Source organism: Actinoplanes sp. NPDC051537 (genome assembly GCF_055586105.1).
Genome location: NZ_JBVJIU010000017.1, coordinates 114,623 through 169,634, shown reverse-complemented (window position 1 = coordinate 169,634; position 55,012 = coordinate 114,623). Strand labels below are relative to the sequence as shown.

Sequence of the window (55,012 nt, the reverse complement as noted above, 5' to 3'; positions counted from 1 at the left end):
CATGCTCATCGCGGTGGCGGTGCCGGCCGAGGCGATCGAGACGAGAAGGGCATCCAGCACGTACGCGATGGTGCGGCTGACCGCGCCGGCGAAGGCGGCCGGCGCCTCGCGCAGGGTCGCCGGCCGGTCGGCCGCGGTGGCGCTCATGCGACCACGGCGACGGGCACCGGGGCCTCGGCCACCGGCAGCGTGGGGAACGTGGTCGTCACGGTCGCCTCCTTGCGGCGGGGAAGGGGCACGGCCCGGGTGGACGACCCCGGCCGTGCCCCCGTGGCGCCGGCTCTAACGGCGACGCCGGTCGACCCGGCGTGCCGTGCGGCGGGCGGTGCGCCGGGCCACTCTGCGAGATCCGAACATGGCCACACCTCCTTATCGGTCGAGGGTCCGCCGGGGACGGCCGCACCCGCCTCATCCCGCGAGAATGACAGCGAGAACGACCGCCAGAACGACACTCAGTGCAGCAAGATCTTCAGGACGATCATCACGACCCCGAACATGGCGGCGACCACGGTGGAGACGACCCGCTCGTGCGGATGCAGGCGGGCGCCCATCCGCCAGCCGGCCAGGCCGAGCAGCACCGTGCTGGTGATCAGCGCGGCCAGGATCGCGGTGCTCAGCTTGGCGCCGAGGCCGCGCGTGAGCAGCAGCACGACCAGCGGCAGCAGCGAGGCGCTCATGATCTCCCAGCCGCTGGTGAGCTGCCGGCGGACGGTGCGCCAGGCCGGCCGGTGCCCCTCGTGGATCCGCTCGGCCACGATCCGGGCGTAGCGCTCGGCCGCCCAGTAGATGATCAGCGTGACGATCACGATGATGTCGAGCTTGTACGCGGCGTCGGCGTGCGCGGTCACCAGCACCGCCGAGCCGACGATGACGCCGTAGATGCCGGCCGCGGTGCCCTCGGCGGTGTCGTGCGTCAGGCGGATCCGCAGCCGGTCGGTGAACGACATGTCAGGGCTTCTCCGTGCGCCGCAGCTGCTTGCCCTCGGCGCCGTGGACGGCCAGCGCGTACAGGGCGATGAGATCGAGGGCGATCGAGAGGATCGACCAGATCGGGTACGCCGCCAGGAACGTCAGGTTGATCATCGCGTGCAGGAAGACGATGACCATCGACACGAACCGGGCCCAGAGGTAGCCGAACATCACGGCGTAGCCGGCGCCGATGAGCAGCGCGCCGAAGGCGATGAGGGTCCAGCCCCAGACCGAGTAGTTGACGTCGATCGCCAGCTTCTCCGCCGCTACCAGGTAGAAGTCGTCGTCGACGAGCGCCACGAGCCCCTGGATGAGGCTGATCAGCCCGCTGATCATCATGACGATGCCGAGGAACAGGATCCACCCGATCCACTTGGTGAGGCCGCGACCGGCCGCATGCTGTGCCATGACTCTCCTAGTGGTACTGCGGCCTAGTGGTACTGCGGGTTCGGCCGGATGACGGGGGGACGCAGCGCGCTCTTGGCGACGCCCGCCACGAGGGTGCCGATGGCCAGGCCGAGCACCAGGTTCAGCCCGGCCGTGTAGAACCGCGAGCCGCGGCTCTCGTCGGTCACGAACGGCATCAGCATGGCCGCCACCGTGGCCAGGCCGACGACCCAGCCGAAGAAGCGCATCGGCTTGGGGGTGGTGAGGATGAGGACCTGGACCAGGCCGGTCGCGACCAGGGCCGCGAGCGCGGCGCCGAACGCGTACCAGACCGTGCTGGCGTCGCCCCAGACGCCGTTGCCCTTGGGCGCCAGGACCTCGACGTCGAAGATGCCGCGGCCGATCAGGATGCCGACCACGGCGATCAGGGCGGCGACCACGGCCGTGGCGGCGCCACCGGCCCAGAGACGGCCGGCGTTGAGCACGGGTTGTGGTGGTGTCGGCGGTCGATAGACGTTGGACATGCTCCCGAGCATCGGCGGGGGGCCACGCCGGGCGCCTCATCCCGGGCAGATGACGCGTCCGCACGCTCCCGCGGGCGAGGCTGGAGCCACATCTGATGGGGGAGGAACGGTGTCGACACATCGCAGTGACGAGGCCACCGGCTGGGTCGCGTGGATCCTGTTCGGCGGTCTAATGCTGGTGCTCCTGGGTGGGGCGCACCTGACGATCGGGTCGCTCGCGCTCATCCGGCCCGAGGCCCTCGAGGGCAGCCGGTCCGACCTGCTGCTCGGCGTCAGCCTGACCGCCCTGGGCTGGATCCACCTCGTGCTCGGGATCGTGCTCATGGTGGTCGGCGGCGGGCTGATGCTCGGCCAGGTCTGGGCCCGGCTGCTCGCGGTCGTCCTCGGCTGCGTCGCCCTGGTGATCAATTTCGCGTACGTCGCGGTTTATCCGATCTGGTCGGTCGTCGCGATCGCGCTCAGCGCCATCGTGCTCTACGCGACGGTGGCGCACGGCGGCGAGCTGACGCGGGCTTACCAGCACTGACAGCGACTTCAGGCCGGCCTCGCCGCGGATCACCTTGCCGATCAGGCTGAGATCCTCGGCGAGGACGTGGCCGATCACGGCGCTCGCCAGCAGGCAGAACGAGATGACATAGAGCCATCCGATGTACGTGAACGCCAGCCCGATCGTGCCGTAGTGCGCGTTGCTGCTGCTCAGGGCCCGGGGCAGATAGAGCTCGCCGGCCGGCCGGACGGCCATCATGACCAGCGCGTACACGAGGCCGCCGGGCACCAGCTTGCGGGCCGGCACCGCGCCGCCCAGCAGCAGCACGGGCAGCAGAATGGTCAGCGCCGCGTCGGCCACGAACAGGGTCGGCGGTCCGGCGACTCCCAGGGGCAGCCGGCTGGCCACCACGAACACGGCGAGCATCACGACGACCAGCACCCAGCGGGCGGCCGCCGCGGCGCTCGAGCGCACCTTGCCGATGCCCCAGACGGCCGTGTACGAGCGCACCAGCGCCCGCGCCAGCCCGGTCGCCGAGAGGATCACGATCAAGGCGCTCAACAGCCCGAACGAGCTGAAGCCCTGCTCGTCGAAGGCCTGGCTGAGCAGCCGGCGGGACGACTCGGGCATGTCCAGCGCGTCGGCCAGCTCGGTGGTGTACTTCGCGCCGAGCAGTGCCCCGAACATGATCAGCAGGGGGAAGATCGAGGTGAACGCCTGCGCGGCCAGGGTCATCGCCCGGTCGAAGATCTGCACCTCGAGCAGCCCGCTGACGCAGCGCAGCAGGAGTTTGCCGAACCAGGACGCCAGCACCAGCGCGGCGCGCGGGCGTAGCCACCCGGGTAGGTTGGCCAGCCCGCGCTCCGCGTCCATCTCGGACCCCGGACCCTCGTCAGATGAGGCCGAGCGAACGAGCCCGCCGGACGGCCTCGTTGCGCCGGGACGCCGACAGCTTGCGCAGAATGCTGCGGACGTGCGTCTTGACGGTGTTGACCGAGACGTAGAGGGAAGCGGCGATCTCCTCGGTCGGCAGCATCGCGGCCATGCCCTCCAGCACCTCCATCTCCCTCTTGCTGAGCGGCTCGACGACCACGACGGCTTCCGGCCGCAAGGCCGCCGGCCGGTCGGCGTGCGGGGCGCCCTGGAGCTGCCGGTACTGCGCGGCCAGCTCGTCGTCGTCGCGCAGCACCCGGCGCAGATCGGCCCAGACCTGCTGGACCGCCCGGCGCTGGGACTCGGGCAGGGCCGCGCGCAGCGCCTGGCGCAGCGCGCCACGCGCCTCGTCGACCTCGCCGCGGCGGGCCGCGACCGTGGCCAGCACGAGCCACGCCTCGAGGCTCACCGGGACGGCCACCCCTGCCGTCCCGGCCACCGGCTCGACCAGCTCCTTCGCCCGGCGGGCGTCGCCGGCGGCGGCCAGCGCCGCCGCCCGCACCACGGTCGCGTCGTCGGCCTCGGGGTCGCCGAGCCGGTCGACCGTCTCGATCGCCTCGTCCGAGCGGCCCATGGTGATCTGCAGCCGGGCCCGGGCGAGCGCGACCTGGCGGGCGAGCCAGGACGGCGCGGCCAGGCCGCCCGGTACGTGCCCGGCGTCGTTGAGCGCGGTCAGCGCGCTGCGCAGCTCGCCGCGCGCCTGGAGGCGGCGGGAACGGATCAGCGCGAACGCCGCGTGGATCATGCCGTCGGCCGGGCGGATCCGGCGCGGGTCGGCCGCCCGCAGATGCCGGCCCGCGGTGTCGATGTCGTAGCGCTCCATCGCCACCCAGGCCAGCGCCAGCTCGGCGGCCAGCGGCCGGCTCGCCGTGCCCAGGCCCATCCGGTCGGCCAGCTCGGTCGCCTGGTCGGCCAGCTTCTCGGCGTGTCGCAGCCGGCCGCGGTGCGACTCGATGAGCGCCAGGTGGGCCAGCGCGTCGATCCGGACGTTCTCGCAGGACCCGATGGCCGCGTTGGCGACCTCGGTGAGCGTCACGGAGGCCGCGTCGACCGCGCCCGTACGGCTCTGCGCGTCGCCCTTGGCCCCGAGCACCAGCACGCGCAGCTCGCCGTGGCGGTCCAGCCGCCCGGCGGGCACCTGCGCGAGCAGCTCCTCGGCCGCCGCCGCGGTGTGCAGCACGGTCTCGACGTCGTCGCGCTGGCGGGCCAGCACGACGTCGGTGATCAGATGGGTCAGCGCCAGCGCCGGGGTGTACCCGGCCTGGTGACTGATCATGAGTTCCTCGGCCCGCTCGAGCTGGGCCGCGCAGGTGTCGACGTCCCGGATGGCCAGGGCCAGCGCGGCCGCGACCACCGCTCCGTCGGCACAGTCCAGATCGGCGGGGATCGCCGCGAGCTGCTCGCCGAGCCGCCCGGTGCGACCGTCGAGCAGCAGCCGCCCGACCGCGTAGTCTTCGACCACGACCGACGCGGCCAGCGGCCAGTCGGACGCGGCGACGGCGTGCCCGACCGCCTCGTTGATCTGGCCGTTCCCGGCGAACCAGGTGGCCGCCCGGCGGTGCAGCTCGGCGATGCGCTCGGGCGCGGTCCGGCTGAGCTGGGCCTGCAGGAGCTCGGCGAAGAGGCGGTGGCAGCGGTACGCGGTGAGCCCGTCCCCGGCCGGTTGCACGAACGCGTTCTGCCGGCAGAGGGCGGTGAGCATCCAGCGGGCGTCGGCGCGCCCGGTGACGGCCTCGGCCAGCTCCGGGGTGAAGACGTCGAGGATGCTCGTCTCCAGCAGGAACGTGCGCACGTGGGATGGCTGGATGCGCAGCACCTCGTCGACGAAGTACTCGGCGATGGTGGCCTCGTTGCCGGTGATGGTGGCGACCAGCGACTCGGCGTCGCCACTGTCCTCGAGGGCCATCGCGAACAGCCGCAGGCCGGCGGCCCAGCCCTCGGTGTGCTGGAGCAGCTGTTCCATCGCGTCGTGGCTGAGCGGGACCCGGTGCAGGCTGAGCAGCTCCGAGGCCTCGGCGGCGGTGAACGCCAGGTCCTCGCTGCGGATCTCCTCGAGCCGGCCGGCGAGCCGGTAGCGGTGCAGCGGCAGCGGCGGGTCCCAGCGGCCGACCAGCACCAGGCGCAGCATCCGGCCGGCGTGGCGCAGGACGAACTCGAGGTCGGTGGCCCACTGCTGGCCGGTCAGGTTGGAGACGCCGTCGAGCACGAGCACGGTGGGGGTGGCCTGCTCGGCCAGCGCGGCGGCCAGGCGGACGAGGAAGGACCGGTCGGCCGCGGCCGTGCTGTGCGGGGCCGTGAGGCCGGCCGCGACCGGCACGCCGGCCCGGCGCAGCGCCTCGAGGATGTAGGCCCAGAAGGCGTCGGACTGCCCGTCCTCCTCCTCGATGGTGATCCAGCCGATCGGGTAGCCGGGCGTTCCCTCGTCGGCCCAGGCCGCGACCAGCTGGGTCTTTCCGGCGCCGGCCGGCCCGACGACCAGGGTGACCGGCTCGCGGACCCCGCGGGCCAGACGTTCGGTGAGCCGGGGCCGGGCGACCAGGAAGCTGGGCGGCTCGGGCACGGCGAACTTCGATTGCAGCAACGGATCGCCGCCGGTGGCCGGGGCCGCCTCCGGTGTAGAGTTCTGTGCCGGCACGACGAGTTCAGCTGTCACTACTGCTCCCTCCGCAGGCACGGATGTCGAACGACTGGATCATCCTTGAACGGGGGAGAGGTCCCCCGCATCGTCCGAATCGGATTAAGCGCTGAGTAACCCTCTCACTACGCGAAGGCGACCATCGGCGTTTGAGTTGACAAGTTTCTATTTGTGTGCGTTCGCGACGGCGACTGTCGCGTTCGCGAGAAAATCGACGAAACCCTCTGGCGTTCCGGTCTTCGCCCAGGCCCGCCGCTGACGGTCGGCGCCGGTGCCCTCCTGCCGCATCCGGTCGAGGTGATCGAAGACCTCCTCGGCCTCGCCCCACGCCGCCAGCGCCGGGCTGACCTTGGCCATCAGCCGCGCCACCGCGCCCTCGGCGGCCGGCGACGAGCCGTCGGGCCGGCGCCCGCGCCGGATCCGGACCTGGCCGTGCGCGGCCGTCATCAGGTGCGCGTCGACGATGCCGGTCGGCATCGGCAGCGTGGTGAGGTTGCGCCGCGAGTCCTCGATCAGCGTGGCGACCAGGGCGCGTACCACCGCCGCGAAGAACACCGTGTCGTCGGCGCTGAGGCACGCGTCGGCCACCCGCACCTCGACGGTCGGGTAGCGCGCGGACAGCCGGGCCAGGAAGAAGATGGCGCCGTCGTCGAGCGCGGCGCCCGTCCCGATCAGCTGGCGCACCACCCGGTCGTACCGCGCGGCGCCCGCCCACGCGCCCGGCGGCCGGAACGTCGGCCAGCGTTGCTGCAGGTGGAACCGGTAGCTGGCCCAGCCGGTGTCCCGATCGCCGGCGAACGGCGAGTTGACCGTGAGCGCCAGCAGCGCCGGCAGCCACGGCCGGATCCGGGCGAGCACCTCGACCGCGAGGTCGCGGTCGGGCACCCCGACGTGCACGTGGCAGGCGCAGGAGCTGCCGGCCACGACCGCACCGGGGAAGCGCCCGGCCAGGTCGCGGTAGCGCGTCTCGTCGGTGACCGCACCCAGCGGGCCGGCCGCGAACGGCGGCGCACCCACCGACACCAGGTTGACGCCGGCCCGCCGGGCGGCGTCCCCGGCTCGCCGCCGCAGCCCGGTCAGCTCCCGCCGGAGCTGGTCGAGCCCGGTGCACACCGCGGTCGTGGTCTCCAGTTGATAGGCGAGAAATTCCGGCTTGACCTGGTCGCCGGCCCGGGCGAGCCGGGCGACGTACGGTGCCGAGGGCACCACGGCGCCGTCCCGTCCCAGAAGCAGAAACTCCTCCTCGACCCCCATCGTGAGCATCGCGTCCCCCTCGCTCGCACGCTGCACGTCCGAGCAGCGTGCGACCGGTTCGGCGCGGACTGCCTCATCCGCCGGGGGTGATTCGATCTTTATCTGCGCAGGACCTTGTCGGTGACGCGGTCGACCGCGACGTCGCCGGCGGCGGCGCCGCTGCGGATCCGGCCGACCAGCTCGTCGACCATGGTGTCCCGCTGGCCGCGCACGAGCGACTGGATCCGGTCCGGCTCCTTCTCCAGCAGCGTCAGCACGTCGTCGAGGATCCCGCTCACCAGCGGCCGCAGCACCCGGTCGAGCTGGGCGTCGACGACCTTGTCCACGATCGCCGAGGTGGCGACCGTGACCAGCGCCGCGTCGAGGGCCGCGGCCGCCCGCTTCTGGGCCTTCTCCCGCTCGATCGCGCCGCGCTCGGCCATCTCGGTCATGCGCCGCTGCAGGGTCGTCGTGGCGCCGGTGAACGGCCGGGTCGCCGAGAACCGCACGCCGGATACCAGCAGCTCGGCGGCGTCCTCGGCGGTGTAGACCGCCCCGACCACCACGTCGCGCATGCGGGCGGCCTGCACGATCAGGAACGTCGTCATGACGCGCGCTCGAGCTCGTCGAGCCGGGCCGCCTCCTCGGCGGTCACCAGCCCGATGCCGACCAGGTCGAGCGGGCTGATGAAGTTGTCGGCGAGGCGGAACCCGCCGGCCCGGGCGATGGCGTCGCGCAGGGGCACCGCCCAGTGGTGCTCGATCAGCAGCAGCGCGGCGGCGCTGTCGTCGGGGATCTCGTCGAGGACGTCCCACGCGGTCTCGTCGTCGAACACCTCGATGCCGTCCGCGGCCGCGGCCGCGCCGAGTGCCGCGCCCGCCTCGAGGCCCTCCTCGCCCTCGATGCCGAGGCCGACCAGGGCGCCGACCTTGCTGCCGAGCTCGACGGCCTCGTCGGTGGTCAGGTTGCTGAGGTGCTCGACCTCGATCTCGCCCTTGGCGTCCTTGTAGACGGCGAGCGCGTCGATCACCCGGATCGCGTCGGTCTGCCGGAGCCGCTCGAGCTCGGCGATGACCTCACCGTGAAAGTTCGGGTGCGAAAAGCCCAGCACGATGAGCTGGACGGGTCCGATGGACATGGGTGCGCTCCCTTCAGCGGCGACAGGGAAAGCCTGTCGCCGTACGGCAAAAGAGCGCCTCATCCGGCCGGGGTGACGTCCGGACCGGCATCGCCGACGATCCTCCTTTCTTATGCGACGAATGGCAGCGATCATCACGGCGGGCGCCCTGGCCGCCCTGCCCCTGGCCGGGTGCGGTGACAGCGCGTCGCCCGCGCTGTGCGACAGCCTGGCGACCGTGCAGAACTCGGCACAGCACGTGCGCGACACCAATGTGGCCGAGAACGGCCTCGCCCAGTTGCGGACCAACCTCACCCAGCTCCGGACCGACGTGCAGCAGCTGGTCACCGACGCCCAGGGGCAATGGGCGAGCCAGGCCGGCCAGATCCGCCAGAACCTGGACCTGCTGCGGGCGAGCATCGTGGCCTGGCAGGCCACCCCCAGCGACACCAACAAGGGCGCCGTCCGCTCGGCGCTGAACGCCTTCGAGGCCAGCGTGCGCGACCTCGGCGACGCCCTGCAGAGCACCTGCTGAGCGGCGGCGATGCGCGGGCTGCTGCGGCGGCTGGGCTGGGACCGCAACCCGCTCCGCCGCCGGACGGATCGTCTGGAGGCATGGCTGAACGCCGTGCTGCTCATCGCGCTGCTGGTGGTCGGCGGCCTGCTGGCGCAGTACACCGGCCGTAACACCTACCGGGAGCAGGCACGGGTCGGCGCCTGGGAGCGGGAGCACCGCTTCCAGGTGTGGGCGACGCTGCTGGAGAAGCCGGCCGGCCGCTCGCCGGCCGCGCGGGCCCGCTGGAAGACGCCGGCGGGCGGCATGCGCACCGGCACGGTGGCCGCGCTCGAGACCGACCCGGCCGGCACGTGGGTGCCGATCTGGGTCGACGAGACCGGCGCCGTGGTCGCGGCCCCGCCGCGCCGGCGCCCGGCGACGCAGGCGGCCGAGGCCGGGGTGGCCACGGCCGGGGTGGTGGCGGCCGGGCTCGGCGCCGTGTGGCTGCTCGGCCGGCGGGCGCTGGATCGCCGCCGGATGCGGTCCTGGGGCGCCGAGTGGCTCGACGTCGGTCCCCGCTGGTCGAAGTACCGATGAAGGAGGCCGGCGTTGTGAAACGCCGGCCCTCCTCCCCATCGAACGTCAGGTGGCTACGTCGGCGGTCTTCAGGTCGTCGACCACCTGCTGGAAGTCCGCGGCCTGGTCCGGGCAGTACACCTTGATGATGAGGCCGATGCCCTGAACCATCTTGTTGTCCGCGATGATCGGCCGCTGTCCCGGCCCGGCCGCGCCGTTCGTCAGCTGGCCGTAGAGGATGCTCTTGACCAGCGCGTTGGCCGGCGCGTGGCAGACCGCGCCGCCGTCGTCGCCGAGCACGTTGTAGATCTGCTGGGCGGACGGCACCGGCAGACCCGCCGACGCCAGCTCGGCCGAGAGCTGGTTCGCCTTGTCGACCGCCGCGTCGTTCTTCTTGTTGGTGTCGTAGATCGACCCGAACACGATCATCGCGCCCACGAACATCACCCCGAGGACGATGTAGGTGACCCGCCGCTCCTGCCTGCGATCCATCATGACTGCGCCACCTCCGCCTCGTCCGCGCTCTCCGTCTTCCAGGACGGCTTGCGCGACCGGTAGAACAGGAACGGCACCAGCAGACCGAGGCCGAGCGCGCCGGCGGCCACGATCACGATGTAGACGGCCGGGCTGCCGCCGCCGAACTGCGAGGGCGGCACGAAGCCGATCAGCAGCGCCGCCAGCGAGGCCGCGAAGCCGACGCCGCACAGGCCGACCAGCATCGGCGCCTTGTAGCCGCGCGGGTGGTCGGGCTGGCTCCGGCGCAGCCGCACGGCGGCCACGAACATCAGCAGGTAGACGATGAGGTACACCTGCGTGGTGATCACCGAGAAGATCCAGTACACACTGGACACGTCCGGGATGAACGCGTAGCCGAGCGCGATCACGGTGGTGACCAGGCCCTGCGTGACCAGGATGTTCTGCTGCACGCCGTGCTTGTTGAGCTTCTGCAGGAACGGCGGCAGGTAGCCCTCCTGGCGCGAGATCAGCAGCAGGCCCTTGGACGGGCCGGCCAGCCAGGTGAGCATGCCGCCGAGCGAGGCCGCGACCAGCATGATGCCGACGATCGGGGTCAGCCACTGGGAGCCGAACTGGGCGAACATGGCGTCGAAGGCCTGCATCACGCCCGCGGTCAGCGACAGCTGGTCGGCCGGGACCACCCAGCTGATCGCCAGCGCCGGCAGGATGAAGATGAGCAGCACGAGGCCCATGGCCATGAACATCGACCTCGGGAACTCCTTGCCGGGGTTCCGCAGCGAGCCGACGTGCACGGCGTTCATCTCCATGCCGGAGTACGACAGGAAGTTGTTGACGATCAGCACCAGGCTCGACAGCCCGGCCCAGGCCGGCAGCAGGTGCGAGGCGGTCATCGGCGCCGCCGACTCGTTGCCCTGGCCGAGGAAGACCGTGCCGAGCACGACCAGCACGACGCCCGGGATCAGGGTTCCGATGATCAGGCCGCCGCTGGCGAGCCCGGCCACCGATCCCGTACCGCGGGACGACACCCACACGCCGGCCCAGTAGCAAACCATGATCACGATCGCGGTCCAGAGGCCGTTCGAGGCCAGTTCGGGGTTGATGACGTACGCGAGCGTGCTCGCCACGAAGCCGAGCAGGCTCGGGTAGTAGAAGATCGTCATCGCGAACTGGCACCAGACCGCGAGGAAGCCCATCGGCTTCGACAGTCCCTGGCTCACCCAGTTGTAGACGCCGCCGCTCCAGCCCGAGGCGAGCTCCGCCGAGACCAGCGAGGTCGGCAGCAGGAACACGATGGCCGGCACGATGTACAGGAAGATGCAGGCCAGGCCGTACACGGCCATGGTCGGCGCGGCGCGGAGGCTCGCCACCGAACTGGTGGTCATCAGAGCCAGCGCGATCCAGGAGATGTAGTGGATTGCTTTGGGTTTAGCGGCGGCGGGTGCTGCCGACGCCGCGGCTGGGGCCCGCCGTGCGGGCACGTCCATGGCGCTCACGCTGGATCCTTTCGAATAAGGACTCCCCGAGATTCGAATCATCAGCGTCGGTCGGACCGATCGACCTCATCCCTGGCGGGCTAAAGCACTCTGTTTCGAGTGTGTTAACACGGAGAGTGAGCGTCGATCGACGGTCGTCGACTGGATACGATCGTCCCGCCGCGCCAGCGCCGTCCGGCATCCATAGGTTTTCGAACACCGGAGTGACGCATGCCGTTCAAGGCCGAATACATCTGGGTGGACGGCACCCAGCCCACCGCCAAGCTGCGCTCGAAGACGAAGGTCGTCGACGACGGCGCCGAGCTGCCGATCTGGGGCTTCGACGGCTCCAGCACCAACCAGGCGCCCGGCGACAAGTCCGACTGCGTGCTCAAGCCGGTCTTCAGCTGTCCCGACCCGATTCGCGGCGGCAAGAACGTCCTGGTCATGTGCGAGGTGCTGCTGATCGACGGCACGCCGCACCCGACCAACACGCGGGCCGCCTGCGTCGAGACGGCCGACAAGTTCGCCGACCAGGAGCCGATCTTCGGCATCGAGCAGGAGTACACGTTCTTCAAGGACGGCCGCCCGCTCGGCTTCCCGGTCGGCGGCGGCTACCCGGCCGCGCAGGGCGGCTACTACTGCGGCGTCGGCTCGGACGAGGTCTTCGGCCGGGCGATCGTCGAGGCGCACATGGACCTGTGCCTCGAGGCCGGCCTGCACCTCTCGGGCATCAACGCCGAGGTCATGCCCGGCCAGTGGGAGTTCCAGATCGGCCCGGTCGCCGCGCCGCAGGTCGCCGACGAGCTGTGGGTGGCCCGCTGGCTGCTCTACCGCATCGCCGAGGACTACAACGTCTCGGCCACCCTCGACCCCAAGCCGGTCAAGGGGGACTGGAACGGCGCCGGCGCGCACACCAACTTCTCCACCAATGCGATGCGCGAGAACTACAAGGCGATCATCACGGCCTGTGAGGCGCTCGGCGGCGAGGGCAAGGTCGCGGAGCACATCGCGGGCTACGGCGCGGGCATCGAGCACCGCCTCACCGGCATGCACGAGACGGCGCCGTGGAGCGAGTACAGCTACGGCGTCTCCGACCGCGGCGCGTCGGTGCGCATCCCGTGGCAGGTGGAGCGGGACGGCAAGGGTTACATCGAGGACCGTCGCCCGAACGCGAACTGCGACCCGTACGTCACCACCCGCCTGATCATCAACACCTGCTGCTCGGCGCTGGTCTGATCCCCGCTTGACGTAGGCTGCCGGGCGATGATCTTCGAAGTCTCGCCCGGCGCCCCGTCGTCGCCCGTGATCCTGCACGTCCCGCACGGCTCCCGGGACATTTCGGACTCGGCTCGCCAGGGGCTGCTGATCGACGACGCGGCGCTGGCCGAGGAGCTCGATCACCTCACCGACGCGCACACGGCGTCGATCGCGTCGGAGGCGGCTTCCCGGGCGGCGACCCGGCCCTGGATCTTCGCCAACCGGTGGTCACGCCTGGTCGTCGACCCCGAGCGCTTTCCCGACGAGCGGGAAGAGATGCGGGCGGTGGGCATGGGCGCCGTCTACACCCACGGCTTCGCGGGGCGCCGGCTTCGAGAAGATGATCCCGTACGGGATTCTGAGCTGCTCCGTGCGCACCAGGTGCCCTACGCGGCGGCCCTTGCCGAGCTGGTCGCCGACCGGCTCGCGACGACCGGGCGGGCGATCATCGTGGATGTTCACTCCTACGCGACGGCTGCCCTCCCGTACGAGCTGCATGGGAACGACCCCCGCCCGCCCGTGTGCCTCGGCACCGACAGTTACCACACGCCCGGCTCGTTGATCTCCGCCGCCGAGGCGGCGTTCCCTTCCTCGGGCCGGGACACGCCGTTCTCCGGCTGTTACGTGCCGCTGGACTTCTACGAGCGGGATGCGCGCGTGGAGTCGCTGATGATCGAGATTCGCCGGGACCAGTACATGACCGAGCCCGGCGGCCCTCCCGGCGCCGGCCTGCCGCACGTGGCGGCCGCGTTGTCCCGGCTGATCAACTCGATTTCCTGATCAATTCGACTTCCCTGATCAACTCGCTTTCCGGATCAGGGGCAGCAGGATCTCGTCGACGATCTCGCGGATCGACTCCTCGGAGGCCGGCCGCATGGTCATCAGCAGGTCGTGCCGCAGCAGGTCGCCGGGGAGCGCCCGGATGCGCGGGGTGAGCCGGTCCGGGTCGATCTCGCCGCGCTCGATGCCCCGCGCGATCACGACCTCGAAGCCGAACGGTTGCGCCCGGGCCGCCAGGAACTCCTCGCGCAGCTCGGCCGGGGTCGTGCCGGTCTCGGCGAAGTACTCGCCCATCTGCACGCTGAACAGCGCCACCAGCTCGGTCCGCCGCTTCGCGACGTCGTGCAGCAGGGTGATCAGGTCGTCCCGGAAGGTTCCGGTGTCCGGCACCCCGACGATCTCGTTGCGGCTGAAGTGCCGGATCGCGGCGATCGCCAGGTCGGAGCGCTGCGGCCAGCGGCGGTAGATGACCGGGCGGCTCGTGCCCGCCCGCGCCGCCACGCCCTCGACGGTGAAGCGCGCGTACCCGACCTCGGTGAGCTCGCGCCACGCCGCCTCGAGCAACGCCGCCTCGAGCTCGGCCCCGCGCCGCCGCGTCTCGCCCGCCATTAGATGCACCACCGTATCTTATTGACGTTTCGTCCTCGTCAGGGTAGTCCTAGATACAGACCTGTATCTTAACCTCGGGGGTAGGTCATGACCACGACCACTGCTCGTCAGCGCCTCGACCCGGCGCTCGTACGCCTCGCCCTGGTGATGCTCGTCGGCGTTCTCGCCGTCGTCTTCGACACCACGATCGTCAACGTCGCCCTGGACACGCTCGGCCGCTCGCTCGGGGTCGGCGTCGAGACCGTCCAGTGGGTGACGACCGGCTATCTGCTCGCGCTGGGCGTCTCCGTGCCGGTGACCGGCTGGCTGATGGACCGCTGGGGCGGCAAGCGCGTCTGGATGGTCGCGCTGGCCATCTTCCTGGCCGGCTCGATCGGCGCGTCGCTGGCCGCCGGCGCGCCCACGCTGATCGCGTGCCGGATCGTGCAGGGCGTCGGCGGCGGCCTGATGCTGCCGGTGATGACGACCCTGCTGGTGCAGGCGGCCGGCGGCCAGATGCTGGGCCGCGCGGTGGCCCTGATCTCGATGCCGATCGTGGTCGGCCCGGTGCTCGGCCCGTTCATCGGCGGCCTGATCGTCTCCCACCTGTCGTGGCGCTGGATCTTCTGGGTCAACGTCCCGTTCTGTGTCGCCGGCCTGCTGCTCGCCTGGCGTTTCATGCCCGCACTCCCCGGCACCCGCCGCGGCCGCCTCGACGTGGCCGGCCTCGCCCTGATCACGCCCGGCATCGCGGCCGTGGTCTACGCCTTGTCCCGCGCCGCGGACGGCTTCGGCCGCCCCGCCGTGCTCGTCCCGCTCGTCGCGGGCGTGGCTTTCCTGGCGGCGTTCACCGCCCGAGCCTGGCGGCAGGGCGGGACGGCCCTGGTCGACGTACGCCTGTTCCGCATCGGTTCGTTCTCGGCCGCGAGCGCGTTGCTGTTCCTCAGCGGTTTCGCCCTCTACGGCGGCATGCTGCTGGTGCCGCTCTACTTCCAGCAGGTGCGCGGCGCGTCCGCCTTCGCCGCCGGCCTGCTGATCGCCGCCCAGGGCGTAGGCGTCCTGGCGAGCCGCAGCCTGGCCGGTTCCCTGACCGACCGCATCGGCGCCCGCTGGGTGACCTTCGTCGGCCTGGTGGTCGTGGCCGTGGCGACGGTCCCGTTCGCCCTGGCCGACGCCCACACGAGCCGCTGGTGGCTGGTCGCATCCTTGACCGTCCGCGGCGTCGGCCTGGGCGCCGTGACCGTGCCCGTGATGACCTCGGCGTACGTGGGCCTGGACAAGCCGTCGGTGCCGCACGCCAGCATCATCACCCGCGTGGCCCAGCAGATAGGCGGCTCCTTCGGCACCGCTGTGCTTGCCGTGATCCTCTCCCGTTCGGTTGCCTCGCACCCGGTCGGGTCTGCCTTCGAGGTCAGTTTTTGGTGGTCGATCGGCTTCACGGTCGCGGCGTTGTTCCTGGCGTTCCGGTTGCCGTCGGCCGCTCCGCGGTGACCGCTCGGCGGTGAGGTCTGCATTCACGGCGACAGAACGGGATGGGCCTTTTCCGCCACCGGCGCCCAGCTCCCGGACCTCGAAGGAACAATCGACTGGTCGAGGGGCAGCTACGGCCAGACGGCCGGATTCGGTTTCCAAGTTGAAGCCTCGGATGCCGAATCTGTGAAAGACCTCAAGGGACCCTTCAACTACCACGAAGGCTCCCTTCGGTCCGGTCCAGGCCGGCTACGCCTGGAGGGCGGGCTCACACGGCCAGCCTGTCAACCCGGACTCGGGTGGTTGGCCCTGGTGAGTCGCGCACGAGCGTGAACCGGGTCGGCACAGCTATAGTGGGCGAAGGATATTCGGTGAGAAAGGGCAGCATTCCTCGAAAGGCCGTGCCGGCCCGGACACGCCCGCACTTTCCGAGAGGGGCCTGCGGGAGTAGAAGATGAAGAAGAACGCCTGCTCCGCCGACAAGCCTCGCTGACATGCCCCACCGCCTGACGGTCATAGCAGTCGGATGGGTCATCATCGGTGGCATCATGATGTGCGGTTCGGGATTCGAGCTGATAACGGCCTGGAAGGCCACACACGGCCGCGGCGTCACCGGCACGTTCACCCTGACCCAACTGGACGGGTGCGATCGTTACCAGCCGCCGCGGCAACGGTGCGCATGGCAGGGGTACTTCCGCAGCGATGACGGCAGAACCATCGCCCGGCATACGACTTTGGACGGATTACAGCCGGGTGCCCAGGTCGGCGACACCGTTCGCGCCCGCGACGTCGCCCGTCAGATCTTCCGCATCGACGACACGCAGAGCTGGCGGCAGCCGGCCGCATTCCTGGCCGTGTCCTCCGCCGCATTCCTGGTCGGAGTCATCGTTCTGAAACCCTGGACGTGGCGCAGCCGACTCCGACGTCGGCGTTCGCGCTAACCGGCACTCAGGCCGAAAGTCAAGCCAGGCATACCTTGCAGGTCCCGTCCTCCTTTGCCATAAAAGCTCTTAACACGCTCTCTGGTCGGTTCAGTTGATCAACCTGCGCCGGCAAATCAAGACGCAGGCGAGGCTGACCACGCTGTCGTGGATGTCGAGTCTGCGTTCCCAGCACACGGCGAGCCGGCGGAACTGATGCAGCAGGGCGAAGGTCTGCTCCACGACGTAGCGCAGCTTGCCCAGGCCCTTGATCCCGGTGGTTTTCGGCTTGGGAATGATCGGTGCCGCACTGCTGTAGGCCGTGTCGGCCAACAGGGTGGCGAAGCGGCGCCGGGGTCGTCCCGGCCGGTAGCAGTCGAGCAAATCAACAGCGCGTTTGATGTCGGGTACGTTCGCGCCGCTGGTCGGCACGTAGATCGGGGTGCCGTCGCCGTCGCAGATCAGATGATGCTTCGAGCCGGGTTTCCCGCGGTTGACCGGCGACGGGCCTGTTCCGACACCCCCCTTTACGCGTCGATGTGACTGCCGTCCATCGCCGCTCTCGACCAATCGATCCGGAAGCGAAGCCGAGTTCCTGCGGCAGATCTTCCCAGCCGATCCCGGTATGCAACACGAACAAGATGCCCTGCAGGCACAGCCTGTCCGGGACCGGCCGCGGCCCCGGAGCCTTGTCCGGCCACGGCGTCAGCGCCGGCTCGATCAGCTTCCACAACTCGTCATCGACGACCCATGCCTTGCTCACGACAACCGAACGAGACTGGTCTTCACCTCGCAGCGCTGGTCAACATCGATTCAGCAGATCGTGTTAGGACCTTTTAAGTCCCGCCGTTCGCGTGCCCGTTGTCCGCAAGTTCCCGTGGTCACGGGCCTGAACTCCGCAAGTCGCGCGCTGTTCGCAAGTCGCGCTGTTCACAAGTCCCGCCGTCCGCAGGCCCGCCCTCCACTGGGGGAGGCCCCCGCTGGCCATTGTGGCGGATAAGCTGGGACTTCGCGCGAACCGGCGGCTCAGCTTGTGGACAACTCGCCGATGTGGAAAACGCGCAATGATCGGCGGAACGTGCTTCAGCCCGGCCCGAGCAGCTCACCTCGGTAAGCGATGAAGAATTCGTGCGCCGAGCGAGCACGAATTCTTCATCGCTTACCGCGAGAGCGGGAACGGGAACGGGAGCGAGAAGGGAGCAGGAACGGGAACGGGAACGGGAACGGGAGCGGGAACGGGAGCGAGACCGAAAGGGAAGCCAGCCCAGCCACCCCGGCGCCCCCCCATCCGCGGCTATGGCTGCCCGCCGCCGTCGCCCTGTTCGTCGGCACGGATGCGGGCGTGCAAATGCATGTCGTGGCGCCCGTCAGCGTGCACCGCCTCGCTGCGTTTCGTTCCCTCCAGGCGGAACCCGGCCTTCGAGGCGACGCGGCACGAAGCACCATTGCGGGTCGAATGGCTCAAATGCAACCGGTGGAAACCGGCCTCCCCGAGAGCCCACGTGGCGATCGCACCCAGCGCTCGCGGCGCCACGCCGTGGCCGCGGGCGGTGGGCAGCGTCCAATAGCCGCAACCGGCCAGGCCGTCGTCGAGGTTGAGGCTTCCGATGGCCATCCGCCCGAGCACCGTACGGCCGGCATGGGTCACCGCCCAGCTGGCTCCCTTCTCGGTCGCCCAGTTCTCGCGGTAATTCGCGAACCACTCCCGCACCTCGTCCTCGGACACCGGCTGCCGCGGGTGCCAGTGGCGGATCACCGGGTCCTGGTACGCCGCGAGGAAGGCCGGCGCGTCGGACGGCTCCCACGGGCGCAGGACGAGGCCCCCGGCCGCGGCCAGTACCGGCTGCGGGTGGGCGGCGAGGGCGCCGGCGGGGACGGCGGGCGGCGTGGCGAGAGGACAGATGGTCAGGCCGAGTCTCGAGCGGCCGCGGCCCGCAGGGTGGCGGCGGTGTTCTCGGTCAGCGGGTCGCCGTGGCCGAAGCACGCGATGCGCGGGGACAGGGCGGCCTGGCGGCGGAACGAGGCGAGCGCGGCGGGCGGATCCGCGTTGAACACGCCCAGCATCGTCTCGCCGGCGAAACCCCGGGCGATGCTGTCGCCGGCGAAGAGGACTCCCGGCTCGGGCAGGTGGAAGGCGACGCTGCCGGGTGTGTGGCCGGGCACGGCGACGCAGACGGCCCGGACGCCGCCGCCCAGGTCGATCTCGTCGCCGTCGTCGACCTCGTGATCGACGTCGACGGGGGCGACCGGCGCCGCACCGGCATTGCCGGCGGCGATCTGGGCGTGCAGCTCCCGTTCCCAGTCCGAGGTGAGGATGGGGGGCGGGCCGGCCTCCAGGCCCCTGATCATGGGGGCGTCGTGGCGGTGGGCGTACACCTCGATGTCGCCCCAGGTTTTGATCTCCGCGGCCGAGCCGGTGTGGTCGCCGTGGAAGTGGGTCAGCAGGATGCGGCGCAGCGAAGCGGGGCGATGGCCCAGCGCGGCCAGTGCGGCCGCGATGGCCGGCGCCGAACCGGGCACGCCGGTGTCGATCAGCGTCAGGCCGGACGGGGAGTGCCAGAGATAGGCGTGGCCGACCGGGAAGGGCAGCATGATCAGCGAGGGCGAGAGCGGGCGCGCGTTCATGTGATCACGACCTTTACCGGGCCCAGTCGCAGGGTGCCGTCGTCGAGGGGCGTGCAGCGGACGCCGCCCTTGCCTCGCAAAGCCTTCCATGCTCCGGGTCCGACCGTCACGTCCATCCAGGCGCACGGGTGAGCCTTGCGGTTCACCTGCAGGCGGACCGGGCCGTCGCCCGAGTCGAGGGACAGGATCCGGCCGACCAGGTCGTCGACGGGGATGCCGGTGACCAGGATGTTGCGGCGGACCGCCGCCAAGCCTGTGCCGAACGGCAGGGACTCCTGGGCGATCACCGTCACGCTCGCGTCGTGGTGGGCCGGCTTGCCGAAATAGCGGTCGCCGACGATGCCAAGGCCGGCCCTGATGCGTACGGCCGAGACCAGCTCACCCGGAGGAGCAGGCGCGGGACCGTCACCGGGCCGTCCCTCGAACCGATGAACACCGGAGGCGAGCAACTCGACGATCGACGGCACGCCGGAAGTCTAATTCCCGACACCCAACGGCTCGACCAGGCCGAACGCTTGGTCACAGGTTAACGACATGACTCTCTCAGGTGAAGGACGTCATACCGCACCGTTGCGGGCATCTGCGAAGATCGCAGGCCGGTCACCGAAACGGATCTTCAAAACCGACAAATAGTTCCGCTCGGATCGCACAGCCGGGGCCGGGGGGAGGGGCGCGCGATGAGTCTGCTGACGGAGGAGACCACCGGCGAATCGGTCGCAGGCGTTCGGCGGAGGTCCGCCGTCCGGCGCGCGCTCTACGAGATCCTGCTCGTCGCGGTGCTGTTCATGGCGTACAAGGTCGGCCGGGTTGCCGCCGACGGGCATGTCGGCGAGGCCCTCGAGAACGCGCAGAACGTGTGGCGGCTCGAACGGCTGCTGCACCTGCCGAGCGAGTACGGCCTGCAGCAGGCGGTTATCGGCCAGGAGTGGCTGATCAAGATCGCCAACTGCTATTACGCGTACGTCCACTTCCCGGCGACCGCCGCCGCTCTGATCTGGCTCTACGTCCGGCGTCCGGAGCGTTACGTGGCCACCCGCCGGCTGCTCGCCTGGCTCACCGCGTCCTCCCTGGTCGTGCATCTGCTGTTCCCGCTCGCGCCGCCGCGCATGCTCTCCGCCGTCGGCATGCTCGACACCGGCCGGCTGTTCGGCCCGGCGGTCTACGGCTCGCCGAGCAGCGACACGCTCACCAACCAGTACGCGGCGATGCCGTCCCTGCACGTCGGCTGGGCCCTCGCGGTGGCGATCGCGCTGATCGGCGCGACCAAGGGCCGGTGGCGCTGGCTGTGGCTGGCCCACCCGGTGATCACATTGCTGGTGGTCGTCGCCACCGGCAACCACTACTGGCTCGACGCCCTGGTGGCGACGGCGCTGCTCGGCCTGGTCGCCTGGGTTCTCTCCGGTCGCGCGGCGGCCACGTTGCGCGCGTCGCAGGCCGCCATTCCGAAACCCCGAGTAGGCGAGAGCTGATCAGAGGCAGACGCCGGTGCCTTCCAGGACGCCTTTCCGGTACGCGGTGATACGGTCGAACGCCGAGGGACCGGCCCCGTCGCCGGCGCGCCCGAAGGCGAGCAGCGCGGCCACCGCCTCGTCCAGGTCACCCGGCGAGAGCCGTACCCCCTTGTTGGTCTCCTCGTCCCGGGTGAGCAGGTCGTTGGTCCACGAGCCGGCCAGGCAGTCGACGGTGAGCTGACCGGCCTTGTCGCGGGTCGACTCGCCCCGCTGCACCTGGGCCGCCCGGGCGAACAGGTCGCCGAGCAGCATGCCGATCGCGAAGTCCCCGATCCGGTCGTAGAGGGTCGGCCCGAGGTCGGCGTTGTCGAAGGCCACGAACCCGCCGGCCGGGCAGTAGAACGCCGCGCCGTCGGCGGTCGCGTCCGGGTCGTCGCAGTCCGGCGGCGAGCCCGCCTCGAACGCCTCCACCTTCACCGGCCGCCACGGCTGGTCGTCGGCCAGCTCGGGGAACGTCCGCGTCCAGTAGTTCTCGGCGTCCTGGGCGAGCAGGTTGACCGCGTCGGTGTACGGCAGGTCGCCGCCCGACTCCGCCTCCTCCCGGGTGCTGAACGGCACCTCGGTGACCACCAGGTTGTCGGCGTCGTACCCGGCGCACGTCTTCGGGCCCTGCTGGATGCCCTCCTGGAACGCCCGGATCCGGTCGAACGCGTTGCCGTGCGCGCCCTCGGCGACGGCCGGCGTGCCCGGCTGGTCGCGCAGCATGAGCAGGCCGGCCACGGTGTCGTCGAGCTGGGCGGGCGTGACGTTCTTGAACGCGGCCGAGTGACCGGCCTGCACGTCGGCGAGCCACGCGCCGGCGAAGCAGTCGGCCTGCTGCTCGAGCACGACGGTGGGCTGGTCGGTGTCGCCCAGCCGGGCCTGGACCGCGTGCCCGTACTCGTGCGCCATCACGACCCCGACCAGCAGCGGTCCGAAGTCCTCCTGGAGCTGCGGGATCAGGACCTGCGCGTCCCACGCGATGTAGTCGCCGTCCGGGCAGTAGAACGCATTCGGCTGATAACCCGCGGACTGCCCACCGCAGTCGGGGGGCGGGGTCCTTTTCGTGTACGGGTGGAAGCCGCCCCGTACCGGCCGAAAGATCTTGCCCGCGGCCAGCTTGGGAACTCGCCCTTCCAGTAGCGCTCGACGTCGGTCAGCGACCGGGTGACCACGTCCGACGACGGTTTGGTCGCCTTGGTGGTCGGCGCCGCCTGCTGGTCGTCGGGCGTGGGCGCGAGCCCGCACGCGGCCGCGACCACCAGAGCCACCGCCACTGCCCCGATCCGCACCGCCCGCATCGAGTCTCCTCTCGCCCCTTGCGTTGTTCCCCACCTCACAGATAGCCAATCGTCGCAACCCCGCCGCGCTAGCGTTCCGCCATGCGGGTGAGTCTCCGGTCACGGCAGGGCGGGCGCCGGGTCGATCTCGCCCTCGGCCTGCTGCTCGCCGTGGGCGCGCTGAGCGGCGTCGCGGCCAACACGATCGGGGTGAACTGGCCGCTCGACCTGATCCAGCTGCATGCCGCCGCGGCGCTGGCGATCCTGCTGCTCGCGCCCTGGAAGTACGTCGTGATCCGGCGCGGCCTGGGCAAGAAGCGCCGCGGCCGGGGCGCCAAGGCGCTGTCGCTGGCGCTGCTGTTCTTCGTGCTGGTCACCGTCGGCAGCGGCCTGCTCCACTCGACCGGTCGGGTCGAGTTCGTCGGCCCGCTCACGCTCATGCAGATCCACGTGGGAGCGGCCGTCGGCGCGCTGCTCGCGCTGGCCGGCCACTTCCTCGGGCACGCCGTGCGCCCGCGCCGGGCCGACGCCGACCGCCGGGCGCTGCTGCGGCTGGCCGTGCTCGGGGCGGGCGCCGGCGTGGCCACCGCCGCCTGGGACACGGGCGCGGCGGCCGATCGGCGGTTCAGCGGTTCGGTCCCGAAAGAAGATCTCGAGGTCACGGCCTGGTTCGACGACGCGGTCCAGCGCCTCGACCCGGCGACGTGGACGGTCCGGGTGGGCGCGGCCACGCTCGACCTCGCCATGGTCAACGGCCTGCCGCACGAGCGCTTCGCCGCGGTGCTCGACTGCACCAGCGGCTGGTACAGCGAGCAGCACTGGGACGGGGTCCGGCTGAGCGCGGTGCTGGCCGCCGCCGGCACGCCGATGACCGGCAAGCGCAGCGTCGAGGTCCGCTCGGCCACCGGTTACGCCCGCTGGTTCGGCGCCGGCACCCTGGACGACGTGTGGCTGGTGACCGCCGTCGGCGGCGAGCCCCTGACCTACGGCCACGGCTTCCCGGCCCGCATCGTGGCCCCGGGCCGCCGCGGCTTCTGGTGGGTCAAGTGGGTGACGTCGATCCAGCCGTCGAGCCGCCCGCCCTGGGCTCAGTCGGTGTTCCCGCTGACCTGAGGGCGGCGCCATTGGAGCATGGCGGCGGTGGCGTCGTCGCGGAGCTCGCCCTCCTCGTACGAGATGATCGCCTGCACCAGACGCCGCATGGTCTCCGGCGCCGGGATGCCCTGGTTGAGGGCGTCCAGCAGGAAATCGCCGAGCTTCTCGACGCCGAAGAGCGTGCCCGACGCGTCGCGGGCCTCGGTGATGCCGTCGGTGTAGAGGACGAGCGTGTCGCCGGGCTCGAGCTGGGTCTCGATCACCCGCGGCGGCCGGCCGATCATGTGGCCGAGGCCGAGCGGCAGCGTGTTGGGCGCCGGCAGCTGCGGGAGGGCCCGGCCGGCGCGCAGGAACAGCTCGGCCGGGTGCCCGGCGCTGACCCGGCGGTAGACGCCGGTGGCGATGTCCAGCTCGGCCACCAGCGCGGTGACGAAGGCGCCGGGATATTGGGCGTGGATCCACTTGTCCAGCGACCGGCACGTGTCGGCCAGGGAGAGCCCGGACCGGCGGGCGTTGCGGTACGTGTTCAGCGTCAGCGTGGTCAGCGCGCTGGCGCTCATGCCGTGGCCGACCGTGTCGAACAGCGCCACGTGCAGGGCGTCGGCGTTGGCCGCGTAGTCGAACGCGTCGCCGCCCACCTCGTAGCAGGGCTCGAGCACGGCGGTGACGATCGTGCCGTCGACCGCGAAGGTGAGCGGCGGCAGCTGGTTCCAGATGATCTCCGCGGCCAGTTGCATGGGCAGTCGCCGGCGGGTGTGCTCGACCGCGTCGCCGTAGAAGCGGCGGCTCGCGATCAACTCGGCGACCAGCGCCGCGATGATCTCGAGGTCGTGCCGGTCCGACTCGGTCGGGCGGCCCTTGACCCGCAGCTCGAGGACGCCGAGCCGCTCGGCGCCGTGCAGCAGCGGAAGCCAGAGGAGCCCGTCGTCGTGCCACTGCTGCCGGGCACTGGTGAAGGCGCGGCCGGCGAGCGTCTCCTCGACCGACAGCGACTCGGCGTCGGGTGCGCTCCCGTGCAGCGGGTGCAGGGCGACCTGCCCGTAGTCGATCAGCAGCACGGTGGCCGCGTCGGCGTCCAGCAGCGGGGCCGCCGCCGTGAGCACCGCGGGCAGGTCCTCGGCCCGTCCGCGGTGCCGCAGATCCATGAGCCGGCGTACGGCCTCCATCGGCGCGAGCATCGAATCCCATCCTGCCCTGCGCGGCGCGGAAGGGCGAGTCAGCCCTTGATCGCCCCCGCCGTCATGCCGGCCACGATCTGCCGGTTGAAGAACAGATACATGATCAGCGGCGGGATCGTGATCAGCAGGATGTTCATGAACAGCAGGTTGTACTGGGTGTTGTACTGGCTCGCGAAGTTGTAGAGGGTGAGCTGCACGGTCGCGTTCTGGTCGCCGGGCAGGAAGTACAGCGGGTTGGTGAAGTCGTTGAAGACGAAGACCGACTGCACCACGATCGACGTCACGATCACCGGCCGGAGCAGCGGCAGGATCACCCGGAAGAACAGGCGCATCGGGCCGGCGCCGTCGATGATGGCGGCCTCGTCGAGCTCCTTCGGGATCGTGCCGATGAAGGCCCGGAACAGCAGGATCACGAAGGCCAGGCCGAAGGCGACCTCGACCAGGATGAGGCCCGGCATCGTGCGGAACAGCCCGAGCTTCTGCAGCACCCAGATCGTCGGCACGACCGCCGGCGGGATGATCAGCCCGGCCAGCACGAGGGCGTTGACCAGGACGTTCCACCGGCTGCGGCGCCGCTGGAGGACGAACGCGACCATCGCCCCGAAAACCACCATCAGGGTCACGCTGGCGACCGTGAGGATGGTGCTGTTGATGAACGCGATGATCAGCATGTAGTCACGGGCCTGAACCACGTCGATGAAGTTCTGCACCAGCAGGAACTGGTGCGGCCAGGAGAAGTCGAGCAGCGAGGCCTGCTGCCGGTCCTTGATCGCGGTCAGCAGGATGAACGCGAACGGCACCACGAACACGATGATCGACAGGACGATCGCCACGGCGCTGAGCAGGAAGTTCTTGCGGGGGCGGCGGGACATGATCGGCGGGGCGGTCACAGCTCCACCTCCTTGCGGTTGAGGAAGCGGGACAGCGGCAGCACGATCGCCGTCACCACGAGGAACAGCACCACGTTTCCGGCGGTGGACAGGCCGTAGAAGCCGGCCTGGTACTGCTTGTAGATCACCGACGCGATCACGTCGGAGGTGAAGCCCGGGCCGCCGCGGGTCATCGCCCAGATCAGGTCGAACGACCGCAGCCCGCCGATCAGCGACAGCGTGATCACGGTGACGGTCGCCGGCCGGGCCAGCGGCAGCACGATGTGCCGGAAGTTCTCCCAGGCCCCGGCGCCGTCGACGCGGGCGGCCTCGAAGTACTCCTGGGGGATCGAGACGATGCCGGCGATGTAGATCAGCGTCGCCAGGCCGACGCCCTTCCAGACGTCGACCAGGGCGACCGACAGCAGCGCGTACGACGGGTCGGTCAGCCAGCCCGGCCCCTGCACGCCGATCGCCGCCAGGGACTGGTTGATCAGGCCGCGCTCGGGGTTCATCAGGACCGTGAAGGTCAGGCCGACGCCGATCGTGGAGACCAGCACCGGGAAGAAGACCACCGAGCGCAGGTAGCCGCGGGCCATGATCTGCGAGGTGAGCAGGACCGCGAGCCCGAGGCCGAGCACGACCTTGAGGCTCGAGGTGACCACCGCGTAGATCAGCGTGTGCCAGAGGCTGCTGACCAGCGCCGGCTCCTGGAAGAACGTCACGTAGTTGTCGAACCCGATGAACTTCGAGTCGAAGATGCTCCACCGGGTGAGGCTGAAGTAGAAGGCGATCAGCGTCGGCACGATGAAGAGCACGCCGTAGATCACGGCGGCGGGGACATAGAACCAGTGGGGGTACGGGCTCTTGGCCCGCACCCGGCCCGCCACGGACGCGTCGCTGCGCGTCCGGGCGGACCGGGTCACGGTGGTGGTCACTCCGATTACCAGCCCGACAATCCGAGCTGCTGAGCCTGCTTCTTCACGTCCTCGTCATACAGCTTCGCGCCCGCGTCCGCCTTGCGGATGCCGGAGCCGACCTCGACACAGATCTGCTCGAGCGCCGGGCCCTTGACCGGGGAGAGGAACTCGAGGGCGAGGTTGGAGCTGCCGCTGTCGATGTACGTCTGCATGTCCTTGACCGCCTGCGGAACCGAGTCCGGCAGGGTGCAGCCCTTCACCGCGTACGGGCCGGTGGGCTGGGTGGCGGCGGTCTGCGAGGCGCAGCCGTCCGGGGTGGCGATGTACGCGACGAACTTCTTGGCCGCGTCGAGCTTGGCGCCGGTCGTGGTCTTCGGGATGTAGACGCCGCCCGGGGCCCAGACGGTCAGGTTGTTCTTCGCCGCGTCGGTGCCGGGGATCGCGAACAGGCCGATCTTGTTCTCGGTGCCCGGGTTGTCGGCGATCAGCTGGCTCAGCATGGCGGACAGGATCGGGTACTGCGCGCCCTTGCCCTGGGCGAGGTAGCGCAGGGCGTCCGGGAGCTTGGCCGAGGCGAAGTCCTTGTTCGCGTAACCGAGGTCGTGCACCTCCTGCAGGTGCTGGAAGCCGGCCAGGGCGGCCGGGGTGGTCGCGTACTTGGCCTGGTTCTTCGTGTACTTGTCGGCGAACTGCGGGTCGGCGGTGAGCACGTTGGCGAAGTCGCCGAGCACGAACAGCTGCGACGTCCAGGTCTCGCCGTACGACTGGATCACCGGGTCGACGCCGGAGTCCTTGATCTTCTTGCTGTTGGCGATGAAGTCGGTCCAGGTCTTCGGGGCCTGGAGGCCGAGCTTCGCGTACACGTCCTTGTTGTAGAGGATGGCGCCGGCCATGAAGCCGCCCATCGGCACGCCGTAGACCTTGCCGTTCGTGGTGACCGTGGTGGCGAAGTTCTTGTCGAGGTTGCCGATGTTCTGGGTGTCGTCGTACGGAACGAGGTTCTTCTCCGGCGCGAGCGCCTGGAAGAGCGAGCCCGAGTTGTACGCGAAGACGTCGCTCATGTCGCCGGTCGACAGCCGGGTCTTGACCAGGTTGTCGCCGTCGGTGCCCTGCGGCCGGCTCTCGACCTTGATCTCGATGTTCGGATTCTTCGCGGTGAAGTCCTTGACCAGCTGGTTGGCGACCTTGAGCGTCTCCTGCTGGTTGTCGACCAGGTACGAGATGCTGACCTTGCCGCCGCTCGAGTCGTCGCTGGAGCCGAGGCTGCCGGCCGAGCAGCCGGTCAGCGCCAGCGAGCCGGCGGCGAGCAGGGCGATCGCTATGTGGCGTTTTCTCATGTCAGTTACCTCCGGGGGAGTAGAGGGCGCGCATCCGGTCGGCGCCCGGGATGAAACCGTCCGCGGTGGCGGCGTCGACGACGGTGGTCGCCGGCGCGTCGAAGAAGGGCTTGAGGCGATCGGCGAGCGCGGCCTCGCCGGCCGCGACGCCCGATTCCACGGCGGCCGAGACCAGGCGATCCCAGCTGGGTTCGTGGTCCATCAACTGCCGGACGGTGCCCTCGGTGGTGGTGGGGCTTGCCTGGTGCCCGTACGGGTCGGCAGCTCGCCATTCGTGACGCCCGTGGCGTACGTGCCGCTCCTGGTCCTCCCCGGGGATCACCACCGTGGCCGTCGCACCCACCGGGACCACGACGGTGAGGTGCAGTTCGCCCCCCGAGCGTTCCCAGGCCACCGAGGCCTCGCCGTAGGGGGTCACGTGCCGGGCCGACGCGCTGGTCAGACGCGTGTCCGCCAGCGGCCGCACCTCGATCAGCTGGTAACCGGGGGCGCCCGGGGCCAGGCCCGCCACCCGCCGGTGCAGCCAGTCGGCGACCGCACCGAGCGCGTAGTGGTTGAACGAGGTCATCTCGCCGGGGTTGATCGAGCCGTCCGGGAGCATGCTGTCCCACCGCTCCCAGACCGTGGTGGCGCCCATGGTCACCGAGTAGAGCCAGGAGGGGCATCCGGTCTGGAGCAGCAGCCGGTACGCGAGATCGGGGTGCCCGGCGTCGGCCAGCGCGTCGGTCATCAGCGGGGTGCCGACGAACCCGGTGCTGATCCGGAACCCGGCCGCCCGCACCAGGTCGGCCAGTCGTTCGCCGGCGTTGCGGCGCTGCCCGGGGTCGGGAAGAAGGGCCCACTGCAGGGCGAGGGCGTACGTGGTGGCCGCGTCGCCGAGCACCCGGCCGCCCGGCGTCACGTACTCCCGGACGAACGCCTGCCGCACCTTGGCCGCCAGTTCGCCGTACTCGCGCGCGGTGTCGGCGTCCCCCGCCACCTCGGCCGCCAGCGAGACGATCTCGGCGCTCCGGGCCAGGTGCGCGGTGGCGATGACGTCGGGGTCGGCCTTGGCCCGGAACGGGTCCTCGGGCGGGGCGGTCGGGTCGAGCCAGTCGCCGAACTGGAAGCCGCCCGACCAGAGCAGGCTCGGCCCGGCCAGCGCGGCCATCCTGTCGACCCAGCCGCGCATGCTCGGCAGCTGCCGCTCGAGCAGGTCCCGGTCGCCGGTGCGCTGGTAGAGCACCCATGGCACGATGGTGGCGGCGTCACCCCAGGCGGCGGTGGCCGGCCCCGGGCGGCGGATCACATCGGGGATGACGTACGGGACGGAGCCGTCCTTCTGCTGCTCGGCGGCCAGGTCGGCGAGCCAGTTGCCGAGGAAGCCGGCGGTGTCGAACAGGAAGCTCGCGGTGGGGGAGAAGACCTGGATGTCCCCCGTCCAGCCGAGCCGCTCGTCGCGCTGGGGGCAGTCGGTGGGGACGTCGACGAAGTTGCCGCGCATGCCCCAGACGACGTTCTCGTGAAACTTGTCGAGCAGCTCGTGCGACGACGCGAACCACCCGGTCCGCCGGAGGTCCGTCCCGACGACGACGGCCTCGATGTCCTCTTTCCGGAACCCTGTTCCGCTTACCTCGGCGTACCGGAAGCCGTGGAAGGTCAGCTCCGGTTCGAGGGTCGTCTCTTCCGGCCCGGCGAGGACGAAGGTGTCGGTCGCCTTGGCCGTGCGCAGGGGGCGGACGCCGAGCTCGCCGTCCTCGAGCACCTCGGCGTGCCTCAGCGTGATCGTGTCGCCTTCGTTGCCGCCACGGATGGTGAGACGCACCCAGCCGACCAGATTCTGCCCGAAGTCGACGATCGTCTTGCCGCTGGGAGAGGTGATGATTTCCTGCGCGGGGAGAATCTCGGTGATCCGCACGGGCGGCCCATCGGGGGCGACCAGGACCGCGAGATCGGCATCGAGCACGTCGACCGCGCTGCCCGCGCCAGCGCTGCCCGCGCCCACGCTGCCGACCCCTCCCTTGCCCGAAATTTCGCGATAATCGGTGGTCTGGCCGTCATAGAGGTCGTCGGTGGTTATGTGGCTCGGGCGGGCGGTCCAGCTCCCGTCGGTGCTGAGCACGTGGACGCTGCCGTCCGCCGTCTCGACCTCCAGCTGGGCCAGAGCCGCCAAGCGGTCGCCGTAGACCGCGTGCCGGCCCTGGAAGCCGAGACGTCCCCGGAACCAGCCGTTGCCGAGCAGGATCTCCAGGCGGTTGGCGCCCGCCTTCACCAGCGACGTCACGTCGTGGGTCTGGTAGCGCAACCGGTGCTGGTAGGCGGTCCAACCCGGAGCCAGCTGCTCGTCGCCGACCCGGGCGCCGTTGATGCGGGCCACGTAGAGGCCGTGGGCGGTGGCGTAGAGGCGGGCCTTGACCACGTCGGCGGGCACGTCGATCTCGGCGGAGACGATGGGGGCCGGGTCGCCGATGCCGCCGATGTCGCGGGGGCTGACGAACCGGGCCGTCCAGTCGCTCGTGCCGAGCAGGCCGGCCTCGACGGTGGCGGGGGCCGACCAGTCGCTCCAGGTGGTGGCGTCGCCCACTCGTACGCGTACGGTCGCCTGCTCCTTGGAAGTCAAAGGAGTGCCCGGCCACGGCACCAGGATCTGCTCGCCCGACGCGAAGGAATGGGTCTCGGGCGCGCCGTCGCGGGTTGTCTCGATCTCGTAGCGGGCCTGCGCCCAGTCGTCCGGGGCCGCGGGGATCTGCCAGGACAGGCGCGGGGCCGCGATGCCGAGGCCCAGCACCGGACGGTCGGCCGGGTGGTGTTCGAAGCGGAGGTCGGTCGGTGCTGCTGAGGCGGGCATGGCGCTCCATTGCTGGCTTCAGATCGTGAAACGATTCAAGAACCGCTGTACAGAGATTGGTCACAATGTTTCGGGGGTATGGCGGGAAGGTTTCGCCTGCACCCGATCCTGCGGGGTGGCGCAGGTCACGACATAGCCCGAACTGAACCGGAGGTAGCACGAAATTCACCTCGGCGGTACGGTGCGGCATGGACGCCGACGTCTTCCCGGTGGAGCAGACCCGCACGTTGCTGCACTTCATCGACGGTTCGCTGGCGTTCGCGGGGCACTACCTGCACGAAGACGTCCACCCCATCCACACGCACAGCTTCGTCGAGATCGCCGTGGTGATGGGCGGCGAGGGCGCCCAGCGCAGCCTGGCCGGCCGGCAGCAGCTCGCGATCGGCGACGTGCTCGTGCTGCGGCCCGGCGTCTGGCACGGGTACGAGGACTGTGTCCATCTCGACCTCTACAACTGCTGCTTCTCGCCGGAGTTGCTGCGGCGTGAGCTGGCGTGGACGCGCGAGGATTCCCAGCTGGGACATTTGCTCTGGACCGGCCCGTACGCGGAACAGCGTCGCGGCATCCTGACCGCGCACCTGGCGGGGGACGCCTTCGCCGAGTGCGTCGAGCATCTGGAACGGCTGCACGACCTGCGCGGGGCGCCGTTGCCGTCGTATCGCGGCGATCTCATCGGGCGGCTGACGTTGTTCCTCAGCTGCCTGGCCCGGGCCATCGCGCCGGTGTCCGCGGAGGGGCCGAGCGAGACCCATCCGGCGGTGCTGGACGCGATGCGGCTGATGGAGGAGAAGCCGGCGTACCACTGGACGCTGACCGAGCTGGCCACCGCCCTGCACGTGGCGCCGGGCTATCTCGTGCGGCTGTTCAAGTCGGCCACCGGGCTGCCGCCGATGGCGTACCTGTCCCGCCAGCGGGTCGAGCTGGCGGCGGCCCAGTTGCTGCACACCGATCACCCGATCAACCGGATCGGCGAATCGGTCGGCTGGCCCGACCAGAACTACTTCGCCCGGCGGTTCAAGTCGCACTTCGGCCTGAGCGCGTCCACCTATCGGGCCCGCTTCACCAAGTCGCTGAAGCATGGTTTGAACGGGCATTGATCTGGGTAGATGGCCGCCAATCTGCTGGAGGCGACCATGGTCGATTCTTCCCTGGTTCAAAGGCGGCGCGCGGTCGTCGCCAGTACCGTCGGCACGACCATCGAGTGGTACGACTTCTTCCTGTACAACACGGCGGCGTCGCTGATCTTTCCGGCGCTGTTCTTCCCGAAACAGGCGGCCTTCACCGGCATCCTGCTGTCGTTCGGCACGCAGTTCGTCGGCTTCGCGGCCCGCCCGGTCGGCGCCGCGATCTTCGGCCATTACGGCGACCGGATCGGCCGGAAGGCGACGCTGATCGCGACCCTGCTGCTGATGGGCGTGGCGACGGCGCTGATCGGCGTGCTGCCGACCTATCACACGATCGGGTACGCCGCGCCGATCCTGCTCGTCCTGCTGCGCATCGGCCAGGGCATCGGCGTCGGCGGCGAGTGGGGCGGCTCGGTGCTGCTCTCGATGGAATGGGGTCCGCGGAAAAGGCGCGGGCTGATGGCCAGCTGGCCGCAGCTCGGCGTGCCGCTGGGCCTGGTGACCTCGACCGGCGTCGTGCGGTTGATGACCGACTGGACCGGGCCGAACTTCGACTCCTGGGGCTGGCGGATCCCGTTCCTGCTCAGCCTCGTGCTGATCGCGGTCGGGCTGTACGTTCGCCTGCGCGTGCTGGAGAGCCCCGAGTTCATGGCCGTCCGCTCGGCCTCGGCGGTCGTGCGCCGGCCACTGGTCGACGTCGTGCGCAACGAGTGGCCGACCATCATCAGCTCCGCCTTCGTGCGGCTGGGCGAGCAGGCGCCGTTCTACCTGTTCACGTCGTTCGTCCTCACCTATGGCACGAAACAGCTGGGGCTGGCCCGGGACGGGTTGCTGGACTACATCTTGATCGCGGCCCTGGTCGGCCTGATCAGCGTGCCGCTCTTCGGCCATCTATCCGATATTTACGGACGTAGACGTGTTTATGGCACGGGGATCGTGCTGACGGGGTTGTTCGCGTTCCCCTACTTCGGACTGCTGAACACCAAGGAATCCGCGCTGATCCTGATCGCCATCGTGGTGTCGCTGATCTTCCACGACATGCAGTACGGCCCCCAGGCGGCCCTGATCGCCGAGGGTTTCGGCACCAACATCCGCTATTCCGGGGCCGGACTCGGTTACCAGCTGGCGTCCGTGATCGCCGGCGGCCCGGCCCCGCTGATCGCCACCAAGATCCTGCAGGAGACCGGCTCGAGCACCGGCATCAGCTGGTACATCGTCGGGTGCTGCGTGCTCGGCCTGGCGGCCCTGCTGCTGATGCCCCGCCGCGCGCCGGCGCCGGAGCCGGAACCGGCGGTCGCGGTGGCCGGGGATGCGCCGAAGCCGCCGGATTCGTCGCCGCAGTAGGCCGATCGCGGCCGCGCCCGGTCGAGTTCGGTCGCACCGAGAGCGGCCCGCCGGCCGGGCGTTCAGGGCGGCTGGTCGCGCTCAGGGCGGGTTGGCCGCGCCCAGGGCGGGTTGGCCGCGCTCAGGGCGGGCTGGCCGCGCTCAGGGCGGGCTGGCCGCGCTCAAGCCGGACCAGCCGGCCGCCTGCTCGGCGCGAGCAGGCGGCCCAGCCCCTGGCACGCGAGAACCGCCGCCGGGAGCAGCAGCACCGACTGGGCCGGCGCGCCCGTGTCGAGCGGTACGCCGGCCTTGCGCAGACGCCGCAGCGCCCACACCGAGAACGGTGCGGCCACCAGCGGGGCGGTCACCACGCCCGGCGTATATCCGCGGGTCAGGGCCGACTGGGCGACGTGACCGGCGGCGTGCACGCCGAAACCGACCAGCGCCGCCTGGTAGAACGGGCTCCGGCCGCCGGTGCGGGCGCCGCTCGCCGCGGCCGCGGCCATCAGGACGCCCATCGCGCCGATGGCCACCGCGGTCTGCGCCGGGGTCACCCGCATGCGGTCCCAGACCCGGTCGGGCACCCGGGGGAAGCGGCGGCGCAGGCGCGGCCGGGCGCGGTCGACCCAGCCGGGCATGGTGGCCAGTTCCTCGGCGTCGTGGACGAGCCACGCGGCCAGCAAGCCCCAGGTGACGGCCGCGGGCACCGTACGGTCGCTTGATGTCATGCCCTCATCTTGGCCCGCACGGCGGGTCCTAAGCTGTCCCGCATGCTGCAACCGGGAGTCAGGCTCGGCGATCGGTATCGCCTCGAGGCGCGGCTCGGCGCGGGCGGCATGGGTGAGGTCTGGCGCGGCGTCGACGAGGTGCTCGGGCGTCCGGTGGCGGTCAAGGTGATGCTGCCCGCGGTGGCCGGCGACCCGGACTTCGCGCGCCGGTTCCTGGCCGAGGCCACGTCGATGGCCCGGGTGAATCATCCGGCGGTGGCTTCCATCCACGATTTCGGTACGGCGGGAAGCGTCCCGTTCCTGGTGATGGAGCTCGTCGAGGGCCAGTCCCTGGCGCAGCTGCTGGCCCGCTCCGGGCGGCTCTCGCCCGAGGACACCATGCGGATCGTCGCGGGCGCGGCCGACGGCCTGCAGGCGGTGCACGACCGGGGCATCGTCCATCGCGACATCAAGCCGGCCAACCTGCTGATCCGGCCGGACGGCTCGGTGGTCATCACCGACTTCGGCATCGCCCGGCACGAGGACGCGAGCCGTCTCACCGCGTCCGGGGCGATCCTCGGCACGCCCAGCTACCTGGCGCCCGAGCAGGTGCTGGGGCAGCCGGCCACGGCCCGCAGCGACATCTATTCGCTCGGGCTCACCGCCTATGAGTGTCTCGCGGGGCAGCGGCCATTCGTGGGCGACAATCCCTATGCGGTCGCCCTTCAGCGGTTGCAGGCGGCGCCGCGCACGATCGGGGTGACGCTGCCGCCCGCCGTTCTCGAGGTCGTGCAACGGGCACTCGCCACCGAGCAGAACGACCGCTGGCCGACGGCGACCGCCCTGGCCGCCGCCGCGAGGGCGGCAATCGGATCGGCGCCCCATCCGAACGGCGTGCGGCCCCCGATTGCGGCGCCGGCCAAACCCCGCACCAAACGGCGGAATGCGATTCTCGCCGCCGCCGCGGCCGCCGCGGTGGTGGTCGTAGCAGTGACGGTCGCGGTCTGGGTGGCCCGCCCCGGTGATGAGGACAATCGGTCGGGAGCCTCTCCGGGTACCGCGAAAAGCGCCCCCGCCGCCGGTTTCGCGGCGTGCGGCCCGGTGATGTGCCCGGTCGAGCCGATGTGCTGGGCCGGCACCACGTCGATCGGCGGGAAAGCGCAACCCATCGCCAGGAAGAAATGCACCGAGCCGCATTCCTGGGAGACGTTCGCGGCCATTCCGCTGCCGGCCGGCGCCCTCGACGTGCGCACCGACGAGCTCCTGAACCTGCCCGCCGCCGCCGACGCCTGCTCGGCCGCGCGGATGGCCGCCCGCAGCAGCAATCCGGCCACCATCAAGGCCTGGCGCCGCGACGCGTTCCCGATCCAGCAGCCGGGGAACGGCGCATGGCTCCTGCACTGCATCGCCGGGGCCGAGACGGGGGAGACCAGCGCCGCGGCATTTTGATGTACGTTGATGCACCGTGTCCGACATCAGCGTAACGCCGGAGCCGTCGCCCGCCCCCGAGCCGCGTCCCGTCCGCGGCCTCTGGCTCGTCGTGCTGATCACCGCCGCGGCATCGATGCTGCTCGGCGCCGGGGTCGGCGCGGGCGCCCTGGTCTTCACCGGCTGGCGCTACCAGCCCGACCGCGAGTACAGCGTCGCCGTCTTCCTCAAGAAGGACGCCACCGCCGCCGACAAGTCGGCGATCCGGGCCGAGCTGGCCACGATGCCGGCGAAGGACGGCGTGCACCTGGAGACCAAGGCCGAGGCGTACCAGCGGTTCAAGGATCTCTACAAGGACGAGCCGCTGGTCAAGGACGTCACCGCCGACGCGCTGCCGGAGTCGTTCAAGCTGGTCGTGGTGGCCAAGGACTTCGACTGCGCGCCGATCCGCAAGGTCCAGAAGCTGCCGAACGCCGGCGACGTCATCGTCGCCGCGATGGTGACCGCGAAGCGCCCCGGCCTGAAGGTGGTCTGCTAGCCGGGCAGTGTCATCCGGGGCGGGTGAGGCGCTCCGAGCCCGTTCGCTCCAATACTGAGCCGGTCGTGCGATCTGATCATCGGCGAGAGGCTCGGCCATGACCGCGGAAGCCAGACCCGGCACCCAGGTGGGTTCGACCAGCGAGTTCACCCTGTTCTTCACAGTCCGGCCGGGACACGGGCCGGCATTGCGGGAGGCGTTGCGGGAGCTTCAGGACGCGCCCGGCTATCGGCCCGGCGACTACGAGCTGCCGATCGCGACGATTCACGAGGCGCGGTTCGTGCCGTTCGACGACGACACCCGGCTGCTGTTCGCGACCAGCTTCGACGGGCCGTGGGACGCGTACATGGACGACTTCGCCTCGAAGCCCCTGAAGTTGTTCGACGCCATCTTCCGGCACGTGGAGGGGTACGACGGCCTGCCCGACCTGGAGGCGGTCAAGAAGTTCGTGCTCGGCGCCCAGGTCTCGGCCGGCGGCTACTCGCGCAACTACGGCGGGACGGTCAAGGAGATCCGCAAGGCCGAGCGGGTCAACCGGGCCTTCCAGCAGGTGCTCGACGACCCGGCGGCGGCCGCGGCCCTCGAGTCGCCGGCGTTGGCGCCACTCCTGGCCGAGGCCGCCGACTGACGGGACGGCGACGACATGTCCGACCACATCTCCGGCCCGCGCGCCCTCGCCGAGCCGATCGCCGACATCACCGACCTGTTCGCGTTCCCGAGCCCCGAGACGCCCGGGCGCCTCGTCCTGGTCGTCAACACGCTGCCGTTCGCGCCGCCCGACGCCGTGCACTCCGACGGCCTGATCTACCGGTTCCGCCTGCGTCCGCTGACCCCGGCGGGCACCGGCTTCGAGGCCGGCGCCGAGGAGATCGTCATCGACTGCGTGTTCGACGACGGCGTCGGCCGGTGCCGTGCGCCGGGCGGCCGGGAGACCCGGCAAGGCGAAGATCATGATGGGGTACGCCTGTTCGCCGGCCCGCGCTGGGACCCGTTCATCCTCGACGCCCCCGCCGCCCTCAAGACGATCGCGTCGGAGCAGCTGGCGTTCACCGACCCGGCGTCGATCTACCTCGACGGCAAGAACGTGCTGAGCATCGTGGTCGAGATCGACTGCGCCCGGGTGCTCGGCGACCACGGCCTGTTCGGCGTCGTCGCCGAGACCCTGACCCGCGGCCGGCTCAACGTCCGCATCGAGCGCACCGGCCGCCCCGAGGTCAAGAACCTGCTTCTGGGCCCGAAGCAGTTCGACCCGGTGAACCGCGACCTGGAGATCCGCGACCTGTACAACATGGAGGACGCGTACCACCTCGCCGACGGTTACCTCGGCGCGTACCGGGCGCGGCTGAACGCCAACCTCGCCTTCTGGGACGGGCTCGACGGCACGGTCGACTGGCCGCCCGGCCCCACCGGCGAGCACCCGCTGACCGCCCTCGTGCTGGCCGACCGTCTCGTCGTCGATGTGCACAAGCCGTACCGGGAAAGCGGTTCGTTCCTGGAGATCGAGCGGGCCGCCCTGGCCGGTACCGCGCATCGCACCTGCGGCGGCCGGGCCCTCAACGACGACGCGATGGACACGCTCTTCACGTTCTGGATCAACGGCGGCCGAGGCCCGGTGATCCGGGACGGCGTGGACCGGGCCAGCCGCCCGGCCACCCGAACCTTCCCGTACCTCGCGGAGCCGAACCCGGACCCGCCCCGGCCGCCCGCCCACCTGTAGGACATGCGATGAACCTCGACCTCGACGACATCCAAGCCGGCGCCCTGCACGAGCGGCCCTCGCCGTACGTCGGCACCTACGTCCTGCTCCGGGTGGACGACCGGAACGACGGCCGCCGGCTCCTCCGGCGCCTGATCCCGTTGCTGTCGCCGGCCCGTGCCGCCCTCGGCCACCACCCGGCGGCGTGGCTGACCGTCGCCCTGACCTACCACGGGCTGGAGGCGCTCGGCGTGCCGCCGGAGTCGCTGGCGAGCTTCGCGCCCGAGTTCCGGCAGGGCATGGCGGCCCGGGCGGCCGAGCTCGGCGACGTCGGGGCGAGCGGGCCCGAGCACTGGGAGGAGCCGCTCGGCGGCCCCGACGTGCACATCGCGCTGGCCACCCTCGCCCCGGACCGGGCGGCCCTGGACGACGCGGTGGCCCGGGCGCGGCGGGCCCAGGAGGAGTTCCCCGGCGTCCAGGTCATCTGGCGACAGGACTGCTATCAACTGCCGACCGGGCGTACGTCGTTCGGGTTCAAGGACGGCATCGGGCAGCCGGCCGTCGAGGGCGCGGGGGAGCACCCGGGCGAGTCGCCGATCAAGGCGGGCGAGTTCATCCTCGGCTATCCCGACGAGACCGGCGGGACGGCGCCGATGCCGGTCCCCGACGTGCTCGGGCGCAACGGCACCTACGTGGTCTTCCGCAAGCTGCACACCCGGGTCGCCGCCTACCGACGCTATCTGCGCGAGCGGGCGGCGGACCGGCGGGACGAGGCGCTGCTCGGGGCGAAGATGGTCGGCCGGTGGCAGAGCGGGGCGCCGCTCGCCGTCACCCCCGAGCGGGACGATCCGGAGCTGGGCGCGGATGCCAAGCGCAACAACGATTTCCGGTACGGGGACGACCCGCGCGGCTTCAAATGCCCGGCCGGAGCCCATGCCCGCCGGGCCAACCCGCGCGACGCTCTCGACCACGAGAACACCACCGACGTACGGCTGCATCGCATGATTCGCCGCGGCACCAGTTACGGCCCGATGCTGCCGGACGGGGTGCTCGAGGACGACGGCGCCGACCGGGGCATCATCTTCGTCTTCGCCGGCGCGCATCCGAAGCGGCAGTTCGAGTTCGTCAAGACGCAGTGGCTCAACGACGGCGTCTTCATCGGCGCCCCGCGGGAGAGCGACCCCCTCGTCGGGCCGCGGGACGGCACCGGCGACTTCACCGTGCCCCACCGGCCGATCCGCCGCCGGCTGCACGACCTGCCACCGTTCGTCGTGACCCGCGGCGGCGAGTACTGCTTCGCGCCGAGCCTCAGCGCGCTGCGGTGGCTCGCCGACCTCACCACGTGACCCGGGAGACGCCATGACCGAGACCACCGGAACCGATCGCTGGAAGGCCCTCGACTTCGGGCCGCCCGCGCCGGACGACGCCGATCCGAGCGCGTCCGTCCTGCTCGAATACGAGTCCGACGGCGCCGTCGCGGTCATCACCCTGAACCGGCCGGCGGCCGACAACGCGATCAGCACCGCGATGGGCGCGCGGCTGACCGAGGTCCTCGAGTCGATCGCCGTCGAGCCCGCGGTCCGGGTCGCCATCGTCACCGGCGCCGGCGCCCGGGCGTTCTCGGTCGGCAGCGACCTGCGGCAGCGCAAGAGCATGACCAAGCAGCAGTGGCTGCGCCAGCGCCAGGACTTCGACCGCACCCTCTACACGCTGCGGCAGCTCCGGAAACCGATCTTCGCGGCGGTCAACGGCATCGCGTACGGCGGCGGCTCCGAGATCGCGCAGAGCACCGACTTCATCATCGCCGCCGACCACGCGACCTTCGGCCAGCCGGAGGCGATGATCGGGCTGTCGGCGGGCGGCGGGTCGCCGGTGTTCCTGCCCCGGGCGCTGCCGCCGGGCCGGGCGCTCCAGATGCTGATGACCGGTGATCCGATCGGGGCGGCCGAGGCGTACCGGCTGGGCATGGTGAACGAGATCCACCCGCCGGACCAGCTCATGCCGGCCGCACGCCGGATCGCCGAGCGGATCGCCGGCAACTCGCCGACGGCCGTGCAGGCGGTCAAGCGGGCGGTGCGCCTGGGCGACGGCCAGCCGATCGAGCAGGCCATCGCGATCATGATGGAGGCCCACTGGCGCTCGGCCGTGCACCCGGACCGGGTCGAGGGGATCGGCGCCTTCAACGACGACCGCGAGCCGCATTTCCAGGACGCCGACTACTGACCAGGAGCGCCCCGATGACCGTCACCGATGCCGTCGCCCGCAAACGGGCCGCCCTTACGATGATCAAGGAAGAGCCGTTCAACGCCGAGGCGCCGCACTCCGGCCTGACCGGCGGCATCACGCCGACCTCGCAGCACTACGTGCGCAGCAACTTCGCCCTGCCCGACCACGACGGCACCCTGACCGTGGGCGGCGCGGTCGGCAACCCGGTCACGCTCACCATCGCCGACCTGCGCGCGATGCCGGCCGTGGAGCACCCCGTCACCCTCGAGTGCGCCGGCAACGGCCGCCTCGACATGCGGCCGTTGCCCACCGGCGAACCGTGGGGCGGCTATGCGGTCTCCACCGCCCGGTGGCGCGGCGCCCGGCTGGCCGACGTGCTGGCGCTGGCCCGGCCCGACGCGGGTGGCGTCGAGGTTCGCTGCGAGGGCGCCGACCACGGCAAGTACCACCTCGCCTCGGTGCTCGAGGCGGCCGACGCCGACCTGGCCTTCGTGCGGTCGCTCACGCTCGCCCACGCGACCGATCCGGCCGCCGAGATCCTCATCGCGTACGAGATGAACGGCGCCCCGCTCGAGCCCGATCACGGCGCGCCCTTCCGCCTGATCGTGCCGCACTGGTACGCGGTGGCCTCGGTGAAATGGCTGCACCGGCTCGACGTGGTCACGTCGCCGTTCGCGGGGGAGTTCCAGACCGGGCACTACATCTACGAGTGGCCGGACCGCCCGCACGAGCCGGTCACGCTGATGCGGGTGCGGGCCCGGATCACCGACCCCTCGCCGGGCGTAACCATTCCGGCCGGCACCTACACGATCCGGGGCAAGGCGTGGTCGGGCGAGGGCCCGATCACCGAGGTGGGGCTGAGCTTCACCGGCGAGAGCGCCTGGAGCCCGGCGGTCGTCGCGCCGCCCACCGACCCCTACCGGTGGCAGGACTGGACGTACGAGTGGGAGGCCACCCCCGGCCGGCACAGCTTGCGGGCCCGAGCCCGCGACGCGTCGGGCAACGTGCAGCCCGAGGTGCCGCCGTGGAACCGACTGGGTTACGGCAACAACGCGGTCGAGCTCTCCTGGGTCGACGTCCGGTAGGGTCTGCGGCCATGGTCGCAGTGAAGCCGTGGCACCTTATTGTCTGCCTGCTGGTCGTCGTGGTGCTCGTGGTGGGGGCCATCGTGGCCGGTCGCCGCCGCTAGCGCGGAGTCAGCGGGCCGGGCGCTGGCGCACTTCGGACGTCGAGCGTGAGCGCCGTGATGGGCGCGGTTCCGTCGCCGTCGCCGTCGCCGTCGCCGTCGCCGTCGCCCGGCTTCCTGGCCGCGAACACCGCGACGATCATCAGGGCTTTCGGGGTGGTGCTGGTGGCGCTCGTCGCCGGGCTCTTCGCCCTCCGTCAGCGGGAATGGGACAGCCATCGGCAGATCAAGCGGTCGAGCCGGTTCACCACCGATCGGAAGCAGGATCTGCTCAAGCAGCTCGCGTGGACCTCAAGGCCCCGGCCCGATCCGCTGCGCACTCGGCCTGTCGTCCTCCGACGACCGGATGTTCGGGCTGCTGACCGATCCGGCCGCCGGCGCCGACACGAAGGTGGCGATCGCAGGCCCTGGCCGAGTCTTCCTGAAGGAAGCACTCCATCAGGCCCTTCGCGGCCTCCCGCCGGATGAACCTGCTCGTCCTCCCGGACGGCACGCTGAGCCCGGTCGCCGCGCGGTCAGGCGGAGAGGGCGCCGTCCGCGCCGAGGGCCAGGATCACCAGCTCGCCGTGGTGGTCGGTGGCGGTCAGGCGGTGGTCGTCGAGGCGGGTCAGGGCGGCTATCCCGTAGCCGAACTCGCCGATCAGGCGCGGGCCGGACGGCACCCCGGTCCAGTCGAGGGTCCACGAGAACAGGCGGAAGTCGTGCGCCGCGGCGACCACGACCGGGGCGTCGGGGGAGCCGAGCACGGCCACCGCCTTCACCGGCTCGGGCGCGTGCAGCGTGATGCCTCGCTCGACCACCAGGTCGGGGGCCTCCGACAGCAGCATCACCCGGACCGCCCGGTGCGCGGCCGAGACCACGACCCGGTCGGCCAGGGCGGCCACGGCGGTCACCCGGGTCTCGTGCTCCCACAGCGGGTGCCGGTCGCCGAGCGTGCCCGACGTCAGGATGCGGCCGGTGGCGGCCAGGGCGCCGCCGCGGAACGGCGCGGCCGGCTCGGGGGAGGCCGGCGCCGCGTCGATGCCGGCGCCGGTCGCCAGGTCGAGCAGGTGGGGACGGCCGCCGAAGGACGCGGCCGCCACCGTCGAGCCGGCGGCGGCCAGCGAACGCGGCCACAGGCGGCCGTCGGTGCGGCGCCAGCGGGGGCGGCCGGCCGGATCGAGGGAGACCAGGGCCGGGTCGTACGTGCCGGCGATCAGCGCGCTGCCGTCGGTGGACCACGTGATGCCGCGCAGCGGGGCGTCGCCGAGGCGGACCGAGCGCAGCGGCAGCAGGCCCGCGTTGAGCAGCTCGAGCGAGCCGTCGGCGCCGGCCAGGGCCAGGGTGGTGCCGTCCGGCGACCAGGCGCAGTCCTCGACCGCGGCGGCCGGCAGGTACGTGATGCGGCCCGGGTCGCGCCACAGGTCGCGCACCGCGACCAGACCGTCCGCGCCCACGGTGGCCACCAGGCCGTGCGGGCTCACCGCCAGGCGTACGCAGTCCTCCAGCTCGCCCAGGTAGGTCTCGGCGAACGCGTTCCACACCGCCGCGCGGCTCTCCCCGATCTGGCAGATCATGTGCTGGCCGTCGGGCATCCAGGCCACCGACGTGACCGGGCCGGGATGGCCGGCCAGCATCTTCATCAGCGACGGCGGCCGGTCGTCGACCACCCGCCAGACCGCGGCCGTGCCGTCGGCGGCGCCGGTCGCCAGCAGGTCGGCGGCGGCCGGGTTGAAGGCCACCGAGAGGACCGCCGCGTGGTGGGCGAACTCGGTGATCATGACGGGACGGCCGGCGTCGCTGGTGTCCCACACGATCACGCTGCGGTCGTGCGAACCGCTGGCGAGCCGCCATCCGTCGGCGCGGAAGGCGACGCAGCTGATCGGCGCGGCATGCGCCGGCCCGTTTCCGACCGTCACCCGGACAATGCTGGACATCAACTCAGCGTGAGTCAATACAGTAGACAACGAAGATCATCGTGCCAACGGCTCTTGACAGCGAAAGCGCAGGTGTAAAGCGTTCAGGAGGCCGGCGTCAGCGTGAAAGTCGCGGGATGCCGATCCGGGAGTTCCAGGGACGAGAGCGCGGCCCGCAGCCGTGCCTCCTCCTCGGCCCGGTCGCGGTACCAGGCGGCGCCCCACACCCGGTGCAGGTTCCAGCCGAGCCCGGTCAGCACCGCGTGCCGCAGCCGGTCGCGGTCCCGGGCCACCGGGCAGCCGTGGTAGGAGGCGCCGTCGCACTCGATGCCGAGCGCGAACACGTCGTCGTGCCCGGGACGCAGCACGCCGATGTCGAGCCGGTAGCCGCCCGATCCGATCCGGGTGCGCACCTCGTAACCCCACGACTCGACGGTCTCCCGCACCGACGTCTCGAGCGGGCCGAGCGGCCGGTCACCCTGGGTGCGGCCGGTTCCGCCACCTTCGCAGAAGTCGAGGTACGCGGCCAGATGCCGGACGCTCTCGTTGGCGCTCGGCGGTATGTCGCGGGCCCGGATCGAGGAGACGATCTCCACCCGCCGCCGGGCCCGCGTGATCGCCACGTTGAGCCGCCGCCACCCGTTGGGGCGGCTGAGCGCGCCGAAGTTGGTGCTGATCCGCCCCTGCTCGTCGTGCCCGTAGCCGATCGAGAAGATCATCACGTCGCGCTCGTCGCCCTGCACCGACTCGAGGCTCTTCACGAAGAAGCCGTGCAGCCGGTCGCCGTCCAGCAGCCGGTGCAGGCCCGGCCGCTCGGCCGCGGCGGCGACCAGCGCGTTCTCGATCGCCTCGGCCTGCGCGACGGAGAACGTGACCACACCCAGCGACAGGTCGGGCCGGGTGGTCAGCGAGTCCACGACGCGCTCGGCCACCAGCGCCGCCTCGACCGGGTTGTCCCGGGTGGTGCCGCGCCGGTAGACGCCGCCGGCCGGGATGAGCCGCACGCCGGTCGACGGGTCGTCCCCGGCGGCCGGGAACGTGACCAGCCGCCCCTGGTAGAAGGCCTGGTTGGCGAAGGCGATCAGCGCCTCGTGCCGGCTGCGGTAGTGCCAGGCCAGGCCGAGGCTGGGGAACGCGCCGCACGCCTTGGCCAGCTCGAGGATCGACTGGAAGTCGCTGACGTCGGTGCCGCCCTCGGCCACGGTCTCGAAGAACGACGTCGGCGGCAGCTGCTTGTCGTCGCCGGCCGCGACCAGGGCCGTACCGCGATAGATGCAGTTGATCGCGTCGGCCGGGGTCACCTGCGAGGCCTCGTCGAAGATCACGACGTCGAACGTGACGTCCGGCGGGAGGTACTGGCTCACCGCGAGCGGCGACATCAGGAAACAGGGCTTCATCGCGAGCACCGCCGTGCGGCATTTGGCGATCAGGTCCCGTACGGCGAGATGCCGTTGCTCCTTCATGCCCTCCCGCCGCAGCACGGCCGCCTCCTCGGCCGGCAGCGACGCCGACCGGAGCGCGCCGAGCGTCGCGGCGATGTGCGCGGGCGCGGCGGCGATGAGCGCCTCGTCCCGGCCGCGGAACTCGTCGACGAGGTGGTCGCGCTCCTCGGCCCGCAGCGGACGCAGGCGCTCGTCGCGGTGCAGCACGTCGTCGGCCCAGGCCCGCAGCAGCGCCCGTTCCAGCACGTCCCGCAGCCGCGTGGGCGGAACCGCGGTGCCGGCGCAGAACGCGATCGCCGGTTCGAGGCCGAACCCGGCGAGCACCTCGCGGGCGGCGACGTGGCTGAACCATTCCTCCTGGCCGCTGGAGTCCTCGCGCAGGGCCCGCAACAGCGCCGGCCCGCGCCCGTAGTCGTCCAGGCCGGCGCCGAGCGCTTCCCGGCGCCCGGTCGCGAACGCCTCCATCACCGCGGCCCGCGCCGACTCCCAGGCGGCGGCCCGGGCGGCGACCGTGGGGGTGGCCCGGAGAGAAGCCAGCGCGTCGGCCTGCGCGCCGCTGATCGCGCCACCGACGAGCGTGCGTGTCCGCTCGGCCCAGTCGATGGCCGCCGCCTCGGCCAGCTCGTCGACGTCCTCGGCCCCGGCCACGAACCGCCGCGCGTCCAGCACCGCCTGCCGCAGGCCGGCCAACCGCCGCGCCCCGTTGAGGTCGAGGGTCCGGCCGGTCGCCTCGTCGTGCGCCGTCACCACCCGGGCCGCGACCCGGAGCGGGCTCACGTTCGCCCGCAGCCAGGCGATCGCGTCGCGCACCGAGCCCTGGGCCAGCTCCGGCCGCGCGGCCGGCTCGGGCGCCGCCCGCAGCGTCGACTGCCAGCGCGCCACCGCGGCCCGCACCCCCGCGGCCGCGCGCACCAGGCCGTCGTCGGGGGCGGGCGCGCAGACGTGGTCGATGACCGCGGGCACGGCCTGGGGCGGGGTCCAGCGCAGCACGTCGGTCGCGGCCTGCAGGGCCTCGCTGAGCGCGATGAAGTCGGTGGTGGCGCCCCGCCAGTAGCGGCCGAGGACGGCGGCGTGGTCGCGTTCCAGCGCGGCCAGCTCGCGGCCGGCGGCCCGCCAGGCGACGGCGAGGCCGAGGTGGGCGACGGCCTCCGAGGAGGAGACCGAGGGCAGGCCGAACGCGGCGACCGCCTCGTAGTCCCGGCGGTACGCGCCGAACAGCTTGCGCAGCCCGCGGTGCACCCGGGTGAGGCGGTCGGCGAGGTGCTCGACGGGCTGGTCGAGGATCCCCTCGTGGAAGTAGCGGCGGGCCTGCCCCTCGGCCGCGGTCAGCGACTCCACGCCCCGGCGCAGCGCGGCCGCCGCGGCCTGGGCCTTGGCCAGGGCGCCGGCCCCGAACCAGAACGGCTCGGGGCGGTGCGGCCGGCCGCCGAGCTCGGCGATCGCCACCACCCGGGACACGTCGGCGAAGGTCACCGCCGCCGGCAGGGTCAGCGCCGCGGTCACCGTGCCGAGGTCGCGCAGCCGCTCCTCGAGCAGCGTGGCGTCGTCGTCGAAGCGGCGGGCCAGGCCCGCGGCGGCCTCGGCGGTCAGCGGTCCGGGATCGATCGCGGCCGGGCGCAGCGACGGGGTCTCGACCGCCGGCAGGTCGGCGGGCAGGTCCTCCCACTCGACGCCGGCCGCGGCCCGGACGGCGTCGCGGGCCTGGCGGAGGGTGCCGAGCCGGCGTCCGCGCTCGGCCGCGTCCCGGCGCACCGCCCGCAGGTTGGCCGTGGTCAGCCAGTCGGCGGCCACGCCCGCCGGGCGGGCGGCGGCGTGCTCGGCCAAGGCGGCCAGGGCTCCCGCGTCCGAGGGGCGGGTCAGGCCGAACGCGGCGGCCGGGCCCGCGTTGCGGCCGGCCGCGCCGGCCAGCTCGCGCAGCGCGTGCTCGGCGCGTTCGAGGCGGCCGTCGAGCGGCTCGTGCTCGGTGACGTCCCGCCAGGCGAACTCCTCGCCGAGCGCGGCCGGCCGCCACGAGCGGGCCAGGCGGTCGGCGGCGTCGCGCATCTGCCGCAGCGCCTCCGGGGTGAGCGTGACCGGGCCGGGCGCGGGCGCGGCGGGGACGTCGGCGAGCCGGGCGCAGCGGCCGAGGATGTCGTGCAGGCTCGCGCCCAGCGGCTCGCGGACCTCGTTCATCGCCTCGGCGTAGGCCGTGAGGCCCTCCCTCGACGCGCGGGCCTCCGTGGCTTTCTCATGAGAGACAGGAGCGGGCGGTGCGTCCACGGCCGACGCCAGCGTGCGGGCCACCTCCTTGCGGGTCGCCTTGTGGCTGTGCAGCTCGAGCAGGTAGCCGTCGAGCCCGGCCCCGGCCAGGCGGTTGCGGACGACCTCGAGCGCCGCCGCCTTCTCCGAGACGAACAGCACCCGCTTCCCGGCCGCGAGCAGGCAGCCGATCATGTTGGCGATGGTCTGCGACTTGCCGGTGCCGGGCGGCCCGTCGAGCACGAAGCTGTGCCCGGCGGCGGCCGCGGCGATGCACGCGCGCTGGGAGGCGTCGGCGTCGAGGATCAGCGGCACGTCCTCCGGCGGCGCCGCGATGTCGACGGCGGCCGGGGCGATCGGCTCGAAGCCGGGCTCACCGTCGATCGCGGCCAGCGCCCGGACGATCGGGTGGGCGAGGATCCGCTCCTCGTTGTCCCGCAGGTCGCGGTACATCGCCTCCTTGTGGAAGCTGAACGTGGACAGCAGCACGGTCTCGTCGGCGCGCCAGCCGTCCCGCCCGGCGATCGCGGCGCGCACCCGGGTGAGGAACTCGGCGAGGTCGAGGTCGGCCAGCGACTCGACCGGCGGCAGCTCGGCGCCGAGCAGCCGCAGGCGCAGCACGAGCGCGGGGTTGACCACCGGGTCGTCGTCGCGGGCGCGCAGCCGGGGCAGGTCGGCCGGGCCGCCGGCGGTCAGCTCGACCGGGAGCAGCAGCAGGGGACTGGCGTAGCTGGCGCCCTCCTCGTCGCGCCAGTGCAGCATGCCGATCGACAGGTGCAGCGCGTCGACGCCCCGATCGAGGAAATCCTGGCGGGCCTTGCGCATCAGCCGCCGGAGCACGTTCCCGAGGGGTTGCGCGGCTATGCCCGTACGGAAGAACTCGCCCTCGCCCGTGAACCCGTGCTCGCCGCCGGACCGCAGCGCGCCCACGATGACGGCCGGTGGCGGCCCGGCGATCTCCACCATCCCCGTCTCGGACCGCCGGAAGTTGATCAGGCGGTTGCCGGCGTCGAGGTTGACGAGGCCGTCCCGCCAGGATCGGAGCGCGGCGAGGACGTTGTCGGGCGTCATATGCCCGATTCAAGCCAATTAAAGCGGTATCCGCGGGCTTTTCGTGAAAAAGCCTCGTCAGCGGAAGATGTCCTCGTCGGCCTTCCGGTAATCGCTGGTTTGATCGAGCCGCCCGGCGGCCGCCAGTCGCACCCAGGCGGGGTTGGCGAGCAGGATGCGGCCGAGGGCGACCAGGTCGAACTCGTCGTTGGCGAATCGCTTCAGCAGGTCGTCCCGGTGCGGGAAGTCGCTCGTCAGCCCGACCGAGCCGACCGTGATCACGGGCAGCCCGGTGAGCCGCTTGGCCCAGCCGGCCAGGTTGAGGTGGTCGCCGTCGAACGCCGGCTCCCAGAAGCGGCGCTGCGAGGCGTGCAGCACGTCCGCCCCGGCCTCGGCGAACGCGGTCAGGATGCGGCCCAGCTCGGCCGGCGTCTCGGCGATCCGGGCGCCGTAGTCGCGCTCCTTGTGCTGCGAGAACCGGACGATCAGCGGCATCGTGGGCGGGAGCTCGGCCTTGACCGCGTGGATCACCTCGGCCGGGAACGTGGCCCGGTCCCGGCCGTAGGCGTCGGTGCGGCGGTTCGTCACCGGCCAGAGGAACTCGTCGAGGAGATATCCGTGGGCGGCGTGGATCTCCACCGCGTCGAAGCCCGCCCGGACCGCCACGCGCGCGCTCTCGGCGTACGCGTGCCGGATGATTTCGAAGTTTTTCCCGTGCATGGTGCCCGGGGTCCAGGCGGGTAGACCATCGACGGGCTCGCGTTCGCCTCCGAGATGCCAGATCTGCGCGGCGATGTTGCCGCCCGCCGCGTGGACCTCGCTGGTCACCCTCCGCCAGCCGGCCTCGGCCGCTCCCGGCGTGAGTCGCGGGACATCGCTCTCGTGGCTCGCGCTGGGGTGGCCGACCAGCGCTCCCTCGGTGATGATCAGGCCGACGCCGCCCTCGGCCCGGCGGCGGTAGTACTCGGCGACCTCGGCCGTCGGCACGCCACCCGGCGACCGCTTGCGGGTCATCGGCGCCATCACGAAGTGGTTGGTCAGCGGCAGTCCGGCGAGGGTGGTGGGTGCGATCAGCTCGTCCATGGCGCTAGGCTAAAACCTCACACAGATGTCAGCTTCAAGGTTCTGTGGCGTGGGAGACATCGATGAAGATCGGCGATTTGTCGGCGGCGACCGGCGCGAGCGCGCGGTCGCTGCGCTACTACGAGGAGCAGGGGTTGCTGTCCAGCAGCCGTACGCCCGGCGGGCAGCGCACCTATCCGGATCAGGCGGTCGACCGGGTGGCCCTCATCCAGTCGCTGCTCGCGGCCGGGCTCACCAGCGCCACGATCCACGACGTCCTGCCCTGCATCAGTGACGAGACGCTGCGCACACCGTGGCTGGCCGGTCGTCTGTGCTCCGAGCTGGACCGGGTCGAGAAGCAGATCGACAGCCTTCAGCGCACCCGGGAGATCCTGGCCGGACTGGTCGAGGAGTACCGGGTTAGTTCCTAGCGGTTGGGTACTCTTCAGCGGTCATGCCAGTACTCAATCACCGCCGCCGACTGGCCCTCGTCCTCGGCGCCGTCCTCCTCGTCCTCGCCGCCGTCAACGTCGCCGACAAGTACGGCCCGGACCACACCGGACTGATCGCCGGCCCGCTCGTGGCGGTCCTGCTGGTCGTCATCGCCCGCCGCGCCGGCCTCACCTGGCACGACCTCGGTCTGTCCCGGCGCACCCTGGTCCCCGGGCTGAAGTACGCCTTCGGCGCCATCCTCGCGGTGGCGGTCGTCTACGGGCTCGGCGCCGCCATCCCGCTGACCCGGCCCGCGTTCCACGACGTCCGCTACCACCTGCACCCCGGCGCCGCCCTGCTGACCGCCTTCATCGTGGTGCCGCTCGGCACGGTGCTGCTGGAGGAGATCGCCTTCCGCGGCGTGCTGCTCGGCCTGGTCAAACGCCACCGGGGCGCGACGTGGGCGAGCATCACCTCGTCCGTGCTGTTCGGCCTGTGGCACATCCTGCCCTCGCTGCGGCTGGGCCAGGCCAACGAGGCCGTCGGCGCGGTCCTCGGCGGCGGCCGCTGGCTGCCGGTGCTCGGGGCGGTCGCGTTCACGGCGGTGGCCGGGCTGCTGCTGTGCGAGCTGCGCCGCCGCAGCGGCAGCCTCCTGGCGGCGGCCGCGCTGCACTGGGCGACGAACGGGCTCGGCCTGCTGGTGGCGGCCGCGCTGGCCACGTTCCGCTTCGCGTAGTTCTCGCCGGCATGGATTTCGTCCCCGTTCCCGGCGGCGAGGTGACACTGGCCGACCGCCGCACCCGGCGGCAGTGGACGGTGCGGATCTCACCTTTCGAGTTGGGCCGGTTCCCGGTGACCCAGGCGGAGTACGCGGCGGTGACGGGCGAGTGGCCGAGTGCGGCCCGCGGTGACCGGCTGCCGGTGGAGTCGGTGTCGTGGGAGGACGCGGCCCGGTTCTGCGAGATCGCGGGTTACCGCCTGCCCACCGAGGCCGAGTGGGAGCACGCCTGCCGGGCCGGCACGAGCGGCCCCCGCTACGGCGACCTGGACGAGATCGCCTGGCACCGCGGCAACTCGGACGCGCGTCCCCACGAGGTCGGTGGGAAGAAGCCGAACGCGTGGGGCTTGCACGACATGCTCGGCAACACGTGGGACTGGTGCCAGGACCTGTACGACCCGGTCGTCTACGGCTCGTACCGCGTGCTGCGGGGTGGCGGCTGGTTCGACGAGCCGTGGAGCTGCCGCGCGGGCGTGCGCCGCCGGAGCCACCCGACGCTGCGCATCGAGGACGTCGGCTTCCGCGTGGTGCGATGATCGGCTTGGCGCTCATCCGGACGCGGACGCCGCCGAATAGATAGGGAGTGCAGGGTGGTGCTGTCCCAGCCCGGCGACGGCGCCTGACCGGTGTCGCCGCCACGATCGGTGCGCTCGTGCTCGGGGCGGGGTTGACCTGGGCCGCGGTCGCCGCGGTCGGGCAGGCCGAGCGCGACTCGGCCGGCCGGACCATGGACCGCCGGGCCGAGGACGTCAACCGCACGTTCGCCGACGAGATCCGCCAGTTCTCGGCCACCCTCGACGACCTCGGCCGGGCCGTCGGCACGCAGACCAGCCTCAGCGCCGACGACTACCAGATGCTGACGGCCGGGCTCGACACCGGTCGCCTGCCCGGCGCCGGAGGGGTGACCTTCGTCGTGCCGGCGACCGACGGGCAGATCGCGTCGGTGCAGCGGTACTGGCGTTCGCAGGGGGCGGCCGGCCTCCGCCTGCAGCCCGTCGGCACGGACCTCGAACACATGTTCGTCGTCTTCGATCGGCCGCTGGACGGTGGCCCGCCGATCGGTGGCCGCGACGTCAGCCAGGCGGCCTACTCGGCCGAGGCCCTGCGCGAGGCGCGCGACACCGACCGGTTCGTGGTCAGCGAGCCCTATGTGCTGGTACGCGACCAGAACGCCCCGGCGAAGCAGCAGCTCTCGTTCACGTTCACGGTGCCCGTCTACTCGTATCGGGGCGCCCGGAAAGGCCCGTTCGAGGGCTGGATCGTGGTCGGCGTCCGCGGCCGGGACCTGCTCGACCGGACCCTGCGCAACGCCTCCGGCTACGGGCTCCGCGCCCGCCTCGACGACGGGTCGGGCACCCAGGTCGCCGCCGTCCCGTACAACGCGCGGCTGCCGTCGAGCCCGCTCAACCGGACCCTGCCGGTCGCCGCCGGGCAGCGGCAGTGGCAGGTCACCGTCGGCCCGACCCGGGCCGCGCTGGAGGCGGCCGGGCCGCGGCTCGTCCAGGTCACCCTGGTCGCCGGGATCGCGGTGACCCTGCTGATCGGCGCCCTGGTCGGCAACCTCGCGTTCGCCCGCAACCGCGCCCTCACCCGCGTCGACGAGGCGACGGCCGCGTTGCGCACGGACATCGTGCGCCGCGAGCGGGCCGAGACCCTGCTCCGGCAGCGGGAGCGGGAGCTGCGGAAGCTCGCCTTCCACGACCCGCTCACCGGGCTGGCCAACCGCCTGCTGTTCTACGACCGGATCGGGACCGCCGCGGGCAACGGCCCGTTCGGCGTCCTCTACGTCGACCTCGACGGGTTCAAGCAGGTCAACGACGCCCGCGGGCACGCGATGGGCGATCGCCTGCTGTGCGAGGTGGCCGATCGGCTGCGCGCGTGCACCCGGGCCGGCGACACGGTCGCCCGCCTCGGCGGCGACGAGTTCGCCGTGCTGATCGAGCACCTCGACGACGTCGAAGACGCGCGGAGCTGCGCCGAGCGGATCGTGCGGTCGGTCGCCGAGCCGGTCGTGGTCGACGGCCTCGAGCTGCGCGTGGGCGCGAGCGTCGGTGTCGCGGCCGGCGCTCCCGGCGACGACGCCGACGAGGTCCTGCGCCGGGCCGACGAGGCCATGTACGAGGCGAAGTCGCGGGGCAAGGGCCGGCTGGTGTTCGCCGACTAGATGTGCAACTGCCGGAGATCGTTTACACCTGGGTCTGGGTTTTCTGCTTGAGGCGTTCGTAGGGTGTCTGGCCGTTCAGGGCGCCGTGGGGGCGGTGGTAGTTGTAGTAGTCCTCCCATTCGCGCAGCTTGTCGTTGAAGACGCCGGCGGTTTTCTGATCGCAGCGTGGGTAGATGCGCAGCACGCGCAGCCGGGTGCAGTCGTCGATGGCGGTGAACTGGTAGTACTTCGCGCGTCGGCGCTGGTTGGGCAGCTGGCCCATGACCGGAGCCTTGCCGGCCACCCGATCGGCGGGCACGCCGATCGGCTCGATGAACTTGACGTCGATCTGCAGCCGGTTGCCGGGAAGCGGCTTCTCGTAGCGTTTCCAGCGTTTTTCGCGGCTGGTGTAGCGCTGGGAGGCTGGTAGCCGGTTGAGGCCGAGGCGGACCAGGATGTCGTAGATCGCGGAGCTGGTGATCGTGATGTCGTGGTACCGCTGCAGATACATGTGGATCTTGACCGGGCCGAAGTGGTAGTTCTGCGCCGTAGCCATTTGTAGAACGTCTGCCGGCTGATCCCGTAGTAGCGGCAGGTCCGGGCGACGTTGCCGGTGACTTCCTCAGCGTGGCGGAGGACCGCCAGGCGGTGTTGCGCCTGGCGGTCCTGCTTCTGTTCCAACGAGAGGGGCACGAATCTCCTACGGATAGGAGACCCAAAACTAGACCGTCGCGCACAATGAGCCGTGCCCGACCGACCGGAGATTGTCTGCATCTGCGGCTCGACCCGTTTCGCGGACGAGATGAACGCGGCGAACCGCGATCTGACCTTGGCCGGCGTCATCGTCGTCGCGCCGGCCGTCGCCCGGCGCCCGGCGGAGTTGATCACCGACGAGCAGAGGACCGCGCTGGCCGCCCTCCACCTACGCAAGATCGACCTGGCCGACCGGGTGCTGGTCGTCAACCCGGGCGGGTATGTCGGCGACGCCACGAGCAGCGAGATCGCCTACGCCCACGCCACCGGCAAGCCGGTCTCGTTCACCGATCCGGTCTGACCAGCGCACCTAGTGCTCCGCGTTGGAGATCTTCGGACGGTTGGCCTTGGCGGGGATCTGGCCGGCGGTCCTGGTCCAGTTGAACGGGTGGGCGCGGTTGTTCCAGCCGTCGATGTAGGCGCGGATTTTGGCGTTGAGGTCGTTGACTGGGGTGTAGGTGCCGCGGTGGATCGCTTGGCGTTCGGCGAGCGAGAACCATGCCTCGACGAGGTTCATCCAGGAGGCGTGGGTCGGGGTGAAGTGGACGTGGATGCGGGGGTGCTCGGCCAGCCAGGCATTGACCTTGGGGTGCTTGTGGGCTGCGTAGTTGTCCATCACCAGGTGCAATTGCCCGGCGTCGGGGCCGGGCGGGTAGGCGCGTTCGACCTGCTTGAGGAACGCGAGGAACTCGCGGTGGCGGTGGCGGGGCTTCGGCGCGGCGGTGACTGTGCCGGTGGCGACCTCCAGGGCGGCGAACAGGGTTGTGGTGCCGTGGCGGACGTAGTCGTGGGATCGGAGTTCGATCAGGACCGGCGCGGTCCGGTCCAGGGCCTGGATCGGGGACTTCTCGTCGATCGAGAGCACGATCGCGTTCTCGGGCGGGTCGAGGTAGAGCCCGACGACGTCGACGACCTTGGCTTCCAGTTCGGGGTCGGTGGAGAACCGGAAGCTCGTGGAGCGCCACGGCTGCACGCCGTGCTCGCGCCAGATGCTCGCCACGGCGTGATCCGAGATCTTCAGGTGCCGGGCCAGCAGCCGGCTCGACCAGTGCGTGACGCCGTACTTCTTCGGCGGCGGCGCCAACGTCACCGCGATCACCTTCGCCCGGTCGATCCGGCGAGGGCGCCCCGACCGCTCCTCGTCGTGCAGGCCTGCGATGCCCTTGGCCTGATACCGGTCCCGCCAGGCGATCACCGTCGGGCGCGACACCCCGACCCCGTCGGCGATCGTCGTGTTCGAGACCCCATCCGCGGCCAGCAGGACAATTCTCGCCCGCAGCGCCAGACCCGCCGGCGCCCTGGACGAGCGGGTCAGACGCAGCAGTTCCGCACGGTCACCGTCACGAAGCAACAACGCGGGCGCGGGACGATTCGCCATGCCCCGATCGTCCCCAACACCGAAGCGTCAAACAACTAACCACGCGGAGTGCGGAAGTAGCCGACGTAGAGGTAGAGGAACTGAAGCTGGTCCATGCGGCGGCGAGCTTGGCCTGCGGCCCTCCAGGAAGTCCTCGCCCGCGTGCGCGACCTTGGCGCCGCCGCCGTCATCTCGGTCACGACCGGACGAGGCGCACGCCGGTCGCGAGCAGCCAGACGAGCCAGGCGACGAACCCCAGGAGCCCGACGAAGATCAGCGGCGAGCCGTCGGCGATCGCGAGGTTCCCCAGCCCCGCAGCGAGCAGAAGGCTCCCGCCCACCATGCCCAGCAGGCGTTGCCAAGCCGGAGTCAGCCCGCTCGCGTGCGCGGCGAGGGCCGAGCCGATGCAGGTGGTGCCAAGCATCGGCAGCGCCAGCGCGAACGCCGCCGCGTGAATCTGCCAGACGAGCCCGAACGCGGGCGTCGGCTCGGCGAGCCCGCCGGCGGAGAGCGCGAGCCCGATCTGCAGGACGTTGACAAGCACGAAGATGGCCGACAGCGTCGCGCCGGCGGCCAAGGCGAGGCGCGACCAGTCCGCGCCCGCTCCGCCACGCCGCTCCACGAGGCCGTGCAGGCCCGTCACGAACACGAGCAGCAGCGGCAGGTACAGGGCTACCAAACCGGACACGATCGCGACCGCGTCGCGGTTGGCCGCGTAGTAGGCCAGCACGTCCTCGATCGGAGCGCCGTAGGACAGCGAGCCGGTTACCGCGAACAACACGTTCTCGATCACCACCAACACCGCGAACCCGATCGCCGCAGCACCGACGAGCCGGCCTCGAACGGACCAACTGCGGGCCGGCGTGTTGGCGGTGTTCTCCGGTGAGCTCATCTCTTACTCCTTCGATGCGGAGGACGATTCGCCATGCCCGATCGTCCCAAACACCGAAGCGTCAAACAACTAATCACGCGGAGCGCTAGGGCGTGCTGTCGACCAGCCGGGACTCGGCCTCGGCGCCGATGCGGTAGCGGTTCCGGCCGGCGCCCTTGGCCGCGTACAGGGCGATGTCGGCGTCTCGCAGCGCGGCCGCCGTGTCCGCGGCGCGGTCGAGGGAGAGCAAGCCGAGGCTGGCGGACACGTTGATCGTGGCGTCGCCGATCGCCCGGTGGCGGGCGGCGAGCACGAGGATCCGTTCGGCGAGCCGGGTGGCGGCCGTCCGGTCGTACCCGGGCAGCACGATCGCGAACTCGTCGCCGCCGAGCCGGGCCACATCGCCGGCCGGGGGCACGACGGCGGCGAAGTCGCGGGCGAGCAGGACCAGCAGCGCGTCGCCGACCGGATGGCCGTACGTGTCGTTGACGTTCTTGAAGCCGTCGAGGTCGAGGAGGACGAGCCAGCCCCGGTCGGCGGCCGGCCGGGCCAGCGTGGCCTCCAGCGCGTCGAGCAGGGCCGCGCGGTTGCCGAGACCGGTGAGCGGGTCGTGGGTGGCCCGGTGCTCGAGCTCCTCGCGCAGCACCCGCTGCTCGCGCAGCGCCTCCTCGAGCGCGGTGGAGCGGCGGTGCGCGACCGCGCTCAGCATGCCCAGCCGCAGCACGAGCAGGACGGCGACGCTCGCCCCCAGGATCATCTGGATCCAGGCGCCCTCGGTCCGGCGTTCCGGCCCGGCCTCCGTCCCGGTGATGTCGTCG

Annotated in this window: 52 protein-coding genes and 3 pseudogenes (2 of these 55 cut by a window edge); 23 read left to right on the top strand and 32 right to left on the bottom strand. The window is 71.5% G+C overall.

Annotated features, from left to right (window positions below; all coding sequences use genetic code 11):
• The 4 genes from ACZ6TB_RS35975 to ACZ6TB_RS35960 form a co-directional block, all read right to left on the bottom strand.
• Nucleotides 1-147, bottom strand: partial view of an RDD family protein gene (locus tag ACZ6TB_RS35975; protein WP_465562221.1) — the start only. The gene continues 312 nt to the left of window position 1, outside the view; only the first 147 of its 459 coding nucleotides appear in the window; its start codon is at nt 145-147; its stop codon lies off the left edge, out of view.
• A gap of 305 nt (nt 148-452) precedes the next feature.
• Complete coding sequence (locus tag ACZ6TB_RS35970; protein WP_465562219.1) at nt 453-947, bottom strand: hypothetical protein; 495 nt, start codon at nt 945-947, stop codon at nt 453-455.
• Between the two features lies 1 nt (nt 948).
• Nucleotides 949-1,377, bottom strand: a complete 429-nt coding sequence (locus ACZ6TB_RS35965; RefSeq protein WP_465562217.1) for a DUF7144 family membrane protein — start codon at nt 1,375-1,377, stop codon at nt 949-951.
• A 23-nt stretch (nt 1,378-1,400) separates the two neighbouring features.
• Nucleotides 1,401-1,880 (bottom strand): DUF6069 family protein, encoded by a 480-nt coding sequence (locus ACZ6TB_RS35960; protein ID WP_465562215.1) that lies wholly within the window; start codon nt 1,878-1,880, stop codon nt 1,401-1,403.
• Here ACZ6TB_RS35960 and ACZ6TB_RS35955 point away from each other — a divergent pair.
• On the top strand, nt 1,879-2,406 hold the full coding sequence (locus ACZ6TB_RS35955; RefSeq protein ID WP_465562213.1) for a DUF7144 family membrane protein: 528 nt from the start codon (nt 1,879-1,881) through the stop codon (nt 2,404-2,406). The two genes, ACZ6TB_RS35960 and ACZ6TB_RS35955, sit on opposite strands and share 2 nt — an antisense overlap.
• 66 nt (nt 2,407-2,472) lie before the next feature.
• Here the strand turns inward: ACZ6TB_RS35955 and ACZ6TB_RS35950 are convergent.
• The 5 genes and pseudogenes from ACZ6TB_RS35950 to ACZ6TB_RS35930 all read right to left on the bottom strand — a co-directional run.
• Nucleotides 2,473-3,240, bottom strand: a pseudogene (locus tag ACZ6TB_RS35950) (YhjD/YihY/BrkB family envelope integrity protein); the annotation flags it as partial.
• Between the two features lie 19 nt (nt 3,241-3,259).
• Nucleotides 3,260-5,953, bottom strand: coding sequence for a winged helix-turn-helix domain-containing protein (locus ACZ6TB_RS35945; RefSeq protein WP_465562211.1), 2,694 nt, complete (start codon nt 5,951-5,953; stop codon nt 3,260-3,262).
• Between the two features lie 147 nt (nt 5,954-6,100).
• Nucleotides 6,101-7,225 (bottom strand): carboxylate-amine ligase, encoded by a 1,125-nt coding sequence (locus tag ACZ6TB_RS35940; RefSeq protein WP_465562209.1) that lies wholly within the window; start codon nt 7,223-7,225, stop codon nt 6,101-6,103.
• Nucleotides 7,226-7,287: 62 nt separating this feature from the next.
• Entirely contained in the window at nt 7,288-7,776 is a 489-nt protein-coding gene (locus tag ACZ6TB_RS35935; RefSeq protein ID WP_465562207.1) for a hypothetical protein, read from the bottom strand.
• The gene (locus ACZ6TB_RS35930; RefSeq protein WP_465562205.1) at nt 7,773-8,306 is read right to left on the bottom strand and encodes a hypothetical protein; all 534 of its coding nucleotides are present in this window, start codon (nt 8,304-8,306) and stop codon (nt 7,773-7,775) included. Before ACZ6TB_RS35930 ends, ACZ6TB_RS35935 begins: the two co-directional genes overlap by 4 nt.
• A 121-nt stretch (nt 8,307-8,427) precedes the next feature.
• On the opposite strand from ACZ6TB_RS35930, the gene ACZ6TB_RS35925 reads away from it, so the two are divergent.
• Nucleotides 8,428-8,820 (top strand): hypothetical protein, encoded by a 393-nt coding sequence (locus tag ACZ6TB_RS35925; protein ID WP_465562203.1) that lies wholly within the window; start codon nt 8,428-8,430, stop codon nt 8,818-8,820.
• A gap of 9 nt (nt 8,821-8,829) precedes the next feature.
• Complete coding sequence (locus tag ACZ6TB_RS35920) at nt 8,830-9,378, top strand: Rv1733c family protein (protein ID WP_465562201.1); 549 nt, start codon at nt 8,830-8,832, stop codon at nt 9,376-9,378.
• 45 nt (nt 9,379-9,423) lie between these two features.
• Here the strand turns inward: ACZ6TB_RS35920 and ACZ6TB_RS35915 are convergent, their stop codons facing one another.
• Both ACZ6TB_RS35915 and ACZ6TB_RS35910 read right to left on the bottom strand, forming a co-directional pair.
• Complete coding sequence (locus tag ACZ6TB_RS35915) at nt 9,424-9,852, bottom strand: hypothetical protein (protein ID WP_465562200.1); 429 nt, start codon at nt 9,850-9,852, stop codon at nt 9,424-9,426.
• On the bottom strand, nt 9,849-11,318 hold the full coding sequence (locus ACZ6TB_RS35910) for an APC family permease (RefSeq protein ID WP_465562375.1): 1,470 nt from the start codon (nt 11,316-11,318) through the stop codon (nt 9,849-9,851). The genes ACZ6TB_RS35915 and ACZ6TB_RS35910 overlap by 4 nt, the downstream gene beginning before the upstream one ends.
• 219 nt (nt 11,319-11,537) lie before the next feature.
• Here ACZ6TB_RS35910 and glnII point away from each other — a divergent pair, with 219 nt between their 5' ends.
• A complete protein-coding gene (glnII, locus tag ACZ6TB_RS35905) occupies nt 11,538-12,545 on the top strand; it encodes a glutamine synthetase (protein WP_465562198.1) in 1,008 nt (335 codons plus the stop codon).
• A gap of 27 nt (nt 12,546-12,572) precedes the next feature.
• Nucleotides 12,573-13,346 carry an N-formylglutamate amidohydrolase gene (locus tag ACZ6TB_RS35900; RefSeq protein WP_465562196.1) on the top strand — a complete coding sequence of 258 codons (774 nt, stop codon included), beginning with the start codon at nt 12,573-12,575 and terminating at the stop codon, nt 13,344-13,346.
• An 18-nt stretch (nt 13,347-13,364) separates the two neighbouring features.
• On the opposite strand, the gene ACZ6TB_RS35895 is transcribed toward ACZ6TB_RS35900, so the two are convergent.
• Nucleotides 13,365-13,955: a TetR/AcrR family transcriptional regulator gene (locus ACZ6TB_RS35895; RefSeq protein WP_465562373.1), complete on the bottom strand. Its 591-nt coding sequence runs from the start codon at nt 13,953-13,955 to the stop codon at nt 13,365-13,367.
• 87 nt (nt 13,956-14,042) lie between these two features.
• Between ACZ6TB_RS35895 and ACZ6TB_RS35890 the strand changes: the two genes are divergently transcribed.
• Together ACZ6TB_RS35890 and ACZ6TB_RS35885 are read left to right on the top strand one after the other, a co-directional pair.
• A complete protein-coding gene (locus ACZ6TB_RS35890) occupies nt 14,043-15,425 on the top strand; it encodes an MDR family MFS transporter (protein ID WP_465562194.1) in 1,383 nt (460 codons plus the stop codon).
• Nucleotides 15,426-15,898: 473 nt separating this feature from the next.
• On the top strand, nt 15,899-16,345 hold the full coding sequence (locus ACZ6TB_RS35885; protein ID WP_465562192.1) for a hypothetical protein: 447 nt from the start codon (nt 15,899-15,901) through the stop codon (nt 16,343-16,345).
• 90 nt (nt 16,346-16,435) lie between these two features.
• On the opposite strand, the pseudogene ACZ6TB_RS35880 reads toward ACZ6TB_RS35885, so the two are convergent.
• The 4 genes and pseudogenes from ACZ6TB_RS35880 to ACZ6TB_RS35865 all read right to left on the bottom strand — a co-directional run bounded on the left by ACZ6TB_RS35880 (nt 16,436) and on the right by ACZ6TB_RS35865 (nt 19,416).
• A pseudogene (locus tag ACZ6TB_RS35880) lies at nt 16,436-17,087 on the bottom strand (transposase).
• 531 nt (nt 17,088-17,618) lie between these two features.
• Nucleotides 17,619-18,137, bottom strand: coding sequence for a GNAT family N-acetyltransferase (locus ACZ6TB_RS35875; protein WP_465562371.1), 519 nt, complete (start codon nt 18,135-18,137; stop codon nt 17,619-17,621).
• 92 nt (nt 18,138-18,229) lie between these two features.
• The gene (locus tag ACZ6TB_RS35870) at nt 18,230-18,949 is read right to left on the bottom strand and encodes an MBL fold metallo-hydrolase (RefSeq protein ID WP_465562190.1); all 720 of its coding nucleotides are present in this window, start codon (nt 18,947-18,949) and stop codon (nt 18,230-18,232) included.
• Nucleotides 18,946-19,416, bottom strand: a complete 471-nt coding sequence (locus ACZ6TB_RS35865) for a molybdenum cofactor biosysynthesis protein (protein ID WP_465562189.1) — start codon at nt 19,414-19,416, stop codon at nt 18,946-18,948. The genes ACZ6TB_RS35870 and ACZ6TB_RS35865 overlap by 4 nt, the downstream gene beginning before the upstream one ends.
• A gap of 210 nt (nt 19,417-19,626) precedes the next feature.
• Between ACZ6TB_RS35865 and ACZ6TB_RS35860 the strand changes: the two genes are divergently transcribed.
• Nucleotides 19,627-20,418, top strand: a complete 792-nt coding sequence (locus ACZ6TB_RS35860) for a phosphatase PAP2 family protein (protein WP_465562188.1) — start codon at nt 19,627-19,629, stop codon at nt 20,416-20,418.
• On the opposite strand, the gene ACZ6TB_RS35855 is transcribed toward ACZ6TB_RS35860, so the two are convergent.
• Entirely contained in the window at nt 20,419-21,687 is a 1,269-nt protein-coding gene (locus tag ACZ6TB_RS35855) for a neutral zinc metallopeptidase (protein WP_465562186.1), read from the bottom strand.
• Between the two features lie 134 nt (nt 21,688-21,821).
• On the opposite strand from ACZ6TB_RS35855, the gene ACZ6TB_RS35850 reads away from it, so the two are divergent.
• Nucleotides 21,822-22,832 (top strand): molybdopterin-dependent oxidoreductase, encoded by a 1,011-nt coding sequence (locus tag ACZ6TB_RS35850; RefSeq protein ID WP_465562185.1) that lies wholly within the window; start codon nt 21,822-21,824, stop codon nt 22,830-22,832.
• Here ACZ6TB_RS35850 and ACZ6TB_RS35845 read toward each other — a convergent pair.
• The 5 genes from ACZ6TB_RS35845 to ACZ6TB_RS35825 are packed head-to-tail and all read right to left on the bottom strand — an operon-like array spanning nt 22,808 to nt 29,945.
• The gene (locus ACZ6TB_RS35845) at nt 22,808-23,992 is read right to left on the bottom strand and encodes a PP2C family protein-serine/threonine phosphatase (RefSeq protein ID WP_465562184.1); all 1,185 of its coding nucleotides are present in this window, start codon (nt 23,990-23,992) and stop codon (nt 22,808-22,810) included. The two genes, ACZ6TB_RS35850 and ACZ6TB_RS35845, sit on opposite strands and share 25 nt — an antisense overlap.
• 38 nt (nt 23,993-24,030) lie before the next feature.
• Nucleotides 24,031-24,882 carry a carbohydrate ABC transporter permease gene (locus tag ACZ6TB_RS35840; protein ID WP_465562182.1) on the bottom strand — a complete coding sequence of 284 codons (852 nt, stop codon included), beginning with the start codon at nt 24,880-24,882 and terminating at the stop codon, nt 24,031-24,033.
• Complete coding sequence (locus ACZ6TB_RS35835) at nt 24,879-25,799, bottom strand: carbohydrate ABC transporter permease (RefSeq protein ID WP_465562180.1); 921 nt, start codon at nt 25,797-25,799, stop codon at nt 24,879-24,881. The genes ACZ6TB_RS35840 and ACZ6TB_RS35835 overlap by 4 nt, the downstream gene beginning before the upstream one ends.
• A 5-nt stretch (nt 25,800-25,804) precedes the next feature.
• On the bottom strand, nt 25,805-27,118 hold the full coding sequence (locus tag ACZ6TB_RS35830; protein WP_465562179.1) for an ABC transporter substrate-binding protein: 1,314 nt from the start codon (nt 27,116-27,118) through the stop codon (nt 25,805-25,807).
• 1 nt (nt 27,119) lies between these two features.
• Entirely contained in the window at nt 27,120-29,945 is a 2,826-nt protein-coding gene (locus tag ACZ6TB_RS35825; RefSeq protein ID WP_465562177.1) for an alpha-L-rhamnosidase, read from the bottom strand.
• A 188-nt stretch (nt 29,946-30,133) separates the two neighbouring features.
• Here ACZ6TB_RS35825 and ACZ6TB_RS35820 point away from each other — a divergent pair, with 188 nt between their 5' ends.
• Nucleotides 30,134-31,042 carry a helix-turn-helix transcriptional regulator gene (locus ACZ6TB_RS35820; protein ID WP_465562176.1) on the top strand — a complete coding sequence of 303 codons (909 nt, stop codon included), beginning with the start codon at nt 30,134-30,136 and terminating at the stop codon, nt 31,040-31,042.
• A 9-nt stretch (nt 31,043-31,051) separates the two neighbouring features.
• On the top strand, nt 31,052-32,413 hold the full coding sequence (locus ACZ6TB_RS35815; RefSeq protein WP_465562175.1) for an MFS transporter: 1,362 nt from the start codon (nt 31,052-31,054) through the stop codon (nt 32,411-32,413).
• A 161-nt stretch (nt 32,414-32,574) separates the two neighbouring features.
• Here the strand turns inward: ACZ6TB_RS35815 and ACZ6TB_RS35810 are convergent, their stop codons facing one another.
• Entirely contained in the window at nt 32,575-33,120 is a 546-nt protein-coding gene (locus ACZ6TB_RS35810; RefSeq protein WP_465562173.1) for an HXXEE domain-containing protein, read from the bottom strand.
• A 42-nt stretch (nt 33,121-33,162) separates the two neighbouring features.
• Between ACZ6TB_RS35810 and ACZ6TB_RS35805 the strand changes: the two genes are divergently transcribed.
• The 7 genes from ACZ6TB_RS35805 to ACZ6TB_RS35775 all read left to right on the top strand — a co-directional run bounded on the left by ACZ6TB_RS35805 (nt 33,163) and on the right by ACZ6TB_RS35775 (nt 40,072).
• A complete protein-coding gene (locus ACZ6TB_RS35805; RefSeq protein WP_465562171.1) occupies nt 33,163-34,548 on the top strand; it encodes a serine/threonine-protein kinase in 1,386 nt (461 codons plus the stop codon).
• A gap of 16 nt (nt 34,549-34,564) precedes the next feature.
• Nucleotides 34,565-35,065 carry a cell division protein FtsX gene (locus ACZ6TB_RS35800; RefSeq protein ID WP_465562169.1) on the top strand — a complete coding sequence of 167 codons (501 nt, stop codon included), beginning with the start codon at nt 34,565-34,567 and terminating at the stop codon, nt 35,063-35,065.
• Nucleotides 35,066-35,162: 97 nt separating this feature from the next.
• The gene (locus ACZ6TB_RS35795) at nt 35,163-35,693 is read left to right on the top strand and encodes a hypothetical protein (protein ID WP_465562167.1); all 531 of its coding nucleotides are present in this window, start codon (nt 35,163-35,165) and stop codon (nt 35,691-35,693) included.
• 15 nt (nt 35,694-35,708) lie between these two features.
• Nucleotides 35,709-36,782 (top strand): DUF4331 family protein, encoded by a 1,074-nt coding sequence (locus tag ACZ6TB_RS35790; protein ID WP_465562165.1) that lies wholly within the window; start codon nt 35,709-35,711, stop codon nt 36,780-36,782.
• A gap of 8 nt (nt 36,783-36,790) precedes the next feature.
• Nucleotides 36,791-38,107, top strand: a complete 1,317-nt coding sequence (locus ACZ6TB_RS35785; protein WP_465562163.1) for a Dyp-type peroxidase — start codon at nt 36,791-36,793, stop codon at nt 38,105-38,107.
• 13 nt (nt 38,108-38,120) lie between these two features.
• On the top strand, nt 38,121-38,984 hold the full coding sequence (locus ACZ6TB_RS35780) for an enoyl-CoA hydratase/isomerase family protein (protein ID WP_465562161.1): 864 nt from the start codon (nt 38,121-38,123) through the stop codon (nt 38,982-38,984).
• 14 nt (nt 38,985-38,998) lie between these two features.
• Nucleotides 38,999-40,072, top strand: a complete 1,074-nt coding sequence (locus tag ACZ6TB_RS35775; protein ID WP_465562160.1) for a sulfite oxidase — start codon at nt 38,999-39,001, stop codon at nt 40,070-40,072.
• Nucleotides 40,073-40,172: 100 nt separating this feature from the next.
• Here ACZ6TB_RS35775 and ACZ6TB_RS35770 read toward each other — a convergent pair whose 3' ends face one another.
• From ACZ6TB_RS35770 to ACZ6TB_RS35755, 4 genes are all read right to left on the bottom strand, one after another.
• Nucleotides 40,173-40,316: a hypothetical protein gene (locus tag ACZ6TB_RS35770; RefSeq protein WP_465562158.1), complete on the bottom strand. Its 144-nt coding sequence runs from the start codon at nt 40,314-40,316 to the stop codon at nt 40,173-40,175.
• A gap of 372 nt (nt 40,317-40,688) precedes the next feature.
• Nucleotides 40,689-42,089: a WD40 repeat domain-containing protein gene (locus ACZ6TB_RS35765; RefSeq protein ID WP_465562157.1), complete on the bottom strand. Its 1,401-nt coding sequence runs from the start codon at nt 42,087-42,089 to the stop codon at nt 40,689-40,691.
• Between the two features lie 83 nt (nt 42,090-42,172).
• Nucleotides 42,173-46,819, bottom strand: coding sequence for a DUF4011 domain-containing protein (locus ACZ6TB_RS35760; protein ID WP_465562155.1), 4,647 nt, complete (start codon nt 46,817-46,819; stop codon nt 42,173-42,175).
• A 57-nt stretch (nt 46,820-46,876) separates the two neighbouring features.
• Nucleotides 46,877-47,881, bottom strand: coding sequence for an oxidoreductase (locus ACZ6TB_RS35755; protein WP_465562153.1), 1,005 nt, complete (start codon nt 47,879-47,881; stop codon nt 46,877-46,879).
• 62 nt (nt 47,882-47,943) lie between these two features.
• On the opposite strand from ACZ6TB_RS35755, the gene ACZ6TB_RS35750 reads away from it, so the two are divergent.
• The 4 genes from ACZ6TB_RS35750 to ACZ6TB_RS35735 all read left to right on the top strand — a co-directional run bounded on the left by ACZ6TB_RS35750 (nt 47,944) and on the right by ACZ6TB_RS35735 (nt 51,234).
• Nucleotides 47,944-48,291 (top strand): MerR family transcriptional regulator, encoded by a 348-nt coding sequence (locus ACZ6TB_RS35750; protein WP_465562151.1) that lies wholly within the window; start codon nt 47,944-47,946, stop codon nt 48,289-48,291.
• A gap of 23 nt (nt 48,292-48,314) precedes the next feature.
• Nucleotides 48,315-49,028, top strand: a complete 714-nt coding sequence (locus ACZ6TB_RS35745; RefSeq protein WP_465562149.1) for a lysostaphin resistance A-like protein — start codon at nt 48,315-48,317, stop codon at nt 49,026-49,028.
• An 11-nt stretch (nt 49,029-49,039) separates the two neighbouring features.
• Nucleotides 49,040-49,606: a formylglycine-generating enzyme family protein gene (locus tag ACZ6TB_RS35740; protein ID WP_465562147.1), complete on the top strand. Its 567-nt coding sequence runs from the start codon at nt 49,040-49,042 to the stop codon at nt 49,604-49,606.
• 116 nt (nt 49,607-49,722) lie between these two features.
• Nucleotides 49,723-51,234 (top strand): diguanylate cyclase domain-containing protein, encoded by a 1,512-nt coding sequence (locus ACZ6TB_RS35735; RefSeq protein ID WP_465562145.1) that lies wholly within the window; start codon nt 49,723-49,725, stop codon nt 51,232-51,234.
• A 22-nt stretch (nt 51,235-51,256) separates the two neighbouring features.
• Here ACZ6TB_RS35735 and ACZ6TB_RS35730 read toward each other — a convergent pair whose 3' ends face one another.
• Nucleotides 51,257-51,769 carry an integrase core domain-containing protein gene (locus ACZ6TB_RS35730; RefSeq protein WP_465562144.1) on the bottom strand — a complete coding sequence of 171 codons (513 nt, stop codon included), beginning with the start codon at nt 51,767-51,769 and terminating at the stop codon, nt 51,257-51,259.
• A gap of 35 nt (nt 51,770-51,804) precedes the next feature.
• Nucleotides 51,805-51,987: pseudogene (locus ACZ6TB_RS35725) on the bottom strand (hypothetical protein); the annotation flags it as partial.
• On the opposite strand from ACZ6TB_RS35725, the gene ACZ6TB_RS35720 reads away from it, so the two are divergent.
• Entirely contained in the window at nt 51,959-52,267 is a 309-nt protein-coding gene (locus tag ACZ6TB_RS35720; protein WP_465562142.1) for a hypothetical protein, read from the top strand. The pseudogene ACZ6TB_RS35725 and the gene ACZ6TB_RS35720 overlap by 29 nt on opposite strands.
• A gap of 9 nt (nt 52,268-52,276) precedes the next feature.
• Here ACZ6TB_RS35720 and ACZ6TB_RS35715 read toward each other — a convergent pair whose 3' ends face one another.
• The 3 genes from ACZ6TB_RS35715 to ACZ6TB_RS35705 form a co-directional block, all read right to left on the bottom strand.
• A complete protein-coding gene (locus ACZ6TB_RS35715; protein ID WP_465562140.1) occupies nt 52,277-53,344 on the bottom strand; it encodes an IS630 family transposase in 1,068 nt (355 codons plus the stop codon).
• Nucleotides 53,345-53,519: 175 nt separating this feature from the next.
• Complete coding sequence (locus ACZ6TB_RS35710; RefSeq protein ID WP_465562139.1) at nt 53,520-54,215, bottom strand: hypothetical protein; 696 nt, start codon at nt 54,213-54,215, stop codon at nt 53,520-53,522.
• A gap of 85 nt (nt 54,216-54,300) precedes the next feature.
• Nucleotides 54,301-55,012, bottom strand: the 3' end of a protein-coding gene (locus ACZ6TB_RS35705; protein WP_465562137.1) for a diguanylate cyclase domain-containing protein. The gene runs 830 nt beyond the window's last position; the window shows 712 of its 1,542 coding nt (coding positions 831-1,542); its start codon lies beyond the right edge, outside the window; the stop codon is at nt 54,301-54,303.

Coding starts and splice junctions, on each gene's coding strand:
- ACZ6TB_RS35915 (WP_465562200.1), bottom strand. CDS start 9,852: ATGATGGATCGCAGGCAGGAGCGGCGGGTCACCTACATCGTCCTCGGG.
- ACZ6TB_RS35715 (WP_465562140.1), bottom strand. CDS start 53,344: ATGGCGAATCGTCCCGCGCCCGCGTTGTTGCTTCGTGACGGTGACCGT.
- ACZ6TB_RS35795 (WP_465562167.1), top strand. CDS start 35,163: ATGACCGCGGAAGCCAGACCCGGCACCCAGGTGGGTTCGACCAGCGAG.
- ACZ6TB_RS35830 (WP_465562179.1), bottom strand. CDS start 27,118: ATGAGAAAACGCCACATAGCGATCGCCCTGCTCGCCGCCGGCTCGCTG.
- ACZ6TB_RS35955 (WP_465562213.1), top strand. CDS start 1,879: ATGCTCCCGAGCATCGGCGGGGGGCCACGCCGGGCGCCTCATCCCGGG.
- ACZ6TB_RS35845 (WP_465562184.1), bottom strand. CDS start 23,992: ATGCTCGCGCCGATGGAGGCCGTACGCCGGCTCATGGATCTGCGGCAC.
- ACZ6TB_RS35825 (WP_465562177.1), bottom strand. CDS start 29,945: ATGCCCGCCTCAGCAGCACCGACCGACCTCCGCTTCGAACACCACCCG.
- ACZ6TB_RS35755 (WP_465562153.1), bottom strand. CDS start 47,881: ATGGACGAGCTGATCGCACCCACCACCCTCGCCGGACTGCCGCTGACC.
- ACZ6TB_RS35870 (WP_465562190.1), bottom strand. CDS start 18,949: ATGAACGCGCGCCCGCTCTCGCCCTCGCTGATCATGCTGCCCTTCCCG.
- ACZ6TB_RS35910 (WP_465562375.1), bottom strand. CDS start 11,318: ATGGACGTGCCCGCACGGCGGGCCCCAGCCGCGGCGTCGGCAGCACCC.
- ACZ6TB_RS35930 (WP_465562205.1), bottom strand. CDS start 8,306: ATGTCCATCGGACCCGTCCAGCTCATCGTGCTGGGCTTTTCGCACCCG.
- ACZ6TB_RS35780 (WP_465562161.1), top strand. CDS start 38,121: ATGACCGAGACCACCGGAACCGATCGCTGGAAGGCCCTCGACTTCGGG.
- ACZ6TB_RS35770 (WP_465562158.1), bottom strand. CDS start 40,316: ATGATCGTCGCGGTGTTCGCGGCCAGGAAGCCGGGCGACGGCGACGGC.
- ACZ6TB_RS35900 (WP_465562196.1), top strand. CDS start 12,573: ATGATCTTCGAAGTCTCGCCCGGCGCCCCGTCGTCGCCCGTGATCCTG.
- ACZ6TB_RS35890 (WP_465562194.1), top strand. CDS start 14,043: ATGACCACGACCACTGCTCGTCAGCGCCTCGACCCGGCGCTCGTACGC.
- ACZ6TB_RS35765 (WP_465562157.1), bottom strand. CDS start 42,089: ATGTCCAGCATTGTCCGGGTGACGGTCGGAAACGGGCCGGCGCATGCC.
- ACZ6TB_RS35785 (WP_465562163.1), top strand. CDS start 36,791: ATGAACCTCGACCTCGACGACATCCAAGCCGGCGCCCTGCACGAGCGG.
- ACZ6TB_RS35815 (WP_465562175.1), top strand. CDS start 31,052: ATGGCCGCCAATCTGCTGGAGGCGACCATGGTCGATTCTTCCCTGGTT.
- ACZ6TB_RS35960 (WP_465562215.1), bottom strand. CDS start 1,880: ATGTCCAACGTCTATCGACCGCCGACACCACCACAACCCGTGCTCAAC.
- ACZ6TB_RS35760 (WP_465562155.1), bottom strand. CDS start 46,819: ATGACGCCCGACAACGTCCTCGCCGCGCTCCGATCCTGGCGGGACGGC.
- ACZ6TB_RS35850 (WP_465562185.1), top strand. CDS start 21,822: ATGCGGGTGAGTCTCCGGTCACGGCAGGGCGGGCGCCGGGTCGATCTC.
- ACZ6TB_RS35965 (WP_465562217.1), bottom strand. CDS start 1,377: ATGGCACAGCATGCGGCCGGTCGCGGCCTCACCAAGTGGATCGGGTGG.
- ACZ6TB_RS35740 (WP_465562147.1), top strand. CDS start 49,040: ATGGATTTCGTCCCCGTTCCCGGCGGCGAGGTGACACTGGCCGACCGC.
- ACZ6TB_RS35895 (WP_465562373.1), bottom strand. CDS start 13,955: ATGGCGGGCGAGACGCGGCGGCGCGGGGCCGAGCTCGAGGCGGCGTTG.
- ACZ6TB_RS35805 (WP_465562171.1), top strand. CDS start 33,163: ATGCTGCAACCGGGAGTCAGGCTCGGCGATCGGTATCGCCTCGAGGCG.
- ACZ6TB_RS35920 (WP_465562201.1), top strand. CDS start 8,830: ATGCGCGGGCTGCTGCGGCGGCTGGGCTGGGACCGCAACCCGCTCCGC.
- glnII (WP_465562198.1), top strand. CDS start 11,538: ATGCCGTTCAAGGCCGAATACATCTGGGTGGACGGCACCCAGCCCACC.
- ACZ6TB_RS35935 (WP_465562207.1), bottom strand. CDS start 7,776: ATGACGACGTTCCTGATCGTGCAGGCCGCCCGCATGCGCGACGTGGTG.
- ACZ6TB_RS35790 (WP_465562165.1), top strand. CDS start 35,709: ATGTCCGACCACATCTCCGGCCCGCGCGCCCTCGCCGAGCCGATCGCC.
- ACZ6TB_RS35730 (WP_465562144.1), bottom strand. CDS start 51,769: ATGGCTACGGCGCAGAACTACCACTTCGGCCCGGTCAAGATCCACATG.
- ACZ6TB_RS35810 (WP_465562173.1), bottom strand. CDS start 33,120: ATGACATCAAGCGACCGTACGGTGCCCGCGGCCGTCACCTGGGGCTTG.
- ACZ6TB_RS35750 (WP_465562151.1), top strand. CDS start 47,944: ATGAAGATCGGCGATTTGTCGGCGGCGACCGGCGCGAGCGCGCGGTCG.
- ACZ6TB_RS35885 (WP_465562192.1), top strand. CDS start 15,899: ATGCCCCACCGCCTGACGGTCATAGCAGTCGGATGGGTCATCATCGGT.
- ACZ6TB_RS35860 (WP_465562188.1), top strand. CDS start 19,627: ATGAGTCTGCTGACGGAGGAGACCACCGGCGAATCGGTCGCAGGCGTT.
- ACZ6TB_RS35925 (WP_465562203.1), top strand. CDS start 8,428: ATGGCAGCGATCATCACGGCGGGCGCCCTGGCCGCCCTGCCCCTGGCC.
- ACZ6TB_RS35820 (WP_465562176.1), top strand. CDS start 30,134: ATGGACGCCGACGTCTTCCCGGTGGAGCAGACCCGCACGTTGCTGCAC.
- ACZ6TB_RS35710 (WP_465562139.1), bottom strand. CDS start 54,215: ATGAGCTCACCGGAGAACACCGCCAACACGCCGGCCCGCAGTTGGTCC.
- ACZ6TB_RS35775 (WP_465562160.1), top strand. CDS start 38,999: ATGACCGTCACCGATGCCGTCGCCCGCAAACGGGCCGCCCTTACGATG.
- ACZ6TB_RS35970 (WP_465562219.1), bottom strand. CDS start 947: ATGTCGTTCACCGACCGGCTGCGGATCCGCCTGACGCACGACACCGCC.
- ACZ6TB_RS35745 (WP_465562149.1), top strand. CDS start 48,315: ATGCCAGTACTCAATCACCGCCGCCGACTGGCCCTCGTCCTCGGCGCC.